This is a genomic window from Flavobacterium johnsoniae (genome assembly GCF_001879205.1).
Lineage (GTDB): Bacteria > Bacteroidota > Bacteroidia > Flavobacteriales > Flavobacteriaceae > Flavobacterium > Flavobacterium johnsoniae_A.
In genome coordinates, this window is record NZ_MLFK01000008.1 from 1 (window position 1) to 57,671 (window position 57,671).

55 protein-coding genes and 1 pseudogene (1 of these 56 running past the window's edge) are annotated in these 57,671 nt (G+C 33.7%); 38 read left to right on the forward strand and 18 right to left on the reverse strand.

All coding sequences use genetic code 11. The annotated features are described in order from the left end of the window. From BKM63_RS14915 to BKM63_RS14940, 5 genes are all read left to right on the forward strand, one after another. The coding region (locus BKM63_RS14915) for a gliding motility-associated C-terminal domain-containing protein (protein WP_123907081.1) at positions 1 to 2,232 on the forward strand (2,232 nt) is incomplete at its 5' end. Positions 2,233 to 2,278: 46 nt separating this feature from the next. Continuing rightward, on the forward strand, positions 2,279 to 3,211 hold the full coding sequence (locus BKM63_RS14920) for a PorP/SprF family type IX secretion system membrane protein (RefSeq protein WP_071637385.1): 933 nt from the start codon (positions 2,279 to 2,281) through the stop codon (positions 3,209 to 3,211). A gap of 11 nt (positions 3,212 to 3,222) precedes the next feature. Then, a complete protein-coding gene (locus BKM63_RS14925; protein ID WP_071637386.1) occupies positions 3,223 to 5,160 on the forward strand; it encodes an OmpA family protein in 1,938 nt (645 codons plus the stop codon). 247 nt (positions 5,161 to 5,407) lie between these two features. After that, positions 5,408 to 7,414 carry an NAD-dependent DNA ligase LigA gene (ligA, locus tag BKM63_RS14935; RefSeq protein ID WP_071637388.1) on the forward strand — a complete coding sequence of 669 codons (2,007 nt, stop codon included), beginning with the start codon at positions 5,408 to 5,410 and terminating at the stop codon, positions 7,412 to 7,414. 70 nt (positions 7,415 to 7,484) lie between these two features. Next, positions 7,485 to 8,096, forward strand: coding sequence for a lysoplasmalogenase family protein (locus tag BKM63_RS14940; RefSeq protein WP_083572255.1), 612 nt, complete (start codon positions 7,485 to 7,487; stop codon positions 8,094 to 8,096). On the opposite strand, the gene BKM63_RS14945 is transcribed toward BKM63_RS14940, so the two are convergent. Together BKM63_RS14945 and BKM63_RS14950 are read right to left on the reverse strand one after the other, a co-directional pair. Next, a complete protein-coding gene (locus BKM63_RS14945) occupies positions 8,082 to 8,993 on the reverse strand; it encodes a bifunctional metallophosphatase/5'-nucleotidase (RefSeq protein ID WP_071637390.1) in 912 nt (303 codons plus the stop codon). The two genes, BKM63_RS14940 and BKM63_RS14945, sit on opposite strands and share 15 nt — an antisense overlap. Positions 8,994 to 9,122: 129 nt before the next feature. Continuing rightward, positions 9,123 to 9,902 carry a 5'-nucleotidase C-terminal domain-containing protein gene (locus tag BKM63_RS14950; RefSeq protein WP_071637391.1) on the reverse strand — a complete coding sequence of 260 codons (780 nt, stop codon included), beginning with the start codon at positions 9,900 to 9,902 and terminating at the stop codon, positions 9,123 to 9,125. A gap of 46 nt (positions 9,903 to 9,948) precedes the next feature. Between BKM63_RS14950 and BKM63_RS14955 the strand changes: the two genes are divergently transcribed. The 16 genes from BKM63_RS14955 (at position 9,949) to BKM63_RS15030 (ending at position 25,808) form a co-directional block, all read left to right on the forward strand. After that, entirely contained in the window at positions 9,949 to 10,461 is a 513-nt protein-coding gene (locus BKM63_RS14955; RefSeq protein ID WP_071637392.1) for a DUF6913 domain-containing protein, read from the forward strand. A gap of 16 nt (positions 10,462 to 10,477) precedes the next feature. Then, positions 10,478 to 11,359 (forward strand): 4-hydroxy-tetrahydrodipicolinate synthase, encoded by an 882-nt coding sequence (gene dapA / locus BKM63_RS14960; protein ID WP_071637393.1) that lies wholly within the window; start codon positions 10,478 to 10,480, stop codon positions 11,357 to 11,359. Between the two features lie 137 nt (positions 11,360 to 11,496). Then, positions 11,497 to 12,291: an outer membrane protein assembly factor BamD gene (locus tag BKM63_RS14965; protein WP_071637394.1), complete on the forward strand. Its 795-nt coding sequence runs from the start codon at positions 11,497 to 11,499 to the stop codon at positions 12,289 to 12,291. An 8-nt stretch (positions 12,292 to 12,299) separates the two neighbouring features. After that, positions 12,300 to 12,617, forward strand: a complete 318-nt coding sequence (locus BKM63_RS14970) for a DNA-directed RNA polymerase subunit omega (protein WP_007807938.1) — start codon at positions 12,300 to 12,302, stop codon at positions 12,615 to 12,617. A gap of 9 nt (positions 12,618 to 12,626) precedes the next feature. Continuing rightward, complete coding sequence (gene coaBC / locus BKM63_RS14975) at positions 12,627 to 13,838, forward strand: bifunctional phosphopantothenoylcysteine decarboxylase/phosphopantothenate--cysteine ligase CoaBC (RefSeq protein WP_071637395.1); 1,212 nt, start codon at positions 12,627 to 12,629, stop codon at positions 13,836 to 13,838. A 76-nt stretch (positions 13,839 to 13,914) separates the two neighbouring features. Continuing rightward, a complete protein-coding gene (locus tag BKM63_RS14980; RefSeq protein WP_071637396.1) occupies positions 13,915 to 14,799 on the forward strand; it encodes a DUF4835 family protein in 885 nt (294 codons plus the stop codon). A 54-nt stretch (positions 14,800 to 14,853) separates the two neighbouring features. Beyond that, entirely contained in the window at positions 14,854 to 16,506 is a 1,653-nt protein-coding gene (recN, locus tag BKM63_RS14985) for a DNA repair protein RecN (RefSeq protein WP_071637397.1), read from the forward strand. A 105-nt stretch (positions 16,507 to 16,611) separates the two neighbouring features. Beyond that, positions 16,612 to 17,802, forward strand: a complete 1,191-nt coding sequence (gene fabV, locus BKM63_RS14990) for an enoyl-ACP reductase FabV (protein ID WP_071637398.1) — start codon at positions 16,612 to 16,614, stop codon at positions 17,800 to 17,802. A gap of 121 nt (positions 17,803 to 17,923) precedes the next feature. Then, positions 17,924 to 18,922 carry a glycosyltransferase gene (locus BKM63_RS14995; RefSeq protein ID WP_071637399.1) on the forward strand — a complete coding sequence of 333 codons (999 nt, stop codon included), beginning with the start codon at positions 17,924 to 17,926 and terminating at the stop codon, positions 18,920 to 18,922. Between the two features lies 1 nt (position 18,923). After that, positions 18,924 to 19,520, forward strand: coding sequence for a dephospho-CoA kinase (gene coaE, locus BKM63_RS15000; RefSeq protein ID WP_071637400.1), 597 nt, complete (start codon positions 18,924 to 18,926; stop codon positions 19,518 to 19,520). Between the two features lie 59 nt (positions 19,521 to 19,579). Then, positions 19,580 to 21,166 (forward strand): sensor histidine kinase, encoded by a 1,587-nt coding sequence (locus BKM63_RS15005; protein ID WP_071637401.1) that lies wholly within the window; start codon positions 19,580 to 19,582, stop codon positions 21,164 to 21,166. A gap of 3 nt (positions 21,167 to 21,169) precedes the next feature. Further along, positions 21,170 to 21,886, forward strand: a complete 717-nt coding sequence (locus BKM63_RS15010; RefSeq protein ID WP_071637402.1) for a response regulator transcription factor — start codon at positions 21,170 to 21,172, stop codon at positions 21,884 to 21,886. A gap of 562 nt (positions 21,887 to 22,448) precedes the next feature. After that, positions 22,449 to 23,195 (forward strand): hypothetical protein, encoded by a 747-nt coding sequence (locus BKM63_RS15015; RefSeq protein WP_071637403.1) that lies wholly within the window; start codon positions 22,449 to 22,451, stop codon positions 23,193 to 23,195. A gap of 3 nt (positions 23,196 to 23,198) precedes the next feature. Continuing rightward, positions 23,199 to 24,590 (forward strand): RtcB family protein, encoded by a 1,392-nt coding sequence (locus BKM63_RS15020; RefSeq protein WP_071637404.1) that lies wholly within the window; start codon positions 23,199 to 23,201, stop codon positions 24,588 to 24,590. A 14-nt stretch (positions 24,591 to 24,604) separates the two neighbouring features. Further along, a complete protein-coding gene (gene prfH, locus BKM63_RS15025) occupies positions 24,605 to 25,294 on the forward strand; it encodes a peptide chain release factor H (RefSeq protein WP_071637405.1) in 690 nt (229 codons plus the stop codon). Then, a complete protein-coding gene (locus BKM63_RS15030; protein WP_071637406.1) occupies positions 25,281 to 25,808 on the forward strand; it encodes a hypothetical protein in 528 nt (175 codons plus the stop codon). The genes prfH and BKM63_RS15030 overlap by 14 nt, the downstream gene beginning before the upstream one ends. A gap of 127 nt (positions 25,809 to 25,935) precedes the next feature. On the opposite strand, the gene BKM63_RS15035 is transcribed toward BKM63_RS15030, so the two are convergent. The 8 genes from BKM63_RS15035 to BKM63_RS15070 all read right to left on the reverse strand — a co-directional run bounded on the left by BKM63_RS15035 (position 25,936) and on the right by BKM63_RS15070 (position 33,177). Continuing rightward, a complete protein-coding gene (locus BKM63_RS15035) occupies positions 25,936 to 26,682 on the reverse strand; it encodes an acyl-[acyl-carrier-protein] thioesterase (RefSeq protein ID WP_071637407.1) in 747 nt (248 codons plus the stop codon). 53 nt (positions 26,683 to 26,735) lie between these two features. Further along, complete coding sequence (miaA, locus tag BKM63_RS15040; RefSeq protein WP_071637408.1) at positions 26,736 to 27,674, reverse strand: tRNA (adenosine(37)-N6)-dimethylallyltransferase MiaA; 939 nt, start codon at positions 27,672 to 27,674, stop codon at positions 26,736 to 26,738. 155 nt (positions 27,675 to 27,829) lie between these two features. Then, the gene (locus BKM63_RS15045; protein WP_071637409.1) at positions 27,830 to 28,669 is read right to left on the reverse strand and encodes an ion transporter; all 840 of its coding nucleotides are present in this window, start codon (positions 28,667 to 28,669) and stop codon (positions 27,830 to 27,832) included. 30 nt (positions 28,670 to 28,699) lie between these two features. Then, a complete protein-coding gene (locus tag BKM63_RS15050; protein WP_071637410.1) occupies positions 28,700 to 30,061 on the reverse strand; it encodes an exonuclease domain-containing protein in 1,362 nt (453 codons plus the stop codon). A gap of 90 nt (positions 30,062 to 30,151) precedes the next feature. Then, complete coding sequence (locus BKM63_RS15055; protein WP_071637568.1) at positions 30,152 to 30,499, reverse strand: four helix bundle protein; 348 nt, start codon at positions 30,497 to 30,499, stop codon at positions 30,152 to 30,154. 65 nt (positions 30,500 to 30,564) lie between these two features. After that, positions 30,565 to 31,224: a YggS family pyridoxal phosphate-dependent enzyme gene (locus tag BKM63_RS15060; protein WP_071637411.1), complete on the reverse strand. Its 660-nt coding sequence runs from the start codon at positions 31,222 to 31,224 to the stop codon at positions 30,565 to 30,567. Positions 31,225 to 31,236: 12 nt separating this feature from the next. Continuing rightward, complete coding sequence (locus BKM63_RS15065; RefSeq protein ID WP_071637412.1) at positions 31,237 to 32,124, reverse strand: 3-hydroxyacyl-CoA dehydrogenase family protein; 888 nt, start codon at positions 32,122 to 32,124, stop codon at positions 31,237 to 31,239. 87 nt (positions 32,125 to 32,211) lie between these two features. Further along, entirely contained in the window at positions 32,212 to 33,177 is a 966-nt protein-coding gene (locus BKM63_RS15070; protein WP_071637413.1) for a Gfo/Idh/MocA family protein, read from the reverse strand. A 211-nt stretch (positions 33,178 to 33,388) separates the two neighbouring features. Here BKM63_RS15070 and BKM63_RS15075 point away from each other — a divergent pair, with 211 nt between their 5' ends. After that, entirely contained in the window at positions 33,389 to 34,030 is a 642-nt protein-coding gene (locus BKM63_RS15075; protein ID WP_071637414.1) for a protein-L-isoaspartate(D-aspartate) O-methyltransferase, read from the forward strand. A gap of 28 nt (positions 34,031 to 34,058) precedes the next feature. Here the strand turns inward: BKM63_RS15075 and BKM63_RS15080 are convergent, their stop codons facing one another. The 3 genes from BKM63_RS15080 to smpB form a co-directional block, all read right to left on the reverse strand. Beyond that, positions 34,059 to 35,063 carry a helix-turn-helix domain-containing protein gene (locus BKM63_RS15080; RefSeq protein WP_071637415.1) on the reverse strand — a complete coding sequence of 335 codons (1,005 nt, stop codon included), beginning with the start codon at positions 35,061 to 35,063 and terminating at the stop codon, positions 34,059 to 34,061. An 82-nt stretch (positions 35,064 to 35,145) separates the two neighbouring features. Continuing rightward, on the reverse strand, positions 35,146 to 35,787 hold the full coding sequence (locus BKM63_RS15085; RefSeq protein ID WP_071637416.1) for a hypothetical protein: 642 nt from the start codon (positions 35,785 to 35,787) through the stop codon (positions 35,146 to 35,148). Between the two features lie 78 nt (positions 35,788 to 35,865). Then, complete coding sequence (gene smpB / locus BKM63_RS15090) at positions 35,866 to 36,321, reverse strand: SsrA-binding protein SmpB (RefSeq protein ID WP_071637417.1); 456 nt, start codon at positions 36,319 to 36,321, stop codon at positions 35,866 to 35,868. Between the two features lie 138 nt (positions 36,322 to 36,459). Between smpB and BKM63_RS15095 the strand changes: the two genes are divergently transcribed. Next, positions 36,460 to 37,098: an outer membrane beta-barrel protein gene (locus BKM63_RS15095; RefSeq protein ID WP_071637418.1), complete on the forward strand. Its 639-nt coding sequence runs from the start codon at positions 36,460 to 36,462 to the stop codon at positions 37,096 to 37,098. Between the two features lie 96 nt (positions 37,099 to 37,194). Beyond that, positions 37,195 to 37,419, forward strand: coding sequence for a VF530 family DNA-binding protein (locus BKM63_RS15100; RefSeq protein ID WP_071637419.1), 225 nt, complete (start codon positions 37,195 to 37,197; stop codon positions 37,417 to 37,419). A 3-nt stretch (positions 37,420 to 37,422) separates the two neighbouring features. Here BKM63_RS15100 and BKM63_RS15105 read toward each other — a convergent pair whose 3' ends face one another. From BKM63_RS15105 to BKM63_RS15115, 3 genes are all read right to left on the reverse strand, one after another. Then, positions 37,423 to 37,980: a DUF3575 domain-containing protein gene (locus tag BKM63_RS15105; RefSeq protein ID WP_071637420.1), complete on the reverse strand. Its 558-nt coding sequence runs from the start codon at positions 37,978 to 37,980 to the stop codon at positions 37,423 to 37,425. A 121-nt stretch (positions 37,981 to 38,101) separates the two neighbouring features. Further along, a complete protein-coding gene (locus BKM63_RS15110; RefSeq protein WP_071637421.1) occupies positions 38,102 to 38,650 on the reverse strand; it encodes a GNAT family N-acetyltransferase in 549 nt (182 codons plus the stop codon). A gap of 5 nt (positions 38,651 to 38,655) precedes the next feature. Then, the gene (locus BKM63_RS15115; RefSeq protein ID WP_071637422.1) at positions 38,656 to 39,507 is read right to left on the reverse strand and encodes an aldose 1-epimerase family protein; all 852 of its coding nucleotides are present in this window, start codon (positions 39,505 to 39,507) and stop codon (positions 38,656 to 38,658) included. Positions 39,508 to 39,691: 184 nt separating this feature from the next. On the opposite strand from BKM63_RS15115, the gene BKM63_RS15120 reads away from it, so the two are divergent. The 13 genes and pseudogenes from BKM63_RS15120 to BKM63_RS15180 all read left to right on the forward strand — a co-directional run bounded on the left by BKM63_RS15120 (position 39,692) and on the right by BKM63_RS15180 (position 55,929). Further along, positions 39,692 to 41,962: a M1 family metallopeptidase gene (locus BKM63_RS15120; RefSeq protein WP_071637423.1), complete on the forward strand. Its 2,271-nt coding sequence runs from the start codon at positions 39,692 to 39,694 to the stop codon at positions 41,960 to 41,962. Positions 41,963 to 42,551: 589 nt separating this feature from the next. Further along, the gene (locus BKM63_RS15125; RefSeq protein WP_071637424.1) at positions 42,552 to 43,190 is read left to right on the forward strand and encodes a GNAT family N-acetyltransferase; all 639 of its coding nucleotides are present in this window, start codon (positions 42,552 to 42,554) and stop codon (positions 43,188 to 43,190) included. Positions 43,191 to 43,250: 60 nt separating this feature from the next. After that, entirely contained in the window at positions 43,251 to 44,444 is a 1,194-nt protein-coding gene (locus BKM63_RS15130) for an argininosuccinate synthase (protein ID WP_071637425.1), read from the forward strand. Then, on the forward strand, positions 44,437 to 45,414 hold the full coding sequence (argC, locus tag BKM63_RS15135) for an N-acetyl-gamma-glutamyl-phosphate reductase (RefSeq protein ID WP_071637426.1): 978 nt from the start codon (positions 44,437 to 44,439) through the stop codon (positions 45,412 to 45,414). The genes BKM63_RS15130 and argC overlap by 8 nt, the downstream gene beginning before the upstream one ends. An 86-nt stretch (positions 45,415 to 45,500) precedes the next feature. Then, complete coding sequence (locus tag BKM63_RS15140) at positions 45,501 to 46,634, forward strand: aspartate aminotransferase family protein (RefSeq protein WP_071637427.1); 1,134 nt, start codon at positions 45,501 to 45,503, stop codon at positions 46,632 to 46,634. A 98-nt stretch (positions 46,635 to 46,732) separates the two neighbouring features. Continuing rightward, a complete protein-coding gene (locus BKM63_RS15145; protein WP_071637428.1) occupies positions 46,733 to 47,926 on the forward strand; it encodes a glutamate-5-semialdehyde dehydrogenase in 1,194 nt (397 codons plus the stop codon). 186 nt (positions 47,927 to 48,112) lie between these two features. After that, positions 48,113 to 48,874 (forward strand): glutamate 5-kinase, encoded by a 762-nt coding sequence (gene proB, locus BKM63_RS15150; protein WP_071637429.1) that lies wholly within the window; start codon positions 48,113 to 48,115, stop codon positions 48,872 to 48,874. A 138-nt stretch (positions 48,875 to 49,012) separates the two neighbouring features. Next, a complete protein-coding gene (locus BKM63_RS15155; RefSeq protein WP_071637430.1) occupies positions 49,013 to 49,960 on the forward strand; it encodes an N-acetylornithine carbamoyltransferase in 948 nt (315 codons plus the stop codon). 101 nt (positions 49,961 to 50,061) lie between these two features. Further along, a pseudogene (argB, locus tag BKM63_RS15160) lies at positions 50,062 to 50,835 on the forward strand (acetylglutamate kinase). Positions 50,836 to 51,092: 257 nt separating this feature from the next. Then, on the forward strand, positions 51,093 to 52,163 hold the full coding sequence (locus BKM63_RS15165) for a M20 family metallo-hydrolase (protein WP_071637431.1): 1,071 nt from the start codon (positions 51,093 to 51,095) through the stop codon (positions 52,161 to 52,163). A gap of 178 nt (positions 52,164 to 52,341) precedes the next feature. Next, a complete protein-coding gene (argH, locus tag BKM63_RS15170; RefSeq protein WP_071637432.1) occupies positions 52,342 to 53,622 on the forward strand; it encodes an argininosuccinate lyase in 1,281 nt (426 codons plus the stop codon). Between the two features lie 142 nt (positions 53,623 to 53,764). Continuing rightward, positions 53,765 to 54,763, forward strand: coding sequence for a DUF2157 domain-containing protein (locus BKM63_RS15175; protein WP_071637433.1), 999 nt, complete (start codon positions 53,765 to 53,767; stop codon positions 54,761 to 54,763). Further along, positions 54,760 to 55,929 (forward strand): hypothetical protein, encoded by a 1,170-nt coding sequence (locus tag BKM63_RS15180; RefSeq protein WP_071637434.1) that lies wholly within the window; start codon positions 54,760 to 54,762, stop codon positions 55,927 to 55,929. The genes BKM63_RS15175 and BKM63_RS15180 overlap by 4 nt, the downstream gene beginning before the upstream one ends. 66 nt (positions 55,930 to 55,995) lie before the next feature. Here the strand turns inward: BKM63_RS15180 and BKM63_RS15185 are convergent, their stop codons facing one another. Continuing rightward, positions 55,996 to 56,538 carry an HD domain-containing protein gene (locus tag BKM63_RS15185; RefSeq protein ID WP_071637435.1) on the reverse strand — a complete coding sequence of 181 codons (543 nt, stop codon included), beginning with the start codon at positions 56,536 to 56,538 and terminating at the stop codon, positions 55,996 to 55,998. 10 nt (positions 56,539 to 56,548) lie between these two features. Then, the gene (gene ytxJ / locus BKM63_RS15190) at positions 56,549 to 56,947 is read right to left on the reverse strand and encodes a bacillithiol system redox-active protein YtxJ (protein ID WP_071637436.1); all 399 of its coding nucleotides are present in this window, start codon (positions 56,945 to 56,947) and stop codon (positions 56,549 to 56,551) included. A gap of 203 nt (positions 56,948 to 57,150) precedes the next feature. Here ytxJ and clpB point away from each other — a divergent pair, with 203 nt between their 5' ends. Then, positions 57,151 to 57,671, forward strand: partial view of an ATP-dependent chaperone ClpB gene (clpB, locus tag BKM63_RS15195; RefSeq protein ID WP_071637437.1) — the 5' end (the start) only. Its footprint extends 2,083 nt past the window's final position; the window shows 521 of its 2,604 coding nt (coding positions 1-521); its start codon is at positions 57,151 to 57,153; its stop codon lies beyond the right edge, outside the window.

Below are 57,671 nucleotides of genomic sequence, written 5' to 3' on the forward strand. Positions count from 1 at the left end.
AATATTGTTTGGTACACAGCATTAACAGGCGGAACAGCGATTCCATCAACAACTGCATTAACAAGTGGGACTTATTATGCAGCCATAAATAATCCTATAACAGGTTGTGAAAGTGCTGCAAGACTATCAGTAACAATTAATGTTAATGATCCTGGAACGCCAACATTAGTAACAGCAGGAACTCAAAACTTCTGTTTAGTGAATGCTCCAACTTTTGCAAGTGTTCAGTTTAATGAAGCCAACATTGTTTGGTACACAGCATTAACAGGAGGAACATTAATTCCATCAACAACCGTCTTGACGAGCGGTACTTATTATGCAGCGATACAAGATGCTGCAGGATGTGAAAGCAATGCAAGATTAGCAGTAGCGGTTAATGTAACAGATCCTCTTACACCAACAACCAATGCAGCTTCACAAACTTTCTGTTCTGGAAATGCGCCAACAGTGGCTAATATTCAGGTAAATGAAGCAAATGTAATTTGGTACAGTGCTTCAACAGGCGGTACACCAATTGCTAGCACAACGGCATTAGCAAATGGTACTTATTATGGTGCTATTCTAGATCCGGCGACAGGATGTTCAAGCAGTGTTAGACTGGCAGTTGCAGTTACAGTTGGAAACACAACAAATCCAACAACTAATAATGCAGCTCAAACTTTCTGTTCAACAGCATCGCCAACCGTAGCCAATATTCAGGTTAACCAAACTGGCGTTACTTGGTTCAGCAGTGCAGCCGGCGGAACTGCAATTCCGGCAAATACTCCTTTAGTTTCTGGTATTTATTTTGGAAACATTGTAGACCCGGCATCTGGATGCGAAAGCGCAACTCGTTTACAAGTTACAGTTACAGTATCAGATCCAAGTCCGACACCAACAACAACCGATACGGCACAGGAGTTTTGTTCAGTAAATGCACCAACAGTTGCTAATATTCAGGTAAATGAAGCAAATGTTGTTTGGTACAGCACAGCAACAGGAGGAACAGCAATTCCAGCGACAACAGCTTTGGCTACAGGTACTTATTACGGTGCGGTTGCAAGTAGTACTAATTGCGAAAATCCGGTAAGGTTAGCTGTTACAGTTTTAGTAAGTACTCCGGGTATTGTTACAACACCTAGAACAACACAAACATTCTGTTTATCAGCACATCCAACAATCGAAAATATTGTGGTTAATGAAGCAAATGTAATTTTCTACAGTTCTGCAACAGGAGGAACTCCATTAGCAGCAGGTACAGAGCTGACTGCAGGAACCTATTTTGCAGCACCGCTTAATAACACAACTAACGGATGTCAAAATGCAGGCAGACTAGGTATTACGGTTAATTTTGAGAACGATGCTTTAGTACAACTTACTACTAATGATGATACTCCATGTGTTTTCAAAGGTGTAACGTATTCAATTGCAAATGGAAAATCAGATTATGTTTGGACCATTACAAACGGAACTATTCTTTCTGGCGGAGGAAACGCTGACGGAACTGTAACAGTTTCATGGTCTGATATAGGACCGGGAAGAGTTTCGGTTACTTACATTAATAATTGTAACGAAACCACGACTAAGTTCTTGAACGTAAATGTTGCCACTTGTTCTGATATAACAATTACGAATGTAGTAGATAATCCTACTCCTAATTTTGGAGATAAAGTAACCTTTACTATAACAGTAAACAATGTGGGCGAGGGAAGTTTCATAAATACAATTGTGAGTGAACTTTTACCAAGCGGATACGATTTAGTAAGCTCCAGCACAACAGGCGGAACATACGATCCAGCAACAGGACTTTGGACAATACCAACTTTAGCATCAGGCCAAAGTGTTGTACTTACAGTAGTTGCTGAGGTATTATCCAGCGGAAACTATCTAAATGTTGCGGCTATAGAAATTTCAACTCCTTTAGATGTTGATGCGGCAAACAATTCAGCTTCGGCTTCAGTTGAACCAATTTGTTTAACAGTTTACAATGAGTTCACACCAAATAATGATGGAGCGAATGATCTGTTTAGAATTGATTGTATCGAATCATATCCTAATAATGAATTGAAAGTCTATAATAGATATGGTTCATTAGTGTACAGCAGACAACATTATGAAAACGATTGGGACGGAACTGCAAATGTATCCGGAGTTGTTAATAGAGGAGATATGCTGCCAACAGGTACTTATTTTTATGTGATTACCATTGGAGATGGAACGGTTAAAAAAGGATGGTTATCTATTATGAGATAAGCATTTCTATTAATCATCTAATTAATTAAACTAAATAAGTATCGTTATGAAACTATATATAAAACCATTAGAAACGTATTTCATTTTAATATGTTCTTTTATCACAATATGTGCCAGTGCACAGCAAGATCCCGAGTATACACAATATATGTATAACACAATGGCGGTAAATCCGGCTTATGCCGGATCAACCGGCAGTTTAGAAGCAACTCTTTTGCATCGTTCTCAGTGGGTAGGAATTTCGGGAGCGCCAGAAACGCAGTCGTTTTCTATTCACGCACCGCTTCGAAATGAAAAAATTGGTTTAGGGTTAAGTGTTGTCAACGACAAAATTGGACCTTCAAACGAATTATATCTTGACGGAAACTTCTCTTATTCAGTGCCTCTTGGATATGAAAAAAGATTGGCTTTTGGTCTTAAAGCAGGTATGAGAATGTTAAATATAGATTGGTCTAAAGGAAGATATTATGACGGGACAGATGTCCTTTTGAATCAAAATATCGACAACCAGATGAAATTAGCAGTTGGAGCAGGAATCTACTATTATACAGAAAAATGGTATTTAGGTTTCTCAATCCCTAGTTTTATTCAGAACAACTATTATGATGATGTTCAGGAATCTATAGATTATGATCGTTTACATTATTATTTAATGGGAGGATATGTTTTTGATTTGAACCCAAATTTAAAGTTCAAACCAGCATTTTTAGTAAAAGCAGTAAGCGGAGCACCGCTCACTGCTGATATATCGGCGAATTTTATGATTTATGAAAAATTTGTTATTGGTGGATCATATAGAACAGATGATTCGATCAGTATTTTGGCAGGTTTTCAAATATCAAAAAGTTTTTATCTCGGATATGCTTTTGATTACACTGTAAGCGGATTGAATAAATACAACGACGGAACTCATGAGTTCATTCTGCGTTATACATTCAATAAAAATCAAAGCAAAATCAAGTCTCCTCGATTCTTCTAAAAACAAAACATATGAAAAAACTATATATCCTGAGTTTAGTCTTGAGCATTACGTTTAGTTTTGCTCAAAAGACTAATTTAAAACAAGCCGATGCATTGTTTAGAAATTATTCATATGCTGATGCTTCAAAAGCGTATGAGGAAATTTTGCAAAACATCAAAAATCCCACGGCTCAAACGTTAAAAAATGCCGCCGACTCGTATTATTTTATTTCAGATGCGCGAAATGCATTAAAATGGTATAAAAAACTTTACGAAGTTCAAGGCAATAATTTAACGGATATTTACTACCTGCGTTATATTCAAACCATGAAAGCGGTTATGGATTACGATCAGGCAGATAAAATCACGAAGGAATATCTCGATAAAAAAGGAGATCAGAAAGAGATTAACAGATACGTTGCTCAAAAGAAACAATTGGATAGTCTGGCAAAAGCAAGACCGCTTTATACGATTAAAAATTTGGATATTAACACCAGCAAATCTGATTTTGGAGCCACATTTTTTGGAGATAAAATAGTCTTTACTTCGGCAAGAGATACAACTAAGTTTAGCGAAAAATTGTATACATGGAACAATCAGCCTTTCTTGAATTTATATGTTTCAGAAAGAAATCCTGCTGATGGAAGTTTGTTCAACGAAACAATATTTCTGCCAAATGTAATGAGTAAATATCATGAAGCTACTGCTAGTTTTGATCCAAGTGGAAAAACTATTTATTATTCTACAAACATTGTAAAGAAAAATAAATTGGTTGTTGATGAAAACAAAATCAACAATTTTCAAATCATCAAAGGTTCAATTGTAGACAATAAACTTGAAAATCCGCAAAAAGTATTCTTTGACAACGACGATTACTCAGTTGGCCACCCAAGTTTAAGCGATGACGGACAATGGCTTTTCTTTGCATCAGATATGCCGGGAGGTTTTGGTGAAACGGATTTGTACGTCGTAAAAATTGCTGCCGACGGAACGATGAGCTCTCCACTAAATTTGGGACCAAATATCAATACAATGGGTAATGAGGTTTTTCCTTATTACCGAAACGGAATCCTGTATTTCTCTTCAGACGGACACTATGGCTTAGGTGATTTAGATGTTTACGAAAGCAAATTTTTAGCCGATGGAAATTTCACGGTGCCAAGAAACCTTGGAGCTCCAATAAACAGTAACAAAGACGATTTTGCTTATATCGTAGATAAAACGGATGCTTACGGTTATGTTTCGTCTAATAGAGCAGGAGGTAAAGGAGATGATGATATTTATGCGTTCGTAAAAGGAAAACCTGTTTGTAACCAAAGCATTTCCGGAATGGCAGTTGACAGAAAAACCAAAAAACCTTTGACAGACGTTACTGTAATGGCTTACAATTCTTTTAAAGAAGTTTTAGGAGAGACGAAAACCAATTATGAAGGGAAATACGCCATTGTGGTTCCTTGTAACAAAGTCGTGAATTTGATTGCTGCAAAGCCAAATTACAGCAGTGACGAAAAAACAGTAGAAACTACAAAGGAAAACGAAGGCGAAATTAAAGATGTGAATTTTGAACTGAGCAATTATGATGATTTAGTAGTTAAAAAGAAAGGGGTAGAAATGGTAGATGTTAAACCAATTTATTTTGATTACGACAAATACGACATCACGCCTTTGGCTATTGAAGAATTAACGAAAGTTGTTTTTGTGATGCAGAAATTTCCAAACATCAAAATCAAAATTGAATCGCACACAGATTCACGCGGAAAAGATTCTTATAACCTGAAACTTTCTGACAACAGAGCCAAGTCAACAAGAGATTATATTCTTTCACAAGGCATAGACGCTTCGAGAATTGAAAGCGCCATTGGTTACGGCGAAAGCCGCTTAATTAATAAATGCAAAAACGGAGTGAAATGTACTGAAGAAGAACATTTGCTTAACAGACGCTCCGATTTTATCATTATTCAAAAATAGTACTATATTTGTTTGCTAGTGGTTTGATTATCAGTGTAAAAATATAGAACGTAGAAACCATTTGGAAGTTGGTTTTTTTAAATTCTTTTTTAAGAATAATGGACAAGGAGAAAATCAGGCCGCATATTTTTGCTGCCTGATTTTTGATTTTATAAAACTTTGCGTTTTTAATGTCTTTCAAAACAAAAATAATCCTAATTTTGATATTATTTATTCTCAATTACAACCAGCATTATTTTAATATTTTATGAGTATTCAGGAAACCATTCAAACCTTACGAAACGAACTTAATCAACATAATTACAATTATTATGTGCTAGATAATGCCACAATTTCTGATTACGATTTTGATATCAAACTAAAAGAACTGCAGGATTTAGAGAACAAACATCCGGAGTTTTTTGACGAAGATTCTCCAACACAGCGAGTAGGCGGTACAGTTACAAAAAACTTTAAAACTGTTGCACACCAATACCGCATGTATTCCCTTGATAATTCCTATTCAAAAGAAGATTTGATCGACTGGGAAAACAGAATTCAGCGTGTTTTAGGAAATGTTAATCTGCAGTATACCTGCGAATTAAAATATGATGGAGCTTCAATAAGTATTTCATACGAAAACGGAAAATTAGTTCAGGCGCTTACACGAGGCGATGGTTTTCAGGGAGATGAGGTGACTAATAATATTAAAACCATAAAATCTATTCCTTTAAAATTAAAAGGAGATTATCCTGCAAAATTTGATATCCGCGGAGAAATTATTCTGCCTTTTGCCGGTTTCGAAAAAATGAATCAGGAATTAATTGAAATTGGAGAAACCCCTTACTCAAACCCAAGAAATACAGCTTCGGGAAGTTTAAAACTGCAAGACAGCGCTGAGGTTGCAAAACGTCCGTTAGAATGTTTATTGTATTTTGTAACAGGGAATAATTTACCTTTTAAATCTCAATTTGAAGGACTGGAATCGGCCAGAAAATGGGGATTCAAAGTGCCAAATGAAGCCAAATTAGTCAACAACATGCAGGAGGTTTTTGACTTTATTGATTATTGGGACGTTCACCGTCATAAACTACCTTATGAAACAGATGGTGTAGTTATAAAAGTTAACAGTATTCATTCTCAGGAAGAATTAGGATATACAGCAAAATCCCCACGTTGGGCCATTGCCTATAAATTTAAGTCGGAGCAGGTTTCAACGAAATTAAAATCGATTTCCTATCAGGTTGGGCGTACGGGAGCAATTACTCCGGTTGCTAATCTTGAACCTGTTCAATTGGCAGGAACCATTGTAAAGAGAGCTTCTCTTCATAATGCCGATCAGATCGAAAAACTGGATATTAGAATAAACGATACCGTTTTTGTTGAAAAAGGAGGCGAAATTATTCCTAAAATTATTGCCGTAGATTTAGAAAAACGCCCGGAAAATTCAGAGCCGACACAATACATTACACATTGTCCGGAATGTCAGATCGAATTGGTGAGAAATGCCGGCGAAGCCAATCATTATTGCCCAAATTTTTATGGATGTCCGCCTCAGATTATTGGCAGAATTCAGCATTATATTTCAAGAAAAGCAATGGATATTGAAGGGCTTGGAGGAGAAACTGTGGCCCTGCTTTTCAATAACGGATTAGTACACAATTATGCGGATTTATACGAATTGAAAGTCGAAGATATTCTTCCGTTAGAAAGAATGGCACAAAAATCAGCCGAAAATTTGGTAAAAGGCGTAGAAAAATCCAAAGAAATTCCGTTTGAAAGTGTCTTATTTGCTTTAGGAATTCGTTTTGTGGGAGAAACAGTGGCGAAAAAATTAGCCAAACATTATAAAAATATCGACGCACTAAGCCAGGCCTCTTTAATGGATTTAATTCTAGTTGACGAAATTGGAGAAAGAATCGCCAGAAGTGTTATAGAATTTTTTGAAAACGAAGAAAATAAAATCATAATTGAACGATTAAAAAATTATGGTGTTCAATTTGAAATTGTAGAAAGAATAAACCCAAATGCTACCGAGAAATTTATTGGAAAAACTTTTGTTGTTTCAGGAGTTTTCAGCCAATTTTCAAGAGATGAATTAAAAAAAGCGATAGAAGATAATGGTGGAAAAGTAGGAAGTTCAATTTCTGCAAAAACCGACTTTGTCGTAGCGGGAGATAATATGGGACCGGCTAAATTAGAAAAAGCAACAAAATTAAATATTCCTATACTATCAGAAGATGATTTTATAACAAAACTGAATGAAGGCCAATAAACCATCGTTAATTTTATTTTTTCTAGCATTACTGTTCACAATTATTTTTGATTGTACAAAACAGGATTTTATGGCGATTTATGCCAAAGCAATAGTATTGCCTGCTATTTTTATCTATTTTTTGATCAGTAATGAATTTAAGATAAAAAAAACAGAAAGTTTTATTTTTCTTTTTTGTTTTATAGGGCAGGTATTTGACCTTATGGATGTTGAGGTTTCTGAGATTGGCGGTGTTATTAGTTTCTTAGTTGTTTATTCCTTAATAATGCTTCTTTTTATAAGGGAACATGAAAGAATAAAACTTGTAAAGAAAGATATACTGCCTATTTCTATAGTAGTTGTTTTTATTGTATACCTGCTTATTTCTGTACTCAGCATGAAATTTGACAACATGCAGAAATTTAATATCATCTTTGTTCTCTACGGAATCATACTGAGTTTAATAAGCTATTTTTCATTTGTAAGCTATATAACAAAAGGAACATTTATTACACTTTTAATGTCCCTAATGTCAGTAAGCTATATATTCTCGGATATATTCTATATTTTCAACGAGTACTTTTCCTATTCGGTTGTACTCGTTTTAATTCGAGATGTGACGCAAATTCTGGCCTATTTTTTTATGGTAGAATATTTCCTCGAGAAAACTAAAATGCAGAGAAAAGCCTTATACAATAATTGATCTTGCCTGATTGCTGTGAGCTTTATCTTTATCAAAGTAAAAATCAATTCGGCCTAAGTTAATTCCATAACAACCCACCTGATTTACTAATACATCCTGTCCTGCTTTATTTTTTACAACAGTTGGTTTGTCCAGAAAAGTATGCGTGTGACCGCCAATAATCAAATCGATATCCTGAGTAAGCGCGGCAAACTTTAAATCGGAAATCTTATTTTCATCATCTTTATATTTGTAACCAAGATGCGAAAGACAAATAACTAAATCACACTTTTCTTCTTTCTTTAATAACTGCGTCATGTCCTGCGCAATTTCAACAGGATTGTTATAAACGGTTTCTTTGTATAACTGTTTATCAACTAACCCCTGAAGTTCAATTCCGACACCAAAAACACCAACCTTAATACCATTTTTATTAAAAATTTTATAAGGTTTTACAAGTCCGTTCATCACGGTGTTTTTAAAATCATAGTTTGAGCAGATAAACTCAAAACTTGCATGCGGCATTTGTGCATAAAGGCCGTCAAGACCATTATCAAAATCATGATTTCCAATTGTAGAAGCATCATATTTCATCATGCTCATCAATTTAAATTCGAGTTCGCCGCCATAATAATTAAAATACGGAGTTCCCTGAAAAATATCTCCGGCGTCTAATAAAAGCACATTTGGGTTTTCCTGACGAATGGTTTCAATAAGTGCGGCACGACGAGACACACCGCCTTTGTTTGGGTTGCGGGGATCATCAGCCGGAAATGGATCTATATGACTGTGAACATCATTAGTATGAAGAATCGTTAAGTGTTTAATATCGCTGGTTTCAAAACTGCTCAAAGACAATCCTAAACTTAATAAGGCAGTACTTGCAGCTGTTTTTTCGATAAATTCTCTTCTTTTCATTTTGTATGTTTTTTGCGGAACGATATTTTATTATTTAATTTTTACACCAGAAATTAAAAAGATTTGCATCGAGTTTTTTTAATCTGTGGCTAAAATTTTTACGCGCATATAAAAATATGAGCTTGTTTTTTATTCTTCTGTAATTCTAACGTCTCTTGGAACCGGAATTGTGTCAACCTCTTTGAAATAATCAATTAAAACATTTCTTAGTTTGTAATTCAAATCATATTTCTGAATATTTTTTGCAAAGAAAGTCATACTGTCACCGCCATTTGCCAAATAATCATTTGTGGCAACATAATAAATTTTGTTTACATCCAAAGGTTTTCCCTGGATCAGTATATTTTTTGCCGTATTGTCTTTTGCAATTGTAAAAGTCATTCCGGATAAAGGATGTGGTTTTTTCTCCTTAATAATATAAGAAGTCATTTCTAAAATCTGTTCGCCCTTGAGAGCCAGAACAACCAAATTGTTTTCAAAAGGCATAATTTCAAAAGCGGATCTTGTTGTAACATTTCCTTTTGGTAAAATAGCTCTGATACCGCCATGATTTAAGAAACACAGATCGATATTTTTTTTCTCGCGGGTATTAAAAACTTTATTTCCTCGTTCTAAACAAACATCAGCAAGAAGATTACCAATAGTAGTCTGCCATTTGCCTGTACTTTTGTCCAGTGTTTCCGGGCAATAGGCCAAAACATTATCCAAATCCTTATTTATATGATCACGATAAGGTTTAATAAAAGTTTCAATTTGAGGGGTTTGAGAGATGCTTTCTGTTACAGGAAGCTGTTTTCCTTCTATCTTAGTCAGGTTATAATTCTTGTGACTGCAGGAAAATATTGAAAATACTGTTAAGAATATAACAAAAAGTTTTAAAAATCGGTTATACTTTTTTAGTTTTACCATTTTAAATGCGGCTTAAATAATTAATTTTGTAATTTGTAAAAGTACTATGTTTTTAAATTATATAAAGGAATTTTTTGTAAAAAAATCATTAAAAAATAACTTGAATATTCTCAAAAATGAAGTCTTTACAAGCAATATACAAACAATTGGTTTACTAGTAGATGAGAGTAAATTTCGTTATTCAAAGGAGTTAATAAAAGAACTTGTTTCAAACGGAATTGCCCCGGAGAACATAAAAATTGTTGCGTACAGACAGAAATTCAAAAAGAAAAAAATCTATTCTAAACCTACTTTTGGTAAAAAACATATCGATTGGAGAGGGCAGATCACAGAAGCTTTTTTAAATGAATTTACAGATACAGAATTTGATCTTTTGATTAGTTATTATGATCTTGAAAATGCTGTTTTGATGATGATAACCAGCAAATCAAAAGCAAAATTTAAAGTAGGATTTTCATCAGTTGATAACAATTTGAACCGATGGATGATAGATACTACAATGGCAGAGTATAAACTTTTCATTTCTGAATTGTTTAAGTATTTAAAAAGTATAAAATAAAATTATAAATTAAAATATGCAATCATTAATAGGAACTGGTGTTGCGCTTGTAACCCCATTTAAAAAAGACTTTTCAGTAGATATCGAAGCATTGCAGCGCATTGTTAACTTTTCGATAGACGGAGGAGTGGAATATCTTGTAGTTATGGGTACTACTGCAGAAAATGCAACCCTGACAGAAAGCGAGAAAGAACTGGTTATTAACACTGTTATTGATGTTAATAAAGGAAGACTGCCATTGGTTCTTGGAGTAGGGGGTAATAATACGATGCAGATTGTTGAGGAATTGAAGACAAGAGATTTTTCGGCATTTGAAGCAATACTTTCTGTTTCTCCTTATTATAATAAACCAACACAGGAAGGGATTTATCAGCATTTTAAAGCCATCGCTGAGGCATCTCCGATACCTGTAATTTTATATAACGTACCGGGAAGAACGTCAAGTAATATGCTTCCGTCAACGGTAATTCGTTTAGCAAATGATTTTGATAATGTAGTGGCTATAAAAGAAGCTGCAGGAGATATGGCGCAGGCTTTACAGCTTATCAAAAACGCACCAAAAGATTTTCTTGTAATTTCAGGAGATGATATGATTGCTTTGCCGATAGTTTTAGCCGGTGGAGCAGGAGTGATTTCGGTAATTGGACAAGGATTTCCAAAAGAATTTACAGAAATGATTCGTTTAGGATTAAATAAAAAAGTTGCGGAAGCGTTTAAAACACAATACTTTTTGTCGGACTGTATCGATATGATTTTCGAGCAGGGAAATCCAGCCGGAATCAAACAAGTGTTTCAAGCCCTTGGTATTGCTGATAATACTGTTCGTTTACCATTGGTTTCGGTTGATGAATCTTTAGCACAAAGACTAAATGAGTTTGTAAAAAACAGCATTAAATAATTGTTAAAGTGTTAGTATTTTAATATACTAAAAAATTATTTTGCAGTCGCTAAATTAATAACTAAATTTGCCACCGAAACTTCGGTGTGGTTTTGCTTTGGCATAGTGTCGAAAGAAATCATAATAAAAGTAAGAAAATGAAAAAAATAGTATCTCTATTAATTGTTGTTGCCCTTTTTTGTTCTTGTAGTGAGTATCAAAAAGCATTAAAAAATGAAGATGTTGCAGCAAAATTTCAAGTAGCGACAAAAATGTATGATGCTGGTAAATATTCAAAAGCGATTCGTCTTTTTGAACAATTAGCACCTACATATAGAGGTAAGCCTCAGGCGGAAAAACTTTTTTATATGTTTTCTCAGTCTTATTATAAAACAAAGCAATATTACTTAGCTGGTTATCAGTTTGAAAGCTTTGTTTCTGGTTATCCAAGAAGTGAAAAAGTACAGGAAGCGGCATTTTTAGGGGCTTACAGCTATTCAAAATTAGCGCCGGTTTACAGCTTAGATCAGGCTGATACTGTAAAAGCTTTAGATAAGTTACAAACGTTTATCGATAATTATCCAAACTCAGAGTACCTTGCTCAGGCAAATGAAGCAGTGAAAATTCTGAATGGAAAATTAGAGAAAAAAGCATACGAAAATGCTAAAGGATACAATACAATTTCAGATTACAAATCAGCTCTTGTAGCTTTTGATAATTTTATAGCTGATTTTCCGGGAACGCCTTTTAAAGAGGATGCTTTGTTTTACAAATACGATTCAGCATACCAACTAGCAATAAACAGTATTCCTGCAAAAATGGAAGAGCGTTTAAAAATAGCGCAGACAGCTTATGCTAATTTGATGAAATTTAAAAGCGATACAAAGTATAAAGAAAAGGCAGATCAGATGAATGCCAGAGTTGAAACAGATTTACAAAAATTTACTAAATAAATAAAGTCATGGATTTAAAAAAGACGAATGCTCCTGTTAATACAATAACTTACAATAAAACAGTTATTGAAGAACCAACAGGAAATGTGTATGAGGCAATTACCATTATGGCTAAAAGAGCAAACCAAATTAATTCTGAAATTAAAAAAGAATTAACTGAGAAATTAGAAGAGTTTGCTACTTATAATGACAGTCTTGAGGAAGTTTTTGAAAATAAAGAACAAATCGAAGTATCTAAATTTTACGAAAAATTACCAAAACCACACGCTTTAGCTGTTCAGGAATGGTTAGACGGTAAAACTTACCACAGAGGTTCAAACAAATAATACAGTATAATGTCAGTTTTAAACGGGAAAAAAGTTTTACTGGGAGTTTCTGGTGGAATTGCAGCGTATAAAACAGCCTCATTAGTACGACTTTTTATAAAAGCAGGTGCACATGTCCAAGTGATAATGACACCTGCTTCTAAGGATTTTGTAACGCCGCTTACGCTTTCTACGTTATCTAAAAATCCAGTACACTCCAGTTTTTTTAATGAAGACGATGCAGATGCTGTATGGAACAATCATGTTGATTTAGCACTTTGGGCTGATTTAATGCTGATTGCCCCGGCTACTGCCAATACATTGTCTAAAATGACAACTGGAAACTCAGACAATCTTTTAATTGCAGCTTACTTATCAGCTAAATGTCCTGTCTATTTTGCTCCGGCGATGGACTTGGATATGTATAAACATCCCTCCACAGTTTCTAGTTTTAACGCTCTAAAGCAGTTTGGAAACATTATGATTCCGGCTGAAAGCGGCGAATTAGCAAGTGGTTTGTCTGGTGAAGGACGAATGGCTGAACCTGAGAATATTATAGCTTTTCTTGAAGCTGATTTAGAAAGTAAATTGCCGTTAAGAGGAAAAAAAATACTAATTACTGCAGGTCCAACATACGAAGCGATAGATCCCGTGCGTTTTATAGGAAATCATTCTTCAGGAAAAATGGGATTTGATATTGCTAATGAAGCTGCTAATCTGGGGGCTGAAGTTGTTTTAGTTTCAGGGCCAACTCATTACAAAGTTAAAAATACCTCAATTGAAGTTGTAAATGTAATTTCTGCACAAGAAATGTACGACGCTTGTCATCATTATTTCAATGATGTAGATGCGGCAATTGCTGCGGCAGCAGTCGCAGATTACAGACCAAAAGAAGTTGCTTTACAGAAAATTAAGAAAAATTCAAATGAATTTTCGATTGAATTAGAAAAGACAAAAGATATCTTATCTTCTTTGGGAGCAATCAAAAAAAATCAATTTTTAATTGGTTTTGCTTTAGAAACTGAAAATGAAATTGAAAATGCTAAGTTGAAAATTCAGAAAAAAAACTTAGATTTGATTGTTCTAAATTCTTTGCAGGATGAGGGCGCCGGTTTTAAAAAAGAAACCAATAAAGTTACCTTTATTGATAAAGATTTTAAAATTGAGCCAATGGAATTGAAAGCAAAAGAATTTGTAGCAGAAGATATTTTGAAGAAAGTAGTATCGCATTTTTCAAAATAGTACTATTTTAAGAATGTGGTCTAAGCAAGAAATAGGAATACTATTTATGCTAATTAAAAAATAATATTTTATTTGTATGAAGAGGATAGTTACTTTTTTAGTCTTTTTGTTTTTTGGAATTACTCAGGCACAGCAGCTAAATTGTACCGTAACTGTTAATACGGAAAGGCTTCCTAATGCGAATCAGCAGGTTTTTAAAACACTTCAAACTTCGTTATCTGAATTTGTGAATAAAACAGACTGGACTGGTGCGGTCTTAAAACAAAATGAAAGAATTAACTGTTCTATGTATATAACTTTGTCATCAGGCGGTTCAGATCAATTTACAGGAACAATACAAGTACAATCTTCAAGGTTGATTTTTAACTCTACCTATTCATCGCCAGTTTTTAATTTTAACGACAAAGATTTTAATTTTAAATATACAGAATACGAGCCGCTGTTGTTTAATCCTTCTGTTTACGAATCCAACCTAGTATCTGTGATTTCTTTCTATTGTTATATGATTTTAGGGATGGATGCTGATACTTTTCAAATGGGAGCAGGAAATCAATGGCTTGAGACCGCCCAAAATATTGCAAACGTTGCACAACAGGGAGGTTTTAAAGGCTGGACACAGTCTGATGGACTTAATAATCGTTATTATTTAATTAATGATATGCTTTCTCCAATGTTCAGCGATTTGCGCCAGACTAATTTCTTGTATCATACCGGCTTAGATACAATGAGTGATGATTTGAAAGGAGCAAAAGAAAAAATTAAATCTTCTGTAATACTTGTAGGTAAATTAAATTCGGTTAAGCCGAATGCATTTTTAACACGAGTATTTTTTGATGCAAAATCAGACGAAATAGTTTCTATATTTTCTGGAGGACCAAGTATTCCGGTTACGGACTTGACAGATGTTTTAAATAAAGTTTCGCCATTAAACTCAACAAAATGGTCTCAAATTAGGTTCTAAAACTTAATTTTTATTTTCTTCACTAACTAACCTTTATATTTATAAAATTCCTTTATGATAACTTCACTGTCAATTAAAAATTATGCTCTGATTGAAAAGCTTTCTATTGATTTTTCAAAAGGTTTTTCTATAATTACAGGTGAAACAGGTGCAGGTAAATCGATTATTTTAGGAGCAATTGGACTTGTTCTGGGAAAAAGAGCCGATCTTACTTCGTTAAAAAATAAAGAAGAAAAATGTGTGATCGAAGCACAGTTTGAAATTTCTAAATACAATTTAAAAGATTTTTTTCAGGCAAATGATTTGGATTATGAAGATGAAACGATAATTCGACGCGAAATTCTGCCTTCTGGAAAATCTCGTGCTTTTATAAATGATAGTCCTGTAAACCTTCAGGAATTACAGGATTTAAGCCTTTTTCTAATTGATATTCATTCCCAGCAGCAAACTCAGGAGCTTTCTGATGAAAGCGTTCAGTTTAAAATAATTGATGCTATTGCAAATAATTTCGATACGATTTTGTCTTATCAAAACTTACTAAAGTTTTATAAATCAGAGAAATCAAAACTAAATGCTTTGCTGAAAAAACAAAGCGACTCAGGAAAAGAGCAGGAATACAATACCTTTTTGCTGAATGAATTGGTTTCGGCTAAATTAAAATCTGGCGAGCAGACAGAATTAGAAGCTGATTTTGAAAAACTTAATAATGTTGAAATTATAAAAGAATCTATTGATAAATCTCTTGTAATTGCAAACGAAGAACAGTTTGGAGTATTTCATAATCTTAATGAAATAAAAGCAGCTTTGCAGAAAATTGCACCATTTTCTCCGGAATATGAAAACTTATTTGAAAGAATAACCAGTATTTCAATTGAATTTGATGACATTTCAAAAGAATTGCAAAATGCTTCTGAAAAACTATTAAACGATCCGGAGCAATTAGAATTAGTAAGTCAAAAACTGCAGTTGATTTTCAATTTACAAAAGAAACATCATGTTACCTCTGTAGAAGAATTGCTTCAAATTCAGGCAGATTTAGGAAATACACTTCTTGAATTAGATAATATAGAAGAAGAAATTGAAACCTTGTCTAAATCAATCGAACAAAAAGCGAATGAATTGGATGCTTTTGCTGATATTATTCATCAAAATAGAATAAATGCCATTCCGGTCTTATCAAATCAGTTAATTTCGATTTTAGAGACATTAGGAATGCCAAATGTTCGTTTTCAAATGGAATTGCTGCCATCAGAAACCTATTTCCAAAACGGAAAAGACGAATTGCAATTTTTGTTTTCAGCCAATAAAGGAACTGATTTTGGTTTGTTGAAAAAAGTAGCTTCAGGAGGAGAGATGTCTCGTATTATGCTGGCTGTAAAAGCAATTTTGGCTCAGTATTCAAAATTACCAACTTTAATTTTTGATGAAATTGATACCGGGGTTTCAGGAGAAATTGCCATTAGAATGGGAGAAATTATGAAAGAAATGAGTGCTAAAATGCAGATTTTTGCCATTACCCATTTACCACAGATTGCAGCAAAAGGCGATTCGCATTTCAAAGTTTCAAAAGCAACAATTGACGATGATACACAGTCGGAATTAAGGCTACTGTCTCAGGACGAAAGAGTTATAGAAATTGCTCAAATGTTATCGGGAGCAGTCGTTTCTGATTCGGCTTTAAATCACGCCAAAGCCTTGTTGAACTAAAGAAATACTTTATATTTGTCATCGAAAAATAATTAAACAAACATAAATTAGTCCGTCAGTTATTGTAAAGAATAAGCAGCTGATTTATGAGTAAATAAAAAAAGTATGATTATAGAACCTAGAATGAGAGGATTTATTTGTTTGACTGCCCACCCAAAGGGAGCTGAGCAAAATGTTAAAAATCAAATAGAATATATCCAATCAAAAGGTGCAATTGCCGGAGCAAAAAAAGTATTAGTTATTGGTGCTTCAACAGGTTTCGGGTTAGCTTCAAGAATTACAAGTGCTTTCGGATCTGACGCTGCTACAATTGGAGTGTTTTTTGAAAAACCGCCAGTTGAAGGAAAAACAGCTTCGCCAGGATGGTATAATTCTGCAGCATTTGAAACAGAGGCTCATAAAGCAGGTTTATATGCAAAAAGTATCAATGGAGATGCTTTTTCAAACGAAATAAAAAGAGAAACACTAGATTTAATCAAAGCTGATTTAGGGCAGGTAGATCTTGTAATTTATAGTTTAGCTTCGCCAGTGCGCACAAACCCTAATACAGGAGTTACGCACCGTTCGGTTCTAAAACCAATCGGACAAACATTTACAAATAAAACAGTTGATTTTCATACAGGAAATGTAACCGAAGTTTCAATCGCTCCGGCAAATGAAGAGGATATTGAAAATACTGTTGCTGTAATGGGAGGTGAAGACTGGGCAATGTGGATTGATGCTTTAAAAAATGAAAATTTATTGGCAGAAGGTGCAACAACAATTGCTTACTCATACATTGGGCCAGAATTAACAGAGGCAGTTTACCGTAAAGGTACAATTGGACGTGCAAAAGACCATTTAGAGGCAACAGCATTTACAATTACAGACAGTTTACAATCTATTGGAGGGAAAGCTTATGTATCTGTAAATAAAGCTTTGGTTACGCAGGCAAGTTCTGCTATTCCGGTTATTCCGTTGTATATTTCTCTTTTATATAAAATTATGAAAGAAGAAGGTATTCACGAAGGATGTATCGAACAGATTCAACGTTTATTCCAGGAAAGATTATACACAGGTTCTGAGGTTCCTGTAGATGAAAAAGGAAGAATCAGAATTGACGACTGGGAAATGCGCGAAGATGTTCAGGCGAAAGTTGCAGAACTTTGGAAAGAGGCTACAACAGAAACGTTACCGGCTATTGGAGATTTAGCAGGTTACAGAAATGATTTCTTAAATTTATTTGGATTTGAATTTGACGGAGTTGACTACAAAGCAGAAGCAAATGAAGTAGTTAATATCGACAGTATCAAGTAAAAATATAAAATACTACCATAAAAACCATCAACCAAAAGTTGGTGGTTTTTTTATGAATATAACCTATCTTTGCTGAAATTTTTAAAGTTTAAAATATTCCACTTAAAACCGCATTCCCGCTATGATTTTTTCTTTAATTATACCAGTGTATAATCGTCCAGATGAAGTTGATGAACTTTTAGAAAGCCTGACAAAATCGGACTACAATGAACCTTTTGAAATTGTTCTTGTTGAAGATGGGTCTTCTATTCCTTGCAAAGATGTAGTGATGACGTATCAAGGAAAATTGAATATATCTTATTATTTTAAGCCAAACTCTGGCCCGGGTGACTCGAGGAACTTTGGAATGCAGAAGGCGAGAGGAGATTATTTTATCATTTTTGATTCAGATTGTATTATTCCGTCTAATTATTTAACAGAAGTTCGTAAAGCTTTAGATGAAAAATATGTAGACTGTTTTGGAGGCCCTGATAAAGCATTGAAAAGTTTTTCAAGTATCCAAAAAGCAATCAATTTTGCTATGACCTCATTTCTTACAACAGGAGGGATACGCGGCGGTTCTGAGAAAATTAACAAGTTTCAGCCTCGCAGTTTCAATATGGGAATTTCTAAGAAAGCATTTGAAGCGTCAAAAGGTTTTGGAAACATTCATCCGGGAGAAGATCCGGATTTATCGATTCGTTTATGGAATTTAGGATTTGAAACCAGATTGTTTTCTGAGGCTTATGTTTACCACAAACGTAGAATTGACTGGGAAAAATTCTCTATTCAGGTAAAGAAATTCGGTATTGCCAGACCTATATTAAACAGCTGGTATCCAGAACATAATAAGTTAACTTTTTTCTTTCCTACGGTATTTATATTGGGATTATTGATAGCTTTTTTACTATTAATTTTTAATATTGATATTTTATTACAATTATATTTTGTATATTTCGTTATAATTTTTCTTACAGCAAGTATTCAGAACAAAAGCATCAAAATTGGTTACCTGTCTGTAATTGCTGTATGGAAACAATTTTATGGTTATGGAACGGGATTTTTGGAATCTTTTGTGAAAGTAATTTTACTGAAGAAAAAACCGCAAGAAGCTTTTCCTCGTATGTTTTTTAAGATATAGTATGACAAAAATTATTGGCTTAACAGGCGGAATAGGAAGCGGTAAAACATCAATCGCCGGTTTTTTTAAAGAAATGGGAATTCCTGTTTACATTGCTGACGATGAAGCCAAGAAAGTAATGCAGTCTGCCGAAATTATAAATGAGATAAAAAGCACTTTTGGAGAATCGCTCTTTGAAAATAATGTTTTGAATCGGGCAAAATTAGCTGAAATTGTTTTTAATAATGCAGATGAATTAGCGAAACTAAATGCTATAGTGCATCCGGCGGTCAAAAGGGATTTTCAATTCTGGCTTGCGCAGCATAAAAATGAAGAATTAGTTGTTTATGAAGCGGCTATTTTATTTGAAAGCGGTAAGTATAAAGATTTTGACTATATAGTTACAGTAACCGCTCCGGAAGAAGTTAGAATTGAAAGAGTGATGAAGCGCGACAACACTACACGCGAGCATGTTTTGAATAGAATGCAGATGCAGTGGAATGACGAAAAACGAATTTCTTTGAGCAATTTTGTTATTAATAACAGTAATCTTAAAATTGCTAGAGAAGAAGTTGTTAAAATTCTTAAAATTTTAAATATAAAACAAAAACAGTCTTAAATGTTAATATTTGGTTAATGTATTATTTAGTATATTGTTAAAATATTAATTTTGTTTCGATGAATAAATTATTTTTTAGAATACTTGTTTTATTGATGAGTTTGTCCTTGATAGGGATAATTCTGGTACAGGTATTTTGGTTTAATTCTTCATTTAAAAATAATGAAGAACAGTTTAAATACCACGTTACTCAAGTTATCGGAAACGTTGCAGACAAGCTCGAACAGCAAGAAGAATACAGTTTTTACGATAAATACAACCGCATAAAAGACAGCACGGGTAAAATTCCAAAAAAAGAAGATTTACTGGAAGTTTTATATGTGCAGAGAAATACAAAAACAAATAAAACAATTGTATATTCTAATACGTTAACTTCTGAAGATTATGATATTAGCGGATCGCTTTTTAATAAAAAATTCAGCAGTGAGCGATTTAAAAATTTTAGTTCTAAAAGAGTTACTGAAGTTTACAACAACAATAACGGAATTGACAATGGAAGTTTAGGGCAAAGCATTATTCCTGACCTTAGAACTGAAAAATCAGGAAGCTTAGATATTCTAAACAAAGTTCAACAGCAGATTCAGTATAAAGATATTGCATCGTTAACTCCAATTGAAGGAAGAATTACTAAAGATAAACTTTCAAAACTTTTAAAGAAAGAATTACAAGAGTACGGAGTTAAAACCAAGTTTGAATTTGGAATTTATAGTAGCGGTGTTCCAACAAAGATAAAATCTGATGGATTTCACTACGATAAAGAAGCCACATATAATATTCCGATATATACTGATAACGAAGGGAATAGCAGATATGAATTGTCAGTTACTTTTCCTCACAAAAAGAAGTTTTTGCTATCAGAATTGTTAAGTATTACTATTTTATCAATAGTTTTTACTTTAATTATCATAGTAGCTTATACAAGTGCCTTAAATCAATTATTGCGTCAGAAACATATTTCCGAAATCAAAACAGATTTTATTAATAATATGACGCATGAGTTTAAAACTCCAATTGCAACAATAAATTTAGCACTTGACGCAATTAGAAATCCAAAGATTATCGAAGATAAAGAAAAAGTTTATCGATATCTTCAAATGATTCGGGATGAGAATAAAAGAATGCATGCTCAGGTTGAAAATGTATTGCGAATCTCTAAATTAGAGAAAAGAGAACTCGATATTACAAAAGAACCAACTGTAGTTCATGACATTATAGACGATGCAATAGAGCATGTGAATTTAATTTTAGAAGACAGAAAAGGAACGGTAGTAAGACATTATAATGCAGCAAGAACAACCTGCTTAATTAATGAAGTTCACTTTACTAACGTTTTGGTTAATATTTTAGAAAATGCCATAAAATATTCACCGGGAACTCCTGAAATTGAAATTTTTACAGAAAATGTAAAAGACATGATTCTGATAAAGGTAAAAGATAACGGATTAGGAATGAGTAAAATAGCTCAAAAACGAGTATTTGAAAAATTCTACCGCGAACATACAGGGGATCTGCATAATGTTAAAGGACATGGTTTAGGTCTGGCGTATGTAAAAAGAATTGTCGAGGATCACAATGGACAAGTATATGTTGAAAGCGAAAAAGGAAAAGGTAGCACCTTTATAATAAAAATACCATTAATAAATTAAAATATGGAAAATAATAACAAAAGAATACTTTTAGTAGAAGATGACCTAAATTTTGGGGCGGTTCTTAAAGATTATCTAATGTTAAATGACTTTGAAGTTACTTTAGCTAAAAACGGTATGGAAGGTTTCGAAAAATTCAAGAAAGATGTTTACGATTTATGTATTCTTGATGTAATGATGCCTTATAAAGATGGTTATACTTTAGCCAAAGAAATTAGAGAAAAGAACAGCGAAGTGCCAATTATCTTTTTGACAGCAAAATCTATGAAAGAAGATGTCTTAAAAGGATACAAAGCTGGTGCTGACGATTATTTAAATAAACCTTTTGATTCAGAAGTATTATTGATGAAAATCAAAGCGATTATTCAAAGAAAATCAGCAGATACAAAAGCAGAACAAGTACAGTTTGAATTTAATATTGGTAAATTCCACCTGAATTCTAAACTTAGATTCTTAACTTTTGAAAACGAGGAGCCAATAAAATTATCTCCAAAAGAAAATGAATTACTTAAAATGTTAATTCTTCATGAAAATGACTTAATGCCGAGAGAATTAGCTTTAACTAAAATCTGGAGAGACGATAACTACTTTACTTCAAGAAGTATGGATGTTTATATCGCTAAACTTAGAAAATACTTAAAAGCTGATGAAGATGTTGAAATCTTAAACATTCATGGAGAAGGTTTTAGATTAGTGGTAAAAAGCAAAGTTTCTGAATAACAAATTCACCTGAAAATATACAAGCTCTGAGAAATCGGGGCTTTTTTTATGTTTAAAAAGGAAAAAATGGTACTCAATTTTTCCTTTCGTCGAGTGCCAGACAATTCAAAAGAGTAAAATTTGAATTTTATTTTTTAAACTTTTACTTTTGGATAGGTATTTGATTTTTAAATATTTAGTTTGCTTTTTATGCATTTAAAAATTATCTTGATTATTTTTAAACCGATTTTTCTTAAAATAAATTTGGAAATTCAAAAAACAATTCTGAATATTTGCAGACGAAAAAAATAATAACCCTTTAAAACGAAGAAAAAATGTTTGTACTTACATCGACATCACAGAACTTCACACCAAATGTATTTGGTGCAGTGCATCTTCGTGGCTTATTTCAATCTTAGAAATACATTTTTTAGATATATAAAAAAGCCCGAAGACAAATAGTTTCGGGCTTTTTTATTCTAGACACTTCAAATTTTCCCGACAATCGTTTTATTTATTTATCCTTCACGGATAAAATGTTTAAGCCTTTTTGGCTGTTAATTTAATGCACTATAATTTTTTAATGGAAAATTATACGGTAGATGAGTATGCCTTGTGTGCTCGTTTTAAAAGTAAAAGAAAGAAAAAAAGATTAGTAAAGGAAGATTTTGAAAAACAATTAATTCAGATAAAAAAGCTTGAAAAAGAACTTTGGAATAAGCGAAAAAATTTACCATTAGTTCCACTTGACAATCCATATCAAAAAGGATGGCAGAGCAATTTTGTACTGAGAGAAGATGTAGCAAGATCAAGTGAAGCTGAATTTTACAAAAGTCTATTGGGAAAAATAAATACCTGGCAGTTTTCTTCTGAAAAATCTTTCAAGGGAAAGAAAAAGAGAAAAAGAAGAAATGTATATGTTGAAAAAATCCAGACTGTAAAAGAATTTTCGGAATGGGAATGGAGAAGTCCAAAATTAGAACTGACAGAGAAGGAAAAAATGCATTTTTATAAACGTGAACGTTGGTGCAGCAACTTTAAACGATTTAAAATTCATTATGTGTTTAATGAGCCTTGGCGCTATGTGCTTCGCATTAGTCCATACATGATAACACACACTAAAATGGTCGATTCAGATTTGGAAAGCGAAATTCAGTTTCTTGACAATTATATAACTAATCTTAATTTAAGACATAAGATAAACAAATTAGTAGATGGTTTTTCTCATCGTTGGAGTTATTATGAAAATGAAAATCCAAAAGAGATAAGCCCAATTAAAAATAAAAGTCTGCAGGTATTGTATCAACAATATGTAGACGAAATGATATAAATCATGGGAAATAAATTAACTGGAAAAGACCTGATTAAGTTAGGGTTTCCAAAGAATAATTCAATAAATATCGCTTTAGGGCAGATAAACAGATATAGAAAAAGAGAAAAAAAAGAATCTATTTTAACAGAAGCAAAAGACGTTTTGTTAAATCCAGAAAAGTTTGAAGGGCACGGAACATGGGGGAAAGTAGCTGAAGGTTTGATAAAACCCGTACAAGTGAGAATGCATCAATTGAAGACAACGAGGGTTCCTTTTACAATTTTTGGTGAAAATAAAATTGACCAGCAGGCAAAATTTCAACTATACGATTCGTTAAAACTGCCAGTTTCAGTTGCGGGAGCTTTAATGCCAGATGCGCATTCCGGGTATGGACTGCCAATTGGCGGTGTTTTGGCAACAGATAATGCCGTGATTCCATACGGAGTAGGTGTAGATATTGGATGCCGAATGAGTCTTTCAATTTTCGATTTACCAGCTTCTCATTTCAAAGGAAAAGAACATCAGTTAGAAGCGATTTTAAAAGACAATACCAAATTCGGAATGTACGAAACCCATGCTTCGAGAGTAGATCACGAAGTATTTTATAAATCAGAATTTCAGGATATTCCGCTGCTGAAGAATCTTTTGCCAAAAGCTTATAAGCAATTAGGTAGTTCTGGTGGAGGAAACCATTTTGTAGAATTTGGAATTGCTAAAATTGAAAATCCGGAGAACGAATGGAAGCTTGAAAAAGGCGAGTATTTCGCTGTTCTTTCGCACAGTGGTTCTAGAGGTTTAGGTGCAAACATTGCGAAGCATTACACGTATTTGGCGACAAAACAATGTCCGCTGCCAAAGAATGTACAACATTTGGCCTGGCTAGATTTAAATACACACGATGGTCAGGAATATTGGCTGGCAATGAATTTAGCCGGAGAATATGCAAAAGCCTGTCACGATGATATTCATAGACGAATTGCCAAAGCGATAGGAAAACGAGTTGTTGTCACAATAGAAAACCACCACAATTTTGCATGGAAAGAAACGGTAAACGGACAGGAATGTATTGTGCATAGAAAAGGAGCGACGCCCGCGGCCGAAGGGCAGCTGGGGATTATTCCAGGTTCGATGACGGCACCAGGTTATATTGTAAAAGGGAAAGGAAATCCGGAAAGTTTAAACTCTGCATCGCATGGAGCCGGACGTTTGTTTTCGAGAGCAAAATGCAAAAGCACTTTTACACAAAGTGAAATTAAAAAAGTATTGAAAGCAAATGATGTAACCTTGATTGGAGGCAATATTGACGAAGCGCCAATGGCATACAAAGACATTACAAAAGTGATGGCAAACCAAACGGATTTGGTTGAAGTTCTGGGAACTTTTACACCAAAGATCGTTAGAATGGATCGCTAAAAAAAGATTTAAAAATGGAAAAAATAATTCAGATAACAGCGGGTCGCGGACCTGCAGAATGCACTTGGGTGGTTGCTCAAGTGCTTAAAAAAGTTTTAGAAGAAGCACAAGATAAACAATTGGATGTTGTTTTGCTTCAAAGAGAAGCAGGGCAGGAGAATGGAACGGTAGAAACAGCATCTATTTCTGTTAAAGGAAAAAATGCAGATAGTTTTGTTAAATCCTGGATTGGAACGATTCAATGGATTGGGCAGAGTCAGTTTAGGAAAATGCACAAACGTAAAAATTGGTTTATTGGAATCTTTGAAATTGAACCGCAGAAAAATACAGCAGTCTCAGAAAATGATATTCAATATCAGGCAATGCGAAGTTCTGGTGCAGGAGGCCAGCACGTAAACAAAGTAAGTTCTGCAATTAGGGCAACACATATTCCAACAGGAATTGCAGTGGTTTCTATGGACAGCCGTTCGCAGCACCAAAATAAAAAACTGGCAACAGAAAGATTATTAAAAAAATTAGAAGACGAAAAACTATTTCAGCTTAAAAATCACGTGGGAAAACAGTGGGAAAATCAGCTGAATATTGAGCGAGGAAATCCTGTGAGAGTTTTTACCGGAAGTGACTTTAAAAAGAATAAAGCGGAGAAAAGTTATAAAGGAACTCGTCAAAAACTAAAAAACGATTTACGAAATGAAAACAATTGATAAATATCTTTTTCAGGCTTTGGACAACTATCCTTATTCGCTTGAAGAAACAATTGAATCTTTAGATTATGCTTTTTCTTATGACGCAAAAAATACTATGGTTTTGTGTTTATACGGAAGAATTCAGGCAGAGCAATTAATGAATTATGAAGAAGCGAAGTTGTATTTTCAGGAAGCTTTAGCGATTAATATTCATGCGCTGGAAGTATATCCGTATTATTTACAGACTTTAATTCTAAACGAAGATTATGACGAAGCCCTAAAGCTGATTGATTTTGCTTTAACGATAAAAGGAATAAACAAATCTGATATTTATGTAAAAAAAGCAATTCTTTTTGAAGCACGTCAGGAATTTAAGAAGGCACTAGAGGAAATTAAAAATGCAAAATTGTATTCTTTACAATTTACATACGAATGCAATATTAGTGAGGTAGAAAAAAGAATTGAAGGTAAAATTAGTTTGTTAAAGAAGAAAAAGAAAACCAAAAAAGGTCCTAAAAAGAAATTAAAATGATTTTAATGAAAAAAAGATGCGGTTCAAATAGAATCGCATCTTTTTTTGTTTAGTATAATCTGCTTCAAAGTTTTTAAAACAATATAAGCTGTACTAATGAGCTACATCCGTTAAATTTGCAGGCTGATTACTTCCAATGCAGCTCCAAAGCAAAACAGGTTTTTTCATCTTTTGTTATGCTGAAGGTTGCGGTTGTATGATCGTCGTCTTCGCTTTCGTGAATTACAACATTATCCTGCAGTGAAAGCTCTTTCATGAAATTCATTTCAAAGCTTTTAACTTCTTGATTCAGGATTCTTTTTGGATCAACGTGGTCAATGCACCATTCCAGATATTTAACATTATTCACATGATTTACAATATCGAGATCTGAAAGGTAAACTGTTTTTTCAAAAACGGCCTCTTTTTCGTGGTTGATATTTATTTTAGAAAAACCTTCTGTTGTTGCTCTGTTTTCAGGAAATAGTTCAAAATGCTCATACGGAATTGCTAAAGGCTCAGGACGACGTGACTTTGTGTTAAAGACAGCCCAGTAAGTCTCACAGCCTACCAGTTTCTTTCCGTTAACATACATTTCCAGGGCACGCACTGAGCGTGAATTTTCAAGACTGTTAATCCATGTTTTAACCGTTACAATATCCTGCCATTGCGGTAATGCATGTACTTCTACGCGCATTCGGCTTAAAACCCAAGCCTGGTCGAATTCCTGCATGTCATGAAAACTGATCCCTCCAATTTCAGCATGTGAGCCTGCGGTTAATTGTAAAATATTACATAAATCAGTGTATTTTAAATAACCAGTCGGTGTGCATTGCGTGAAATGGATTTCCCAGTCTTTGCTTAAAACTGAAGTGAAATTTGGAGATATAGGCATTTTGTAATTTTAGATTTTAGTCCCGATCCCGAAACCTCGGGATGGGATTGATTTTAGATTGTTGATTTAGATTGATTTAGAATATTTTCTATATAATCTATTATTTGTTTTCTATCTGTTGCGTAATCGAACCATTTGGTCGATTCGTTTCGTTTGAACCAAGTTAATTGTCTTTTGGAGAATCTTCGGGTATTTTTCTTGATTTCATCTATGGCAAAAGGCAGAGTGAATTCTCCGTCAAAATAACTAAATAATTCTCTATAACCCACCGTTTGCAGTGCATTTAACTCTTTGTTAGGGTATAACGTTTTCGCTTCTTCCAATAAACCTTCGTTCATCATGATATCAACTCGCTGGTTGATTCGGTTGTAAATTACTTCCCTTTCAGCATCTAAACCAATCAAAACAGGAGTGAAGTCTCGATTGTTTTTCTTCTGATTTAAAAAGGAAGAATAGGCTTTTCCTGTTCCTATGCAGACTTCTGTAAAACGCATCATTCGCTGCGGGTTTTGTAAGGTCTGCGGATTTTCGGTTTCTATTTTTTGATAATAAACAGGATCCAGATCTTGTAATTGTTGCTGTAAATAGGTAATTCCGAATTTTTCGTAATTTGAATTTACTTCTGCACGGACTTCCGGGTTAATTTCGGGAAATTCGTCAAAACCTTTTAAAATAGCGTCGACATATAATCCTGAGCCGCCAATTAGAATTACAAAATCATTATTTTGAAAGAGTTCTTCAATTTTTGCTAAAGCTTCTTTTTCGTAATCTCCTACAGTATAATTTTCAAAAATCGATTTATTTTGAATGAAGTGATGTTTGGCCGAATTCAATTCTTCCGGATTTGGAACTGCTGTACCAATCGTCATTTCTTTAAAAAACTGACGGCTGTCGCAGGAAACAATTTCGCATTTAAAATGTTGTGCCAAAGCAATGCTTAAGGCTGTTTTGCCTATAGCTGTTGGTCCGACAATGGTAATTAGGTACTTCATATTTTTTAGCCCAGATGGAAATGAAAACCCCGGACTTATGTTTGTTCGTTTTTTTTGGTGTAAAAGAGCGACCTCAGAAGCTCCTTTTATGCCTTAAAAAAACAACAAAGATAAGGAGGAGTTGCAATGTACAGCTGGAATAGCTTCAAATTAAATTAATTAATAGGCAATTCGGTTCCGCATTGGTAACAATATTTGGCGTTATCAAAATGGACTTGCGATTGACATTTTTTGCATGTTTTTTTTGTGTTTACAGCATTGTTCTTCAAACTGGTTTTGGCAAATTCGGCAGTTACGATTCCTGTAGGCACAGCTATAATTCCGTAACCCAAAATCATGACTAAGGCGGCGATAAACTGCCCCAAAGGCGATTGAGGGGAAATATCTCCATAACCAACTGTTGTTAAGGTTACTATTGTCCAATAAATTCCCATAGGAATACTGGTAAACCCTGATTCTTTGCCTTCGACCAGATACATTATCGTACCGATGATGACGGTGCTGATGAGTACAAAATAAATGAAAACTAAAATTTTCTCTTTACTGGCTTCGATAGCATCACGAAGTTGTGCTGATTGATGGGAAATTTGCGGAATATGTAATATTTTGAATAATCGGAAAAAACGTAATGCCCTGACAACCGATAAAACACTGGCGCCGGGAAAAAAGATAGATAAATACATAGGCAGTACAGCGAGTAAATCGATTATTCCGTAAAAGCTGAAAACGTATTTAACGGGTTTTTGGATGGATATAATCCTTAAAATATATTCGATTGTAAAAAAAACTGTGATAATCCATTCACAGATAAGAAGCTGTGTGTGGTATTTATGGCTGATACCCTCAACAGTATCAAGCATTATTAAAAGAACGCTTAATAAAATCAAACCCAGAAGTACTAAATCGAACATCCTTCCTAAAATGGTATTGGTACCATACAGAATGATTTTGATTTTTTCTCTAAAGATTTCGTATTTTGATTTTCTATTTTTCATATCTGCGAAGATAATGAAAGTTTTGTATTGTTAAAAATGAAGGGTTTTAAGAGATTTACTCTTTCGGATGTAGTTTTGAATAATATTTTTTACATCGCGGTTGTGCTGCATTGGAATCAGGATATTTTTTAAGATATCGATGTTAGTAATCTGATAATTAAGATCGTAATAAGCATAACCTTTATAGAGTCCGTTTTCGATTAATACAGCGCTTCTTTCGTTTATACTTCTTCCTCTGTCTATCAAAATCATGCTTTTATTTTCAAAACTGTTTTCAGAAATAAATTGCTGTACTCTTAAATTGTAAATTTCGGGTGTTACTTCGCCAATACAGGCACCGTCGCATTCTTTTATTTTATATTGAAAACACTCTTTTTTGGTTTGATATAAACCAGTTAATTTTTGGCACAAATGGTATTTTGCGGTGAATTTGAAAAGCGCATTTTTGCCTTCCTGTAAAGAGGCAAACGATGTGATTTCTTTTTTACGGCCATCGGCTTTTTCCAGTTTTAGATTGATATAGCCTTTAGCATCTTTTTCAGCATAAATAGCAAAAGGAAAAACTGATTTTTTCTGCGAACGATTGTATTTGGGACGATTTACTTTAACTTCCTGACTTTCTTTTAAAAGCGCAATTAGTTCGCTTCCGGTTTCGTCGTACGTTATCGTGAAAACTTCGGCTTGGATTTTTTTGCTTTTAGTGGTAATTCCGGTAAAATGCTGATTGATTCTCTTTTTTATATTTTGGCTTTTGCCAATGTATATCAGGGTGCCGCTTTCGTTATAAATGTAGTAAACACCGGTTTTAGCAGGCATTTGACTTAGAAGATCCAGGAATTTTGGCGCAATTCCTTTTTCGACTTCTAGTTTTATAAAATCTTTTACTATAGTTTTTTCAACATCTTTTTCCAAAAGCATTTTAAAAAGCTTTGTTGTTGCCATAGCATCTCCGCTGGCGCGATGTCTGTCTGCCATTGGAATTCCGAGTGCACGAACCAGCTTTCCAAGACTGTAAGAAGGCTGTTCCGGAATTAGTTTTTTTGCCAATTCTACAGTACAAAGTGTTCTGGCTTCAAAATCGTAACCTAAACGTCTAAATTCAGTACGTAAAATTCTATAATCAAAAGAGGCGTTGTGAGCTACAATAACGCAGTCAGCGGTTATCTCGATAATACGTTTGGCGACTTCATAAAACTTTGGAGCTGAACGCAGCATAGCATTATTGATTCCAGTGAGCTTTACAACGAAAGGCTGAATTGGAATTTCGGGATTGACAAGACTAATGAACTGGTCTACTACTTCATGACCATCAAATTTATAAATGGCAATTTCGGTAATTCCTTCTTCATTAAACTGGCCTCCAGTGGTTTCTATGTCTAGTATTGCGTACAAATTAAGTGTTCGGTGTAAAATTCAATTACAATAACAATTTCAAAAATCAATATCAATTTAAAATTGCTATTGTAATTGTCATTAATAGAATTATTTCTTATTTAGTATCATTTTTGATGAAATTGCGATCAGTTGTTCTACTTCAATTAGAAGTTTACTTCTCTTGCTATCATCACCTTCTTTTATATAATCTAGAATTTTTAATGAATTTCTTGATTCTTTTAACTCTTTTACGACCAATGAAACTTTAAAAATAAAATCTTTATCTGTTATTGTTCCTTGTGTTTCTCCAAAATTTAAAGATGCACTTCCAGATGAACTAATTAGTTGATTTTTATAATATTCGTTTTCAAATATTTTTTCTAATTGTCTACTAAAGAAAATACACTCTCCTGCAAAACGAACTAATCGATCTTCAAAGTTGAATATTTTTTCCATTAAAAATTTAACTTTTAATTTTTGCAATTGTTATTGATTTTTGAAATTGCAATTGATATTAAAAATTATCTTCCGCCAAAAATGCTACTTCCAATGCGAACCATTGTGCTGCCGCATTCTATTGCCAATTGATAATCTCCGGACATTCCCATTGAAATAGTATTCAGTTCGCAGTTTTCAGTTTGCAGTGTTTGAATAGAATCAAAAATCGATTTTAAATGGGTAAATTCTTTTTTAATTTGGTTTTGATCTTCTGTGAAAGTTGCCATTCCCATTAAACCTAAGATACGAATATTTTTTAACTCTTTGAATGCTGAAGAAGTTAAAAGTTCGTTTAATTCGTTTTCGTCTAAACCAAATTTAGATTCTTCTTCGGCAATATACATTTGAAGAAGGCAATCAATTGTTCTGTTGTTTTTTAAAGCTTGTTTGTTGATTTCCTGCAATAACTTCAAACTGTCAACACCATGTATCAAACTCACAAATGGTGCCATAAATTTTACTTTATTGGACTGAACGTGACCTATCATGTGCCATTGAATGTCTTTTGGCATTTGTTCCCATTTCTCGGTCATTTCCTGGATTTTGTTTTCTCCAAAAATACGCTGACCGGCTTCATAAGCCTGCATTAAATCTGAAACTGGTTTTGTTTTTGAAACGGCAACTAATGTTACGTTTTCCGGCAGACCCGCTTTGATTGTATTTAAATTCGATTGAATCGACATGATATTTCTTTTTTATAAAAACTGCTTCGAGATTTTCTCTGCTTTTTTACTTTCGCTGTAATCGTAAAAACCTTCACCGGATTTTACTCCCAGTTTTCCGGCTCTCACCATATTAACTAAAAGTGGACAAGGAGCATACTTTGGATTTTTGAAACCTTCGTACATTACATTTAAAATGGCAAGGCAAACGTCAAGACCAATAAAATCAGCTAATTGAAGCGGTCCCATTGGGTGCCCCATTCCTAATTTCATTACGGTATCGATTTCATAGACACCTGCAACTTTATTATATAACGTTTCGATTGCTTCGTTTAGCATTGGCATCAAAATTCTGTTTGCCACAAATCCCGGATAATCATTTACTTCAACAGGAACTTTTCCTAATTTTACTGATAAATCCATAATAATTTTAGTGACTTCATCGCTGGTATTGTAACCGCGAATGATTTCGACTAATTTCATAATTGGCACCGGGTTCATAAAATGCATTCCGATAACGCGCTCAGGATGTGCAACAACGGACCCAATTTGTGTAATTGAGATCGAAGAGGTATTGGTTGCTAAAATGGTATTGTGTGAACAAGCTTCGTTTAATTGCTTGAAGATGTTTAGTTTTAATTCTACATTTTCAGTTGCAGCTTCCACAACTAAATCAGCACCTACCACACCGTCTTTAATATCGGTATAAGTAATAATATTAGTTATTGTTTTGGCAACATCTTCCTGGGTAATTGTGCCTTTAGCAAGCATACGGTCTAAATTAGCCGCAATAGTTGCCATTCCTTTATCTAATGATTTTTCTGAAACATCAATAAGTTTTACAATAAAACCACTTTGTGCAAATGTATGAGCAATTCCGTTGCCCATTGTTCCTGCACCAATTACAGCTATAGTTTTCATTTTATTTTAGATATTTTATTTATGATTTAGCCACGAGTTCACCTGTTAATTCGTGAATTCGTGGCTAGTTTTATTTTATTCTTTCAACTATTTATTGAAACAGTCGATAATTTGATAAGCTACACGTAATGCGTCTGTAGCTTGTTCAAGCGTTACAACTGGAGTAGTATCTGTATTAATTGCATTTGCAAAAGATTCTAATTCGTCTAGAATAGCGTTGTTTTGCTCCACATCGGGATTAGTAAAATAGATTTGTTTTTTTACACCCTCGGCATTTTGAAGGATCATGTCAAAATCACCAGGAACTTCCGGTGCATCTTTCATACGAACCACTTCGCATTTTTTTTCTAAAAAGTCGACTGAAATATAGGCATCTCTTTGAAAAAAACGGGTTTTACGCATGTTTTTCATTGAAATTCTGCTTGCTGTTAGATTGGCAACACAGCCATTTTCAAATTCGATTCGGGCATTGGCAATATCCGGTGTATCACTAATTACAGAAACACCACTAGCATGAATATCTTTTACTTTTGAATGAACAACACTTAAAATAGCATCAATATCATGAATCATTAAATCCAGAACTACAGGAACATCTGTACCACGCGGATTAAACTCTGCCAAACGATGTGTTTCTATGAACATCGGGTTTTCGATCATGTTTTTTGTTGCAATAAAAGCAGGATTAAAACGCTCTACGTGACCCACTTGTCCTTTTACGTTGTATTCTTTAGCCAAGGCGATAATTTCTTCGGCTTCTTCAACGGTATTAGCAATTGGTTTTTCTATAAAGATATGTTTTCCTGATTTGATTGCTACTTTTGCACATTTATAGTGTGAAAGTGTTGGAGTCACAATATCGATTACATCGACAGCGTGAATGAGTTTTGCAATTGTGTTGAAGTTTTTATAGCCAAATTCTTTTGAAATTCTTTCGGCATTTTCTTGATTTTCGTCGTAAAATCCAACTAATTCGTATTTGTCAGATTGTTGTAATAAGCGTAAATGTATTTTACCAAGATGACCAGCACCTAAAACTCCTACTTTTAACATGAGAATGTATTTTAAACAAAAATATAATTTATTTGTCGAAAGTGAAAATGAATTTAACTAATTGTGAGTTGTGAATTATGAATTGTAAACTATTAGCTCCAGCTTTTGACTTCTAATTTTCGACTTTTGACATTATAAATTTATTATTTAAAAATCAATATTTGAAATCCTGTTTTGTTTCTTATTTTTGCCAAAATAAAACCTACCCATTTTGAAAGATACTGCCAAACATCAAGGACTTCGTAATCAATTAGTAAGCACTCTGGAGCAAAAAGGAATAACAGATAAAACAGTTTTGGAGGCGATAAAAAAAATCCCCAGACACCTTTTTTTGAATTCAAGTTTTGAAGATTATGCTTATCAGGATAAGGCATTTCCTATAGGTGCGGGGCAGACTATCTCACAGCCGTACACGGTTGCCTTTCAATCTCAGTTATTAGAGGTAAAAAAAGATCATAAAATTCTTGAAATTGGAACCGGTTCTGGTTATCAAACTGCCGTTTTGTTTATGCTTGGTGCAAAAGTATATACGGTAGAAAGACAAAACGAATTATTTAAGCAAACTTCGGTTTTGTTTCCAAAACTAAATATCCGCCCAAAACATGTTTCGTTTGGAGACGGTTATAAAGGTCTGCCAAATTTTGCTCCCTTTGACAGTATTATCGTTACGGCCGGTGCTCCGTTTATTCCGCAGCCATTAATGGCACAGTTAAAAATAGGAGGAAGGCTTGTTATTCCGCTTGGAGAAGATGTTCAGATTATGACTTTATTAATACGTAAAAATGAAACTCAATTTGAAAAACACGAGTTTGGAGAATTCAGATTTGTTCCTTTATTAGAAGATAAAAACTAAAGAAAGCCCAGTTTAACTGGGCTTTCTTTTAGGCTGTTAATTGCACGGCCCGGTTTAGGTTTTCTTTCTCAATTCTGAGGATATAATTTATAAAAATAGATTTATCGTTTTTGATTTGACTTTCTTCCAAGATAGATAAATATTCATTTACGCTATTTTTGTCTCCCTCAATTGCAGCATACGCATAATTATTTTGAAGCAGTATCCAGTTTAATATCAAATTTGCCATTTGTAAGTTTCCATTTTCGAAAGGATTGATTTCAAGTATTTTTAAGTAAACTTCAGAAGCAAGAATTATGGGATGAAGATTATTTTTATGAGAGTCGAACCAATTAAAAAATGAATTCATTTCACGTATAACCAAAGAATCCTTTTTGTATTTTCCTGAATTTTCGGATTCAATTCCTTTAAAAATTAAATTATGAATTGAAAGAAGATCTTTTTCATTTAAAGATATTTTCTTTTGGTTTAAATCTTTGATATATAATACTGTTTCTTGAAAATTAATTGCTTCAAGGTGATTTTGCATACTTTTACCTGCAATGGTCATTCCTTCATTTATTACAGATTTAGTTTCTTCCATTGTTAATGAATTTCCATTTAAATAGATGCTTTTAAATATAAACTCTAATTCTAAAGTTTTTGAAATTCGACGTAATTCAAAGTGATTGAAGGATTGAATTTTATTTTTTAATGTTTCAATTTCATCTAAAATGGTTTGAAAAGAAGATATTATTATAGAGTTGATTTCTTTTTTCTTGTTTTGAATTTCTTGTTCAGCGAGAAGAAGGGCTTTTAATGCAAATTCTTCATCGCCAATTTCGTAAAGTATCTTTTCCTTTAGCCAGGCTGTCATTAACGTTTCATAATCAATTTCTAAAAGCTGTGCTAACTTTGTAATTTGATCTTTAGTGGGTTTCCTGGTTCCAGACTCAAATTTGCTTATTAATGCCTGATCAATTTTTAGAAGCTGTGCTACTTCACGGGTTTTTAGTCCTTTTTTTTCTCGGGCATTTTTTAAAAGTGATTTCATTTCATGAAAATTATAGTCTTGACAAGTTTAGTCATTTTTTTAATCATAAAAAAAGCAATAAAAAATATTGCTTTCTGATTTATTATTTTGGAGGCAGAGAACCGTCTTTTCTCATTTCTTTAACTACTGCCTGCATAATTGCGTCTACTGTTTGACCTAAATCTGTTACATATTCTGATTTTGTAGTTCCTGTCCAGATTAGTTTATTGTCTTTTAACGAAAAAATATTGGTTTCAACCATGTAAGAAGTCGTTTCCTGATAATATCCCGGATCATAAAAAGCCGGCGAATACATTCCGTACCAGTTTCCAAAACCATAACCGTACATTCCAGAATATAAACCGTCAAAACCTCCATAATACATTCCGGTATAAGTTCCCGGAACATAAGTAGTTTCTTTGTCTTTACTCACCAAACGCATGGTAACCACTCCGTCAAAATTTTCGTCTTGCAGAATTTTTAATTTTTGTTCCTGTGTAAGCTGTTTTGTGGTTTCGTTTAGGTATTGATATGAAGTTTTAAATATAGCGTTACTGGCGGCAATTCTGTTTTCAGCAACTCTTCTCGAAGCTTCATCCTTGACTAAAACAACAACTAAAACTTTTTTAAATTGTTCCTGTGCTACTGTTATTTTTGGATCTCTCCAGCTGTTAACAATAGTAGTGTTGCTGCCGCAACTTGAAAGGAACAGAATTACGAGTAAAAAAAGTAAGTGCTTTTTCATATTTTACAGTTAAATTGTTTCTAGTAAAAATAACTATAAAATGTTAATAAAGACAGATTTATGTAAAAAAAATCTTGCTTAGTTAAACGCTTTCTTGATTCTGTCTAAGTCACGTTTTGTATCCTGCTCTTTCAGAGACTCGCGTTTGTCGTAGTTTTTCTTTCCCTTACAAAGGCCTATTTGCAGTTTTGCAAGACCTTTTTCATTTGTAAACAATTTCAGAGGTACGATAGTAAGACCTTTTGCCTGAACACTTTTATGAAGAGACTTTAGTTCTTTTTTATTTAAAAGTAATTTTCGTTCACTTCTTGATTTGTGATTGAATTGATTTCCAAACGAATATTCTTCGATATAGGTATTGATGGCAAAAAGTTCCAGGTTATGGAATTCGCAAAAGCTTTCTGTAATATTTGCTTTTCCTAAACGTATTGATTTGATTTCTGTGCCTGCTAAAACAATTCCAGCAGTATAGGTATCGATTATTTCATAATCAAACCGGGCTCTTTTATTAAGTATATTGACTGATTTTAACATGGGGACAAAAGTAAGGAAAATTGTAAAACTTCACGCGATCAAATATAATTAAAGATTTTTTTTAATCTATGATTTTAATCAGCTGCTCCAAAAATGCTTCCTTTTAAGTTTGTTCTATAATTCAAAAACAAATTTAATATGAAAAAGATTGTTACATTAATTGCTATTGCATTTATGGGGCTAACAGCACAAGCCCAAGATTCAGCTCAAGGATTAAAAGGTGCCTGGTTTGCCACTTCTCAATTTGGATATCAGCAGACAAAAACGGCCGATGTAAAAAATACAAATTTATCTGTTCTTCCGGTTGTGGGGACTTTTGTAACGCCATCTGTAGCTGTTGGAGCAGGTTTGGGATACATTAATATCAAAGCAGATTCTGATAAAGGCACCGCGGCAAAAACAGACTTATTTGTGATTCAGCCTTTAATTAGAAAATATTGGAACGTAGCCGGTTCATTATATTTCTTTGGACAAGCTGCCCTGCCGGTTATTACTGGAAAAGAAAAAGAAAGTGATTTAAAAGTAAATCAATATGGTTTATCTGTATCAGGAGGTTTTGATTATTTTATTACTAAAAACTTCTCAGTTGAATTTTCTTATGATTTGGCGAATTTTACTTCTACTACTATTGAGCCTAAAAATGGAGAGAAAACTACGGTTACGAATTTTGGATTAGCACACGTTGCAAATGTTGACCCATTTTACAACACCGCTCTGGCGGGAAGTAATCCTAACTTAACATCACCGCTTTCTTTTGGATTTAAATTCATATTCTAAAATTTAGCGAATTGTTTTCAGTCAATTCGTTAATTTTGCAAAAAAGGCCGTACTTTTTTTAGTACGGCCTTTTAGTATTATTTAATTATATAAAAAATGGAAAGCAAACCCAAAGACCCGCTTCACGGAATAACACTTCAAAAAATTGTCGAAACTCTAGTAAAACATTATGGATTTGACACACTGGGAGAATTAATTCCTATAAAATGCTTTACCGCAAATCCCAGCGTAAAATCAAGTCTTACTTTTTTAAGAAAAACCGATTGGGCTCGTAAAAAAGTAGAGGAGTTATATATAAAAACGCTTCCTAAATTGAGCTGATTTTTAGTTTAATTTGTATGAAATCATAACGCCGCCACGATACGGAAGCCATTCGCCGCTTTTGTTCCAATTAACTGTTTTTTCGTATCTGCCAGGCGTTCCATCATTATATTTACCGTGGTAAAAGCCCTGATGCCATCCGCCTCCGGCAAAAATATCTAACAAAAATTTATCGCTTAGTTTTAGATTGTATCCTACAGTAACTCCTAAGCGGTAACCAAATCCGTGTTCATATTTATTAGTATCCCAGTAATTCCATTTTTGAATTTCGTAAACATCTGGACCGGCATGACCTCCAACATAAAAACCATTGTATTTCTCTTTAAAATGATAACGAACTTCTGGAGTTAATGTATAAAATTTCATAGGACTGTGTCCATTGAAAGATTCCCAAAAAGAAGCCATGACATCAACGCTAAATGTAACTTTTTCTCCAATACTGGTTTCTACACCCACGTTAGGAATTCCTAATAAAACCGTTGCACCATTAAATTTTATAAAAGTCTGGCTTTGGGCGTGTACAGAAAAGAAAAGAACAATTAGTGCGAGTAATTTTTTCATGGTATTTAAATCGGAGAGGAATAATTTATTTTCGGCACAAATATAACGCAATAGAGGTTTTAGGTATTGTGTTTTGCATTAATTTAACAAGATTTTTTTTTGATAGAAATAGTAAAATGTTTTAATTGTTTAATAATGAATAAATTACTTTATCCAAAAAAACGCCTTCATAAAATTCGGCTTCTTTTAAATGTGCTTCTTTTACAAACCCGCATTTTTGTAAAACTTTTTCAGAGGCATAGTTTTCAGGATCAATAACGGCTTCGATTGAGTGTAGTTTTAAATTTTCAAAACCAAATTTAATTAATGTGCTTACTGCTTCGGGGATAATTCCTTTTCCATGAAATTCAGGTAATAGCATATAGCCGATTTCAGCACGGTAATTTTCGGGCTGTAATCTGTAATAACCAATTATCCCCAAAAGCCTCGGATTATCTTTTAAAGTTATTCCCCAATTAATGCCCAGATTTGTTTCGATTTTCTCTTCAATCATGGCAATATGTTCTAAAGCATCTTCATTGTTTTTAACCAATGGTCTAGGAATAAATTTCATAGTTTCCGGATTCGAACGTAATTCGAATACTTCATTAACGTCATCATTTGTAATTCTTCTCAAAAGCAAACGATCAGTTTCAAGAACTGGAAAAGGATGAAAGTTGAATTCTAGCATTTTTATTATAAGATTTTGATACTAAACTGTGAATGAAAAGTTTGATCTGCTTCTAAAATCAGGATGCCTTCTTTTTTGAATAAATCTCCAGGATTATTTGCAGTATCTGAATAGCCAAACCAAGGTTCAATGCAGATAAAAGGAGCTTTATCCTTGGTCCATATTCCTAAACTTGGGAAATCTTCAAAATCAACTTTTACATATGGTTTTGAGTTTTCGAGGATAGTAAGTGAATTAGATTCTAATGTTTTAAAAACCAGAGCATCATTTTCAAAAAGTTTGTAATTTAATGGAACTACACTTTCTACTGTTTTTAAAGTTTGGGTTTTATTAGAAATCAAATCGTTTTCTAAAAGATTGAATTTTAAAGACTCCTCTTTTTCAAATTTAAATGCGTAGTTTTCAAATTTTTCAGGCAGGGCAATTGCCGGATGTGCACCAATTGAAAAAGGCATTTTTGTTTCACTTTTGTTAATTACAACATACTCTATATTTAAAGAAGTATTTTCTATGGTATAAATAAGCTGTAATTCAAAATCAAAAGGATACTTTTTTAAGGTTTCAGAGTTTGATTCTAAAGAAAAAACAGCACTATTTTCGGTTTTTTCAACCAATTCAAACTCCATATCTCTGGCAAAACCATGTCTTGGTAAATGATATTCTTTTTCATTAATAGTGTAGGTATTGTTTCTTAAGGTACCCACAATTGGAAATAAAATAGGAGAGTGCTTGCCCCAAAAGTCAGGATTTCCTTCCCAGATATATTCTTTATTTTGATTATCTGTTAAAGAAAATAATTCAGCTCCTGCATGTTTTATAGAGGCTTTTAGTGTGGAATTTGATATCGTTGTGTTCAAAATATAGTAATTGTAAGAATTAGTTTTATTGTGACGTAAATATATTTTATAAATTTCTTTTTTTATGGAAAATGATTCAAATTATTTTTTTAATAAAATTTTGCTAAAATTCAATTTAAGCTTGGCTATTTCTCTGTAAATAGCTTTTTTTTTCATTAATTTGCTACATAAACAGCTAAAAAATATGAAAAAGCAATCAGCAAAAGCCATTTTAACCGCGGCTTTATTTTTTGGGATTTCTTCTGTCTGGGCGCAGCAAACTCCCTCAGCAGCAACAACAAGTCCTGTAAATAATTATAATTATCATGATGCCTTTGGTCCTCATTTTTATACAAAAAACGGAACACCTACACGTGCAGCAAGCGGACAGCCGGGAGTTGAGTACTGGCAAAACAGAGCCGATTATCAAATTACGGCAAAATTAAACGGAACAACAAACGAAATTGTTGGTACAGATGAAATCACGTATACTAACAATAGTCCGGATAAATTATCATTTTTATGGCTGAATTTAGATCAAAATTTATTTAAGGAAGATTCCAGAGGAAATGCAGTTGTACCTTTGTCAGGAAGTCGTAATGGAGCTCAGGGACAGCATTTTGACGGAGGAAATAAGATTAAATCGGTTAAGGTAATTTCTATTGGAAAAAAGAAAACGGAGGTTGAAGCAAAATATATAGTTACTGATACCAGAATGCAGATTTTCCTTCCGGAAGAATTAGCTGCAAAAGGTGCTTCTGTAAAAATCAAAATTGAATTCTCTTTTATTGCACCATTTGAAGGTTCAGACAGAATGGGTGTTTTAGAAACTAAAAACGGAAAAATATTTACGATTGCACAATGGTATCCGCGTATGTGCGTTTACGATGATGTGAGAGGCTGGAATACTGCTCCTTATTTAGGAGCTTCTGAGTTTTATTTAGAATATGGTGATTTTGATGTAAAACTTACTGTTCCTGGAAATCATTATGTGGTGGCTTCTGGTGAATTAATAAATAGTGCTGAAGTGTTTTCGGCAGATCAGTTAAAGAAATATAAAGATGCTTCTCAAAGCGACAAAACGGTTATGATTCGTTCTGCAGAAGATGTTGCGGCAACTGCAAATACAAATGCAGGAACTGAAAAAACTTGGCATTATAAAATAAAAAATGCACGTGATTTTTCTTGGGCATCCTCTCCGGCTTTTATTTTAGACGGAGCAAAAATAAATCTGCCAAGCGGTAAAAAATCTTTGGCCTTATCTGCTTACCCGGTTGAAAGTGCTGGTAACGCCGCTTACGGACGTTCTACTGAATATGTAAAAGCATCTATAGAACATTATTCTAAACAATGGTTTGAATATCCTTACCCGGCAGCGACAAACGTGGCAGGAAATGAGGGAGGAATGGAATACCCGGGAATTGTTTTTTGTGGATGGAAATCAAAAGGACAAGATTTATGGGGAGTTACAGATCATGAATTTGGTCACATTTGGTTCCCTATGATTGTAGGTTCAAACGAAAGATTATTCGGCTGGATGGATGAAGGATTCAATACTTTTATCAATTCATTGAGTACGGCAGCGTTTAATAATGGTGAATATAAAGAAGAACCAGCAGATTTACATAAACAAGCAGAACCTTTTACCAGACCAGATTTAGAAACTATTATGAGTTCTCCTGATAATATGAAGGAAGCGAATATTGGTATGTTGTGTTATTTTAAACCAAGTGCCGGTTTGGTAATTTTAAGAGAACAGGTTTTAGGAAAAGAGCGTTTTGATAATGCTTTCAGGACTTATATAGAACGCTGGGCTTACAAACATCCGCAGCCAGATGACTTTTTCAGATCTATGGAAAATGTTGCTGGTGAAGACTTAAGCTGGTTTTGGAGAAGCTGGTTTGTAAACAACTGGCGTTTCGACCAGGGAATCAATTCTATTAAATATGTAAAAAATGATCCTGCAAAAGGCGTTATTATTACAGTTGAAAATTTTGATAAAATGCCAATGCCAATTGTATTGGATGTGAAAACAAAAAGCGGTAAAGTAACAAGAGTTAATTTGCCTGTAGAAATTTGGCAGCGCAACAATGAATGGTCTTTCAAACACAATTCTACAGAAGAAATCGAAAGCATAACCTTGGATCCTGAACATGTTTTTCCAGACAATAATGATTCAAACAATGTTTGGACAGCAGGAAAAGGAAAGATTGAGAAAGATGTAATTTTAGATCCGTATTTAGGGACTTTCGTCACTAAGCTGGCGCCTTTAACAATTGAATTTTCAGAGAAAAACAGTACTCTATATGCTGAGATAACAGATTATCCTAAGTTTGCTGTTAAATCAGTTCCAGAAGAAAAGGATACATTTGAATCTAAAGGAGCTGGTTTGAAATTCAAGTTTAACGAAGCTAAAACTGGTTTTGATATGATTGTAATAGGAAACGGACAAAAAATTCCATTTACTAAAAAATAAAAAAACTTAAATATTAGAGTTTTTAAAACCCGATAGTTGTTCTCAATTATCGGGTTTTGTTTTTTTGTTTTTTTTGAGGTTTCAAGTTTCAAGTTTCAGGTTTAAGTTTAATCTTAAGCTTTTGAGTTAGCTGTATAAAAACTCAGCCCTTAGTACCTCAGTAACTTAGCTCCTCAGCACCTTAAAAAAAATAACTTTACATTAAAAAAATGTTAGAATTTTATTTTTTTGTTTTGTAGAATAAAAAATAGTGTACATTTGCAGCGATGAATAAAATAAGTTTACATATAACTTCTTTGTCACGGACAAACTCACCGATTACTTCTCCCGAAGTACGGACACTATCTCTATAGTATCCACTGAGTTTTATAGCCGTATATTTATTCATATCCATTTTTCATTTTGAAATCACATAATTTGTCCATTGGACAAACATATCCTAAAAGTATTTATTATTTTGTAAATTTTCTTAATCAATGTTTTGATTTTGAGAATGTTACTTCTGTTTTGCTTAATTTTATTGGATTCAATTCTGGATTTCAAACCAAACAATATGCTTTAATTTTTAACTCTAACTTCAATTATTGAAATGAAGATCTCTATTGTTGTTACTCAGGAAGAACACTTCAAATTCGCACAGGAAATCTGCGATACGATAGAATCATCGGCCTTGTTAAGAGGTACGGGGATTGCTAAAAGAACACCTGAGTATATTCAGAAAAAAATGTCGAATGGTGATGCGATGATTGCTCTGGCAGATGGAAAATTTGCAGGTTTTTGTTATATCGAAAGCTGGCAGCACGGAAAATTCGTGGCGCATTCTGGTTTAATTGTACATCCTGACTACAGAAGTTTAGGTTTGGCGAAAAAAATAAAATCAAAGGTTTTTGATTATTCTTTGAAAAGATTCCCGGATGCTAAAATATTTGGAATCACAACAGGTTTAGCGGTTATGAAAATCAATTCTGAATTAGGCTACAAACCAGTACCATTTTCAGAATTAACAACAGATCCAAGCTTTTGGGCAGGCTGTAAAACTTGTACCAATTACCAAATTCTGCAAAGCAAAGAAAACAAAATGTGCCTTTGCACCGGAATGTTGTACGATCCAAAAGAAAAACAAAAAACACCGCCAAGACATCCTTTTAATGAGGCTGTTTTGAGCAGACTTAAAAAAATTAAACAAGCTTTATTTTTAAATAAATTATTGTCTGTTTTTTTAACCTAAACTAAATTAGAAAAAATCTCAAACTGCTAAATACGAAAGTATTAGCCAAAATTATAAAAAATGAAAAAAGTAGTATTAGCTTATAGCGGAGGATTAGATACCTCGTATTGTTTGAAATATTTAAAAAATGAAAAAGGATACGAAGTTCACACTGTTCTTGTAGATACAGGAGGATTTTCTGCAGAAGAATTAACAGCTATAGAAAAAAGAGCTTACGAATTAGGAAGTGCACAGCACGCAAACCTTACAATCGTAGACAAATATTATGATAAAGCTATAAAATATTTGATTTTCGGAAATGTATTGAAAAACAATACCTATCCGTTATCAGTAAGTGCAGAGCGTGTTTTTCAGGCAATTGAAGCTATAAAATATGCTAAAAAAGTGGGAGCAAGCGCCATCGCACACGGAAGTACAGGTGCAGGAAATGACCAAATTCGTTTTGACTTAATTTTCCAAACCATCGCTCCGGAAATCGAAATTATTACTCCAATTAGAGATTTAAAACTTTCAAGACAAGAAGAAGTTGATTATTTGTCTAAAAACGGAGTTCATTATTCTTGGGAAAAAGCACAATATTCTATCAATAAAGGACTTTGGGGAACAAGTGTTGGAGGAAAAGAAACCTTAACATCAGGTCAGCCGTTGCCAAGTGAAGCTTATCCTTCGCAATTACAAAAAGAAGGCGAAGAAAAAGTTACACTTCATTTTGAGCAGGGAGAATTAGTGGGAATAAATGGTAAAACAGACAAACCATCAAATAATATTGTGGCTCTTGAAAAACTGGCAAATGCTTATGCAATTGGCAGGGATATTCACGTTGGAGATACTATTATCGGAATTAAAGGAAGAGTTGGTTTTGAAGCCGCTGCACCGTTAATCATCATTAAAGCGCATCATTTATTAGAGAAACACACTCTAGGAAAATGGCAGCAATACTGGAAAGAACAATTAGGAAACTGGTACGGAATGTTGTTTCATGAAGGTCAGTTTTTAGATCCTGTAATGCGTAACATCGAAACGTTTTTACAAGATACACAAAAAACAGTAAACGGAACGGTTACTGTTTCATTAAAACCTTACCATTTCTCACTTGACGGAATCGAATCTAAAAACGATTTAATGAACACAGGTTTTGGTCAATATGGAGAAATGAACAATGCATGGACATCTGATGATGCAAAAGGATTTATTAAAATTCTTGGAAATGCACAAAACATATTTTCATCTGTAAATCAATTAGATCATGATTAATGTCGGAATAATTGGTGGTTCGGGCTACACGGCCGGAGAACTCATCAGAATTTTAATGTATCATCCTAAAGTAAACATCGATTTTGTTTACAGTACTACAAATGCTGGGAAACCGCTTTCTGTGGCGCACCACGATTTGATGGGTGATATTGAAATGAATTTCACGGATGAAATAAATCCAAATGTGAATGTTGTTTTCTTGTGTTTAGGCCACGGAAAATCAATTTCATTTTTGAAAGAAAATCAATTTGCAAGCCATACCAAAATCATTGATTTAGGAAATGATTTCAGATTGAACAAAGACGCTCATTTTGAGGGAAAAGATTTTGTTTATGGATTACCTGAAATAAATAAAGCTGCAATTAAAAAAGCAAATTATATTGCAAACCCAGGTTGTTTTGCAACGGCTATTCAATTGGCTTTACTGCCTTTAGCAAAACACAATTTGCTGAATAATGATGTTCATATTAACGCAACAACTGGTTCTACAGGAGCGGGAGTAAGTCTTTCAGAAACTTCTCATTTCAGCTGGAGAAACAACAACTTTTCTCATTATAAAGCTTTTGAACACCAGCATTTAGGAGAAATCACAGAAAGTCTGGTACAATTGCAGGACGATTTTGAAAGCGAATTGCTTTTTATTCCTAATAGAGGGGATTTTCCAAGAGGAATTTTTGCAACTTTATATACATTATGTGATGATAGTTTGGAGCAATTGGTTGCCAAATACGAGGATTTCTACAAAAACGAACCTTTCGTAACCGTTACCACAACCAACATCAACATGAAACAAGTGGTGCAAACGAATAAATGTATCATCAGTTTATTGAAAAAAGGAAACCGGGTTCTCATAACATCAATTATAGATAATTTAACCAAAGGTGCTTCAGGACAAGCAATTCAAAACATGAATTTAATGTTCGGATTAGAAGAAACCACCGGTTTACATTTGAAACCAAGCGGATTTTAAATTTAGTTGATAGTTGTTGGTTTATAGTTTATAGATATCGAACTTAAACCAACAACCATTAACAATCAAACAAAAACTAAAAAAAGATGAACTTATTCAACGTTTACCCATTATACGATATTACTCCAGTAAAAGCAGTTGACTGCACAATTATAGACGACAAAGGAGTAGAATACTTAGATTTATACAGCGGACATGGAGTTATCTCCATCGGACATACACAGCCAGATTATGTGGCTAAATTGAAAAATCAATTAGATCATTTAGGATTTTATTCAAATGCGATTCAGAATCCTTTGCAGGTAGAATTGGCACAGAAATTAGGAAAACTTTCGGGGCTTGAAGATTATGAATTGTTTTTATGCAGTTCTGGAGCTGAGGCTAATGAAAATGCTTTAAAATTAGCTTCTTTCCATAATGGAAAATCAAGAGTAGTAGCTTTTGATAATTCGTTTCACGGAAGAACTTCTGCGGCAGTTGCGGTTACCGATAATAAAAAAATTGTTGCGCCAATTAATGCACAGCAAGTTGTTACATTTTTACCTTTAAATCAAATCGAATTGGTTGAAGCTGAACTAGCAAAAGGTGATGTTACAGCAGTAATTATCGAAGGAATTCAAGGAGTGGGAGGTTTAGACCAAGGAACAACAGAATTTTTCCAAGCTTTAGAAAAAGCATGTAAAAAACATGATGTTGTTTTGATTTTAGATGAAGTACAATCAGGATACGGAAGAAGCGGGAAATTCTTCGCTTTCCAGCATCACGGAATCAATGCTGATATTATTTCAGTTGCAAAAGGAATGGGGAACGGTTTTCCGGTTGGAGCCATTTTAATTTCTCCAAAATTTGAAGCAAGTTTCGGATTGTTGGGAACTACTTTCGGCGGAAGCCATTTATCTTGCGCAGCAGGAATCGCAGTTTTAGATGTAATTGAAAAATTGGATCTACAGAAGAATGTAAATGAAGTTTATGAATATTTCTTAGAAAAAATTAAAGAAGTTGAAGGAATCAAACAAGTAAAAGGAAAAGGCTTAATGCTTGGCGTTGAGTTTGATTTTGATGTTGCTGCTTTAAGAAAGAAATTAATTATCGAAAAACACATTTTTACAGGAAGTGCGAACAATAAAAATCTATTAAGAATTTTACCGCCGTTGACTGTGAAAAAAGCGGATATTGATACGTTTGTAAAAGCTTTAAAAGAGAGTTTAGAAGAACTATAATCTTTAATCGTTAATTCGTTTAATTGTTTAATTGATTATACAAATTAACGATTACACGAATTAACGATTACACGAATTGACCAATTAAACCAAAAAAAATGAATCCATTATCAATTGAAAAACGCAATCTGGTTTTGCGGACCATGGCAAAGCTGGTCGAACAGGAGCGGAGTCAGATTATTTTGACCAATCAGGAAGATCTTGCTGATTACGACGGTTCTGATTTAGCGATGGAAGAACGCTTGAAAGTCGATGATAAAAAAGTCGATGAGATGATTTTATCCCTAAATCAACTGGCATCTCAGGAAGATCCCGTTGGAGTGGAGCGTTTTCATTTTACTCATGATAATGGAATCAAAGTCATTAATAAAACGGCAGCTTTCGGAACGATTTTAATTATTTACGAATCTCGTCCGGACGTTACAATCGAAGCCGGCGGAATCGCCTTTAAATCAGGAAATAAGATTTTATTAAAAGGCGGGAAGGAATCTTTAAAATCAAATTTGAAGATCGTAAGTCTTTGGCATCAAGCATTAGAAGAAAATAAAGTTTCTAAAGACTGGGTTGAATATCTGAATTATAATAGAGCAGAAACTCAGGCTTTCTTAGAAAAACCAACTCAAAAAGTAGATTTAATTGTTCCAAGAGGCGGAGAAAAATTAATTGAATTTGTAAAAGCACACGCTACTTGCCCGGTAATTGTAAGCGGACGCGGTAATAATTTTGTTTACGTTCATAAAGATGCTGATACCGATTTGGCTTTAAAAGTAATTTTGAATGCCAAAACAGCCAAAATATCAGCTTGTAATGCGGTTGATAAAGTTTTAATAGATTCTAAGCTTCCTAATTTTGAAGGTTTTACAGCCATTTTAATAGAAACTTTAAAAGAATCAAATGTAGAAGTTATCGTTGATAAATCTCTTGAAAATTTTGAAGATACAGAGACACTTCAGAACGAAGATATTTGGTACGAAGAATTTCTGGATTATAAAATAGTAATCGGAACCATTGATTCTGAGGAAAATGCAATTGATAAAATTAATAAATACTGCGGAGGACATTCGGCAGTAATTATTACCAGAGACGACAAAGCGGCAAAAGAATTTATGGATGCAGTTGATGCTGCTGCTGTTTATCAAAATGCTTCAAGCCGTTTTACAGACGGAGGACAATTTGGTTTAGGGGGAGAATTAGCGATAAGCACTGATAAACTTCACCAAAGAGGACCAATCGGTTTACAGCATCTTGTAACCAACAAATGGTACGTTTACGGAGAAGGACAAATAAGATGATTTTAGAGTTCAAATTTTAGATTGATGATTAGCGATTTTTCATTTCGGATTATTTGATTTGAATTTTTAAAATTTGGAATTTATATAAAGATTTAGCTTTGCGAACTTAGCGTTTATACAGACAAACAAAATAAAAAAAACCTTGCGGACTTTGCGGTAAAAATCATCGCAGTCAAAACTATAACAATGGGAAAAAAGAGGATTTTATTAAAAATAGGGAGTAATACTTTAACCAAGGAAACCAATCATATTTCGCGGGGAAAGATTGAAGACCTCGGAGTACAGATTGCGGCTCTAACCGACGAGTACGAATTTATCATAGTAAGTTCTGGAGCGATTGCGGCGGCAAAGCAGTTTGTAAAGCTGGATAATCAGGATAAAGATGTTTTTGTAAAGCAGGCTTTAGCTTCTATCGGACAGCCTCATTTAATGCGGATTTACAATGAAAATTTTAAGGATTTAGGATTAAATACTTCGCAGTGTTTACTTTCTTATTCTGATTTTGAAAAAGAGCAGACCAAAAAGAATATTGTAAATACAATTAATGTATTAGTTAAAAACAATTACATTCCGATTATTAATGAAAACGATACAGTTGCCACAGATGAGATTCGGTTTGGAGATAATGATAAATTGGCGGCTTTAACGGCGGTTCTTTTAAATGTTGATATTCTGATAATTGCCACCAATACAAACGGAATTTACACCAAAAATTCAATTCATGATGAAATTCCGGAAACGATAAAATTGGTAAATGATTTGAAAACGCTGGAAAAAGAAATTGGCGAATCAAAATCATCACACGGAACAGGAGGAATGCAGTCTAAAATAGAAGCAGCCGGAATAGCAAAAGCAGCCAATATTGAAACCTGGATCGTAAACGGACTGAATGATAATTTTATCTTAAAGGCTTTAAAGGATGAAATTCCTTTTACCAGAATCGTTTAAAAAGGTTTAATTGTTTAATCGTTAATTCGGTTAATCGATTAAAGAAGAAAATTAAAAAACAAAAATGGATAAAGTTGGATTTGTTTAAGCAGCAAAACGATTAAACAATTTAACGATTAACCGATTAAACAAAAAGACATGAACTATATTTCAATACAAGATATCGACTCGTTGTCAAAATGGGTAAAAAGCGCGATCAAAATCAAAAAAGACCCGCTTAAAAATAAAAAATTAGGTAAAAACAAAACCTTAGGAATGTTATTCTTCAATCCGAGTTTAAGAACGCGTTTGAGTACTCAAAAAGCGGCATTAAACTTAGGAATGAACGTTATGGTAATGAATTTTACCAACGAAGGATGGACATTAGAGTTTGAAGATGGAGCGGTTATGAATTCCGGGGCGTCAGAACATATTAAAGAAGCTGCCGAAGTCGTTTCTCAATACTGTGATATTATCGCAATCCGCGCCTTTGCAGGTTTGGTTGACAAAGAAAAAGATTATCAGGAAACTGTAATCTCAGGATTCTTGAAATACGCTACAGTGCCAATCGTAAATATGGAAAGTGCGGTTCGCCATCCATTGCAGTCTTTGGCAGATGCTATTACAATGGAAGAACACAAAACAAAACACAAACCAAAAGTTGTGCTTTCGTGGGCGCCGCATCCAAAAGCGTTGCCGCAGGCAGTAGCAAACTCATTCGTAGAAATGATGCAGATGCAAAAAGACATGGATTTTGTTATCACACATCCGGAAGGTTACGAGCTAAGTCCGGAAATTACAAAAGACTGCAAAATCGAATACAATCAAAACAAAGCATTTGAAAACGCTGATTTTGTTTACGTTAAAAACTGGAGCAATTTCAACGATTACGGAAAAGTAACCAATAGCGATCCAAACTGGACCGTTACAGCCGAAAAAATGGCTTTAACCAACAACGGAAAATTCATGCACTGTCTTCCTGTTCGTCGTAACGTAATTGTAAGCGACGAAGTTTTAGACGGCGAAAATTCAATCGTAATCGAACAGGCGAATAACAGAACGTATTCGGCACAATTAGTTTTACAAAAAATTCTTAAGAAATTATAAATTAGGTCCAAAGGTGCAAAGCGACAAAGGTTCAAAGGTTTTACAGCCTTGAGAAAAAACTTTGTTCCTCTGAACCTTTGTCCCTTTGAACCTTAAAGATAATGAACGTATCAGTAATAAAAATCGGTGGAAACATCATCGACAGCCCAGTAGAATTAGAACAATTCTTAACTGATTTTTCTAAAATTGAAGGACATAAAGTATTAGTTCATGGCGGTGGAAAATCGGCTACAAAAATGGCGCAGAGTATTGGTTTAGTACCCCAAATGATTGACGGACGCCGAATTACAGATGCTCCAATGCTTGATGTTGTGGTAATGATTTACGCCGGACAAATCAATAAACACATTGTGGCACAATTGCAGGCCAAAGACAATAACGCCATAGGTTTTTCTGGGGCTGACGGAAATTTAATTTAGTCAACAAAAAGAAACCATCCAACAATTGATTACGGATTTGTAGGCGATGTAAAACAGGTAAATACAAAATTGCTTGCGACATTACTTGAAACTGGAATTGTTCCTGTTTTCTGTGCCATTACACACGACAAAAACGGACAATTGTTAAACACAAATGCGGATACAATTGCAAGCGAATTATCAATTGCATTATCAGAAGTTTTTGATGTGACACTGACATATTGTTTTGAAAAACAAGGTGTTTTGCAAGATTCAGAAGACGATTCGTCTGTAATTACCGAAATCAACGAAGCATTATACAACAAACTGAAAGAAGAAAAAGTAATCCATTCCGGAATGATTCCAAAACTGGATAATTGTTTCAATAGTTTATCAAGAGGCGTTCAGAAAATCAAAATTGGGCATCACAAAATGCTTCAAAATCCGGAAGTTCTGCATACAACGATTACATTGTAAAAAATGCTGCCACGAATTGACTCTGAATTTTCAGTTAAAAGAGAAAATAATTTTAGACGTACATGAAAAAGTTTATTTTGATTTTAAATCTGTCACAAAAAGATAATTTGTGAAAATTAGTGCAAGTAGTGGCAAAAAAACGGAGCTGTGCAGTGCTTTTAGAATTTAATTTTAGAAATTTGCGCCAATCAAAAATGTCACAGCTTTAATTAAAAAACTTTGTGACTTCGTGCCTTCGCGGCAAAGAAAATAAAACTATGAAAAATATTGCAACGCTTACCCAGGAAGCAATTAGTTTATTAAAAAGCCTTATCGAAACCCCTTCATTTTCAAGCGAAGAAGATCAAACGGCCCTTTTAATCGAAAATTGGTTCAATCAAAACGAGATTCCTTTTAAAAGAGAAAACAATAATGTGTGGGCTTTCAACAAGTATTTTGACGAAAATAAACCAACACTTTTACTAAATTCACATCACGATACTGTAAGACCCAATCAGGCTTATACAAACGATCCGTTTAAAGCCATTGAAAAAGACGGAAAATTATTTGGTTTAGGAAGTAATGATGCCGGAGGATGCCTGGTTTCGTTATTGGCCACGTTTGTGCACTTTTACGAAAATCAGAATCTTTCGCATAACATTGTAATTGTGGCTTCCGCCGAAGAAGAAAGCAGCGGAAAAAACGGTTTAAACAGTGTTCTAAAACATTTACCGGAACTAGATTGCGCGATTGTGGGAGAACCTACTTTAATGCAATTAGCAGTTGCTGAGAAAGGTTTGTTAGTTCTTGACGTAAAAGTAAAAGGAACCGCAAGTCACGCCGCACATCAAAATGATGATAATTCAATTTATAAATCAATTCCGGTAATGGAATGGTTTAAAAACTATAAATTCGACAAAATCTCAGACGTTTTAGGTCCTGTAAAAATGACTGTAACGCAAATCAGTGCCGGAAAACAGCATAATGTCGTGCCGTCAGAATGTGATTTAGTTGTCGATATTCGTGTAACAGACCGTTATACAAATGCTGAAATTTTAGAAGTAGTAAAAGCAAACGTAAACGCCGAAGTAACACCAAGATCCATGCATTTAAATGCTTCATCAATTCCGGTTGCGCATGGTTTAGTTCAGGCTGGAATTGCTTTAGGAAGAACAACTTATGGATCGCCTACGCTATCAGATCAATCGGTTTTAAGCTGTCAGTCGCTTAAATTAGGGCCAGGAGAAACGTTACGTTCGCATTCAGCAGATGAATTTATTTTCATCAACGAAATCGAAGAAGGAATCGATTTGTATATCAAGATACTAACCGATTTCTTTAAATTATAATATTTTTTAGGAGCTAATCCCGCTATCCGTTCCAATCTTTTATTTTTTAAAGAAAAAAATAAAAGGATTTCCACTGCTATCGGGGCTAGAAACACCATCAGTATAAACAATGACATTAGATCTAAATTAGGCAACAATCTAAGAAGTCTAAAATCTAAGAAGTCTAAAAATCTAAGTTATGAAACTTTGGGAAAAAGGAATACCAACAGATAAACAAATTGAACATTTCACTGTAGGAAACGATCGTGAACTGGATTTAGTTTTAGCAAAATACGATGCTTTAGGTTCTATTGCGCACGCCAAAATGTTGGAACAGATTGGTTTATTAACGCAGGAAGAAACAACTTCTTTAGTTGATGCATTAAACGAAATCATTGCGGATATCGTAGTTGGAAATTTCGAAATCGAAGACAGTTTCGAAGATGTACATTCTAAAATCGAGTATCTTTTAACGGTAAAACTAGGCGATGCCGGAAAGAAAATCCACACGGCACGTTCTCGTAACGATCAGGTTTTAGTTGACGTTCATTTGTATTTAAAAGATGAATTAAAAGCTATAAAAGAACAGGTAAAAACATTGTTTGATTTGTTGATGGAATCGGCAGAGAAACATCAAAACGTTTTATTACCAGGTTATACGCATTTGCAAATCGCCATGCCATCCTCATTCGGAATGTGGTTTTCTGCTTACGCAGAAAGTTTAATCGATGATGTAACGATGTTAAACGCAGCTTCAAAAATCGTGGATCAAAATCCGTTAGGATCTGCTGCAGGTTACGGAAGCTCATTTCCAATCAACAGAACATTTACAACACAGGAATTGGGTTTTGAAACCTTGAAATACAATGCCGTTGCTGCTCAAATGAGCCGCGGAAAAGCTGAGAAAACAGTAGCTTTTGCCATGAGCAGTGTTGCTGCAACATTATCAAAATTTGCAATGGATGTTTGTTTGTATATGAGCCAGAATTTTGATTTTATTAGTCTTCCGGCACATCTTACAACTGGTTCAAGCATTATGCCTCACAAAAAAAATCCGGATGTTTTCGAATTAATCAGAGGAAAATGCAATAAGATTCAGGCGCTTCCGTACGAAATCACTTTAATTACAAATAATTTACCAAGTGGTTATCACAGAGATTTACAGCTTTTAAAAGAAGGTTTGTTTCCGGCGCTTCAAAATTTAAAAGCTTGTTTAGATATTGCGATTTTCTCTGTAAAAGATATTACCGTAAAAGACAATATTCTAAAAGATAAAAAATACGATTATTTGTTTACGGTTGATACTTTAAACGAAATGGTGGTAGAAGGAATGCCATTTAGAGATGCTTACAAAGCAGTTGCCGAACAATTGGAAGCGGGAACTTACAAATCTCCAAAACAAACAAAACACACGCACGAAGGCAGTATCAATAATTTATGCCTGGATGCCATTAAAGATAAAATGAAAGCTGCTTTCTAAAGCCTTTTATCTAAAAAATTTAAAAGCCGGTTTGTAATTTTTGCAAATCGGTTTTTTTATTTCTTAAAATAAGTATTTATACTTTAAGAAAATCCGACCTAATTCTCTAAATTTGAGAATTGATCATTTTTAAAATAAAAATATGACGCAATTTGAAGAACAGGCAGCTCAGGGTCTTTATGAGAAAAATTTAATAAGCGAAAATCAGTTTCAGGAAATTAAAGAGTATCGAAGTCTGAATATTTTCTCCTTAAATACAGAGCTAAAACTGCTGCTTTCTATTTCAGTTTTACTATTTACTTCCGGAATTGGAATTCTTATTTACGATAATATTGATAGTATTGGGCATATTGCGCTTTTGGCTATTTTGTTTATTCTTATTTGCGGCTGTTTTTATTACTGTTTTAAAAATTCTAAAGGTTTTCAGAAAACAGAAACCACAACAGAAAGTCATTTTCTGGAATACATAGTTTTAACGGCAAATGTCCTCACTTGTATTTTTATAGGATATCTTCAAGTTCAATATGAAGCCTTTGGAACACATTATGGTTTGGCAACTTTGGTTCCAACCATTGTAAGCTTTGTTTGTGCTTATTATTTTGATAATAAAAGTGTTTTAACCATTGCCGTAACAGGCTTGGCGGCTTACATTGGACTTTCGGTAACACCGCAGGATGTTTTCAATAGTAATAATAATTTTTATGACAATCAAAGTCTTAGTTATTCGGCGATTGCCTTAGGCGTTTTACTCATTGTATGGAGAATTTATAGTTTCAAAATCAATTTAAAAACACATTTTGCTTTAGTTTATCTAACATTTGCACTGCACATAATAAGCATTGCCTCAATAAGTAATATGGTGAGTGATGAACTTACCTGGCTACTTTTTACTTTATTTTTAGCAGGTTCCTCTGTTTATTTTTATAAAATAAGTCATCAGTTTAAAGCAATTTCGCTTTATGTTTTTATGATTGTTTACGCTTATATTGGGATTAATATTTTTATATTTAAAGTTTTCCAAAATGTTGATTTTGGGGATATATGGGTGTTGTTTATCATGATATTACCAGCTTACTTCATTGGCTCGATAGTATTATTTATTAAACTGATTAAGAACTTCAATAAAGAAATAGCCGAATGATAATACATGACAAAAATTTACTAAATAATTTGTTTTTAACCGAAGAAGCAGATTCCCTTGAAAATGGAGGATTTATCAGTAAAGAGCAAAAGAAAATAATTAGAAATCAATTACCATCTTTTAAAATTCAAAATAACATTTTAGTTCGTTTGGGATTCTTTTTGCTGGGATCATTTTTATACTCGTCGATTTGCAGTTTTATCTCTTTAATTGCACTATCAGGGGCAGAATCTTTTTTTAAAATTTGCTGTTTTCTTTTTGCCGGTGTTGGTATTGCGGGTGCTGAAATTTTATCGGCCAACAAATATTACAGACACGGCCTGGATGATGCTTTTATTTTGGGGATACTTTTAAATGTTGGCGGAGCAGTTATCATACTTACAGAAGATTTTGAAACTGGATTAACTCCTGCTGTTTTTGTTGCCATTGCTTCTTTTTTAACTTATAAAAGATACCTGCATCTACTTTCGATGCTTGTTTTTTGCCTTGCATGCTCTGCGGTTTTGTTTTTTGGAATGTATGAAATTGGTGATATTGGCAAAACAATCTTACCTTTTGTCGTGATGTTAGTTTCGGCAGGATTTTATTTCTTTACTAAAAACAAAATTAAAAATTTAAGAGAGGTTTACTATTACAGCGGACTTTTATTAGCCAAGAGTTTTTGTTTGGTTTTATTTTATCTTTCTTGTAATTATTTGGTGGTAAGGGAACTTTCTTCAGAACTTTTAGGAATCGATGTGCAGCCGGGACAAGACATTCCGTTTGCTTATTTCTTTTATGCTTTTACGTTTGTCGTGCCGGTTTTGTATTTGGTTCAGGCCTTAAAAACAAAAGACAGAATTTTGTTATGGATTAGTTTTGCTGCAATCGCTTTTACTATTTTCACAATCCGATTTTATTATTCTGTTTTACCAATTGAAGTGGCTTTAACGCTTGGCGGATTAGTTATGTTTGGAATTGCTTTTTTCTCTATTCAAAAATTAAAAAATAAAGAAAGCGGATTGACTTTTAAACCGGGCAGAATCAATAATTCAAATGCAATTTTAAATGCAGAGACTTTAATTGTTGCTTCGGCTTTGGGTATGAAACCAGAAGTAAAAACGGATTCGCCAATGGATTTTGGAGGAGGAGGATTTAGCGGCGGAGGATCTAGCGGGAATTTTTAAACAGCAATAAAAATGAAACGCTGCAAGTTCGTTGCAGCGTTTTTTTTATTTCATAAACGAAGAATATTAATCAAGATATTGTTCATATTCTTCTATTTTTGTTCGTAAACGATTTTCTAAATATTCATTTCCTCCTTTTAATTTCTCTAAGATAATTTCAGCTTCTTCTCTATATTTTATTCTCTTAAGATTGTCCCAGCTTTTGGGAGGCTTTTGAAGATTTGTAATCCGATCAGCTAATTTAATCGCCCAGACTTCTTTTCTCTGTTTTGAAATTCTGTTGAGACTATCCAGCATCTTTTCTTCTTTTGGTAAATTGTCATTTTTGGTCAGAGCAGAAACCCCTTCGGCAACTTCAAATCCAAATTCACGTTCCAGTTCTTCAAATGTCGTATTAGTATCTTCTAAAGTATCGTGCAATAATGCTACCTGAGTGGCATAAAGTAAGTCAAAATGGGCTGTATTGTTCGACGCAATTAAAATTTCCATTGCCACATTACTCAAATGAATCACGTATGGAAGGTTAGAATCGGTAATAGTCTGATTGCTTTCTAAATGCTTTATAGTGGAAAAGATTATTGTTTTTTGGTAAGCTGTTTGAACATCCATCTGCTTTCTTTTAGAATTGCGAAACTTTACTTTTTAATGCTTCGGCATCAATATCGCTGTGCGAAACATTATAAATCGCTTTTCCGTTTTTAATTAAAATCAATTGAGGAGATTCGTGGTAAACACCAAATCTGCTTGCAATTTCATTTGAAACATCTCGATGGGCAATCAAATCCAAAAAATAGGCATCGACTACATTTTCCAGATCATAATCTCTTTCAAACTGTTTCAGCGCCATACGGCTGATGCTGCATCTTGTGCTGTGTTTAAATATTACAACAGGCTTTTCGTTTGATATTGCTTCAATTTCCATTAATTGATGAATATCAGTTAATTCTGTCCAATTAACTTTACTTTTAGGAGAATCTGAGTTCTCTGAATTTCCGAAGATTGAATTAAAAAAACTCATATTTGGCTTGTTTTATGACTTTTTGACGGTTAAAAATCAAAAAAATTACGATTTTAATGTCATTTTGTCTTTGTTTTTACTATGGAATATAATTTGAATATCGTAGCAAAGTTATATCATTTGAGTTAAAAGTTTAATGCAAAAAATTGTAATTTTAATGGTATCGAATATAAAAAAACAAATCAATCATAAATCATAATAATATGAACATAAATAAATTTACAATTAAATCCCAGGAAGCCATTCAGTTGTCGCAGCAATTAGCGCAGCGAAATGGACAACAGCAAATCGAAAACGAACACATCTTCAAAGCAATTTTTGAAGTTGACGAAAATGTTGCACCATTTATTTTGAAAAAACTCAATGTAAATGTGCCATTGTTTTTACAAATATTAGACAGTACAATTCAAAGTTTTCCAAAAGTTTCAGGAGGTGATATTTTACTTTCAAGAGACGCAAACAAAGCTTTGAATGAAGCAGAAATCATTGCACAAAAAATGAACGACGAATACGTTTCGATCGAACATTTAATTTTGGCTATTTTCGATTCAAAAAGTAAAGTTTCTCAAATCTTGAAAGATCAGGGCGTTACCGGAAAAGGTCTTAAAGCAGCGATCGAAGAACTTCGTAAAGGAGAAAGAGTTACATCTGCATCTGCAGAAGAAACATATAATTCATTAAATAAATACGCTAAAAACCTAAACGAACTGGCGCGTACAGGAAA

Coding starts and splice junctions, on each gene's coding strand:
- BKM63_RS14920 (WP_071637385.1), top strand. CDS start 2,279: ATGAAACTATATATAAAACCATTAGAAACGTATTTCATTTTAATATGT.
- BKM63_RS14925 (WP_071637386.1), top strand. CDS start 3,223: ATGAAAAAACTATATATCCTGAGTTTAGTCTTGAGCATTACGTTTAGT.
- ligA (WP_071637388.1), top strand. CDS start 5,408: ATGAGTATTCAGGAAACCATTCAAACCTTACGAAACGAACTTAATCAA.
- BKM63_RS14940 (WP_083572255.1), top strand. CDS start 7,485: ATGGCGATTTATGCCAAAGCAATAGTATTGCCTGCTATTTTTATCTAT.
- BKM63_RS14945 (WP_071637390.1), bottom strand. CDS start 8,993: ATGAAAAGAAGAGAATTTATCGAAAAAACAGCTGCAAGTACTGCCTTA.
- BKM63_RS14950 (WP_071637391.1), bottom strand. CDS start 9,902: ATGGTAAAACTAAAAAAGTATAACCGATTTTTAAAACTTTTTGTTATA.
- BKM63_RS14955 (WP_071637392.1), top strand. CDS start 9,949: ATGTTTTTAAATTATATAAAGGAATTTTTTGTAAAAAAATCATTAAAA.
- dapA (WP_071637393.1), top strand. CDS start 10,478: ATGCAATCATTAATAGGAACTGGTGTTGCGCTTGTAACCCCATTTAAA.
- BKM63_RS14965 (WP_071637394.1), top strand. CDS start 11,497: ATGAAAAAAATAGTATCTCTATTAATTGTTGTTGCCCTTTTTTGTTCT.
- BKM63_RS14970 (WP_007807938.1), top strand. CDS start 12,300: ATGGATTTAAAAAAGACGAATGCTCCTGTTAATACAATAACTTACAAT.
- coaBC (WP_071637395.1), top strand. CDS start 12,627: ATGTCAGTTTTAAACGGGAAAAAAGTTTTACTGGGAGTTTCTGGTGGA.
- BKM63_RS14980 (WP_071637396.1), top strand. CDS start 13,915: ATGAAGAGGATAGTTACTTTTTTAGTCTTTTTGTTTTTTGGAATTACT.
- recN (WP_071637397.1), top strand. CDS start 14,854: ATGATAACTTCACTGTCAATTAAAAATTATGCTCTGATTGAAAAGCTT.
- fabV (WP_071637398.1), top strand. CDS start 16,612: ATGATTATAGAACCTAGAATGAGAGGATTTATTTGTTTGACTGCCCAC.
- BKM63_RS14995 (WP_071637399.1), top strand. CDS start 17,924: ATGATTTTTTCTTTAATTATACCAGTGTATAATCGTCCAGATGAAGTT.
- coaE (WP_071637400.1), top strand. CDS start 18,924: ATGACAAAAATTATTGGCTTAACAGGCGGAATAGGAAGCGGTAAAACA.
- BKM63_RS15005 (WP_071637401.1), top strand. CDS start 19,580: ATGAATAAATTATTTTTTAGAATACTTGTTTTATTGATGAGTTTGTCC.
- BKM63_RS15010 (WP_071637402.1), top strand. CDS start 21,170: ATGGAAAATAATAACAAAAGAATACTTTTAGTAGAAGATGACCTAAAT.
- BKM63_RS15015 (WP_071637403.1), top strand. CDS start 22,449: ATGGAAAATTATACGGTAGATGAGTATGCCTTGTGTGCTCGTTTTAAA.
- BKM63_RS15020 (WP_071637404.1), top strand. CDS start 23,199: ATGGGAAATAAATTAACTGGAAAAGACCTGATTAAGTTAGGGTTTCCA.
- prfH (WP_071637405.1), top strand. CDS start 24,605: ATGGAAAAAATAATTCAGATAACAGCGGGTCGCGGACCTGCAGAATGC.
- BKM63_RS15030 (WP_071637406.1), top strand. CDS start 25,281: ATGAAAACAATTGATAAATATCTTTTTCAGGCTTTGGACAACTATCCT.
- BKM63_RS15035 (WP_071637407.1), bottom strand. CDS start 26,682: ATGCCTATATCTCCAAATTTCACTTCAGTTTTAAGCAAAGACTGGGAA.
- miaA (WP_071637408.1), bottom strand. CDS start 27,674: ATGAAGTACCTAATTACCATTGTCGGACCAACAGCTATAGGCAAAACA.
- BKM63_RS15045 (WP_071637409.1), bottom strand. CDS start 28,669: ATGAAAAATAGAAAATCAAAATACGAAATCTTTAGAGAAAAAATCAAA.
- BKM63_RS15055 (WP_071637568.1), bottom strand. CDS start 30,499: ATGGAAAAAATATTCAACTTTGAAGATCGATTAGTTCGTTTTGCAGGA.
- BKM63_RS15060 (WP_071637411.1), bottom strand. CDS start 31,224: ATGTCGATTCAATCGAATTTAAATACAATCAAAGCGGGTCTGCCGGAA.
- BKM63_RS15065 (WP_071637412.1), bottom strand. CDS start 32,124: ATGAAAACTATAGCTGTAATTGGTGCAGGAACAATGGGCAACGGAATT.
- BKM63_RS15070 (WP_071637413.1), bottom strand. CDS start 33,177: ATGTTAAAAGTAGGAGTTTTAGGTGCTGGTCATCTTGGTAAAATACAT.
- BKM63_RS15080 (WP_071637415.1), bottom strand. CDS start 35,063: ATGAAATCACTTTTAAAAAATGCCCGAGAAAAAAAAGGACTAAAAACC.
- BKM63_RS15085 (WP_071637416.1), bottom strand. CDS start 35,787: ATGAAAAAGCACTTACTTTTTTTACTCGTAATTCTGTTCCTTTCAAGT.
- smpB (WP_071637417.1), bottom strand. CDS start 36,321: ATGTTAAAATCAGTCAATATACTTAATAAAAGAGCCCGGTTTGATTAT.
- BKM63_RS15095 (WP_071637418.1), top strand. CDS start 36,460: ATGAAAAAGATTGTTACATTAATTGCTATTGCATTTATGGGGCTAACA.
- BKM63_RS15100 (WP_071637419.1), top strand. CDS start 37,195: ATGGAAAGCAAACCCAAAGACCCGCTTCACGGAATAACACTTCAAAAA.
- BKM63_RS15105 (WP_071637420.1), bottom strand. CDS start 37,980: ATGAAAAAATTACTCGCACTAATTGTTCTTTTCTTTTCTGTACACGCC.
- BKM63_RS15110 (WP_071637421.1), bottom strand. CDS start 38,650: ATGCTAGAATTCAACTTTCATCCTTTTCCAGTTCTTGAAACTGATCGT.
- BKM63_RS15120 (WP_071637423.1), top strand. CDS start 39,692: ATGAAAAAGCAATCAGCAAAAGCCATTTTAACCGCGGCTTTATTTTTT.
- BKM63_RS15125 (WP_071637424.1), top strand. CDS start 42,552: ATGAAGATCTCTATTGTTGTTACTCAGGAAGAACACTTCAAATTCGCA.
- BKM63_RS15130 (WP_071637425.1), top strand. CDS start 43,251: ATGAAAAAAGTAGTATTAGCTTATAGCGGAGGATTAGATACCTCGTAT.
- argC (WP_071637426.1), top strand. CDS start 44,437: ATGATTAATGTCGGAATAATTGGTGGTTCGGGCTACACGGCCGGAGAA.
- BKM63_RS15140 (WP_071637427.1), top strand. CDS start 45,501: ATGAACTTATTCAACGTTTACCCATTATACGATATTACTCCAGTAAAA.
- BKM63_RS15145 (WP_071637428.1), top strand. CDS start 46,733: ATGAATCCATTATCAATTGAAAAACGCAATCTGGTTTTGCGGACCATG.
- proB (WP_071637429.1), top strand. CDS start 48,113: ATGGGAAAAAAGAGGATTTTATTAAAAATAGGGAGTAATACTTTAACC.
- BKM63_RS15155 (WP_071637430.1), top strand. CDS start 49,013: ATGAACTATATTTCAATACAAGATATCGACTCGTTGTCAAAATGGGTA.
- BKM63_RS15165 (WP_071637431.1), top strand. CDS start 51,093: ATGAAAAATATTGCAACGCTTACCCAGGAAGCAATTAGTTTATTAAAA.
- argH (WP_071637432.1), top strand. CDS start 52,342: ATGAAACTTTGGGAAAAAGGAATACCAACAGATAAACAAATTGAACAT.
- BKM63_RS15175 (WP_071637433.1), top strand. CDS start 53,765: ATGACGCAATTTGAAGAACAGGCAGCTCAGGGTCTTTATGAGAAAAAT.
- BKM63_RS15180 (WP_071637434.1), top strand. CDS start 54,760: ATGATAATACATGACAAAAATTTACTAAATAATTTGTTTTTAACCGAA.
- BKM63_RS15185 (WP_071637435.1), bottom strand. CDS start 56,538: ATGGATGTTCAAACAGCTTACCAAAAAACAATAATCTTTTCCACTATA.
- ytxJ (WP_071637436.1), bottom strand. CDS start 56,947: ATGAGTTTTTTTAATTCAATCTTCGGAAATTCAGAGAACTCAGATTCT.